The sequence below is a fragment of the Allobosea sp. P2_A10 genome, assembly GCF_056405115.1.
Genome location: NZ_JBFUCS010000024.1, coordinates 1 through 50978, shown reverse-complemented (window position 1 = coordinate 50978; position 50978 = coordinate 1). Strand labels below are relative to the sequence as shown.

Here is a 50978-nt window from a genome sequence, read left to right as displayed (position 1 = left end):
GCCCGAGGGCACGGAGATGGTGATGCCTGGTGACAACATCACCATGGAAGTGCACCTGATCGTGCCGATCGCCATGGAAGAGAAGCTGCGCTTCGCCATCCGCGAAGGCGGACGCACCGTCGGCGCAGGCGTCGTCGCAAGCATCATCGCGTAACCAGCGTTTTCGTGAGGGCGACGGCCCTTGGCGGCCTTCGCCTTCTCACGTCACGAGGAAGATTAAGACCATGAACGGTCAGAACATCCGGATCCGCCTCAAGGCGTTCGACCACCGCATTCTCGACGCTTCGACGCGCGAGATCGTGTCGACCGCCAAGAGGACTGGCGCCCAGGTCCGCGGCCCGATTCCGCTGCCGACCCTCATCGAGAAGTTCACGGTCAACCGCTCGCCCCACATCGACAAGAAGTCGCGCGAGCAGTTCGAAATGCGGACCCACAAGCGGGTTCTCGACATCGTCGACCCGACCCCGCAGACGGTCGACGCCCTCATGAAGCTTGACCTCGCCGCCGGCGTCGACGTCGAAATCAAGCTCTGATCTCAATTTAGCCGGGTCCTCTGTCTCCAGCGTTTTGGCTGGATGAACATGACCCCAAGGGAAGGTATGCACCGATGCGTTCCGGTGTGATTGCACAGAAAGTCGGGATGACCCGCATCTTCACCGATGCCGGCGAACATATCCCGGTCACCGTGCTGAAGCTCGATAACTGCCAGGTCGTCGCGCATCGCACGATCGAGAAGAACGGCTATGTCGCCGTGCAGCTCGGGTCGGGCTTGGCCAAGGTCAAGAACGTCTCGAAGGCTGAGCGCGGCCATTTCGCCGTCGCCAAGGTCGAGCCCAAGCGCAAGATCGTCGAGTTCCGCGTCTCTGACGACGCGTTGATCCCGGTCGGCGCCGAACTGACCGCCGATCACTTCGTGGTTGGGCAGTTCGTCGATGTCAGCGGCACGACGCTCGGCAAGGGCTTCGCCGGCGGCATGAAGCGCTGGAACTTCGGCGGCCTTCGCGCCACCCACGGCGTCTCGGTCTCGCATCGTTCGATCGGTTCGACCGGTGGCCGTCAGGACCCGGGCAAGACCTTCAAGAACAAGAAGATGCCCGGCCATCTCGGCACCGAGCGCGTCACCACGCAGAACCTGCGCGTCGTCCAGACGGATGTCGAGCGTGGCCTGATCCTGGTCGAAGGCGCCGTTCCCGGTCACGCCGGCGGCTGGATCCATGTCCGCGACGCCATCAAGCGCGCCCTGCCGAAGGATGCGCCGCTGCCCGGCAAGTTCAAGACCGCTGGCGGCGACACGCAGGCTCCCGCGACCGAGACCGTTGAGGAGAACGCGTGATGAAACTCGATATCACCACCCTCGAAGGCGGTTCGGCCGGTTCGGTCGAGCTCTCCGACGCGATCTTCGGCCTTGAGCCGCGCGCCGACATTCTCGCCCGCATGGTGCGCTACCAGCTCGCCAAGCGTCGCGCCGGCACGCACAAGTCCAAGGGCCGGTCGGAAGTCGATCGTACCCGCAAGAAGATCTACAAGCAGAAGGGCACCGGCGGCGCTCGCCACGGCGCGGCTTCGGCTCCGCAGTTCCGCGGCGGCGGCAAGGCCTTCGGTCCGATCGTGCGCGACCACGCTCACGATCTGCCCAAGAAGGTTCGCGCTCTCGCTCTGCGTCATGCGCTCTCGGCCAAGGCCAAGGGTTCCGAGATCATCATCATCGATGATGCCAAGCTCTCCGAGCCCAAGACCAAGCTGCTGCTCGGCCATTTCAGCAAGCTGGACCTGTCCAGCGCGCTGGTGATCGGCGGCGCCGAGATCGACGTGAACTTCGGCCTGGCCGCGCGTTCGATCCCGAACGTCGACGTCCTGCCGGTCCAGGGCATCAACGTCTATGACATCCTGCGTCGCACGAAGCTCGTGCTGACCCGCTCGGCTGTCGATGCGCTGGAGGCGCGCTTCAAATGAGCCAGGCCGCAAAGAACACCGATCCCAGGCACTACGATGTCATTCGTAGCCCGGTGATCACCGAGAAGGCGACGATGCTCTCCGAGCACAACAAGGTCGTGTTCCAGGTCGCCAGGACTGCGACGAAGCCGCAGATCAAGGCAGCGATCGAGAAGTTGTTCGACGTCAAGGTGAAGAGCGTCAACACGCTCGTCACCGAAGGGAAGATGAAGGTCTTCCGTGGCCGCCTCGGCCAGCGCTCGGATATCAAGAAGGCAATCGTGACGCTCGAAGATGGTCATTCCATCGACGTGACCACGGGTCTGTGAAGGGAGGATCTGCATCATGGCTTTGAAGAGTTTCAAGCCGACCACGCCGAGCCTTCGCCAGCTCGTGATCGTCGACCGCAGCGAGCTCTACAAGGGCAAGCCGCTGAAAGTGCTGACCGAGGGCAAGTCGTCCTCCGGCGGGCGCAACAATCTCGGCCGCATCACCGTCCGCTTCCGCGGCGGTGGCCACAAGCGCACGCTGCGCCTGATCGACTTCAAGCGTCGCGGCAAGGACGGCATCCCGGCCGTCGTGGAGCGGATCGAGTATGATCCCAACCGCACGGCGTTCATCGCGCTGATCAAGTACAGCGACGGCGAGCAGGCCTATATCCTGGCCCCGCAGCGCCTCGCCGTCGGCGACAGCGTGATCTCGGGTCCGTCGGTCGACGTGAAGCCCGGCAACGCGGCCCCGATGGGCACGCTGCCGATCGGCACGATTGTCCACAATCTGGAGCTGAAGATCGGCAAGGGCGGGCAGCTCGCCCGTTCGGCCGGCAACTACGCCCAGATCGTCGGTCGCGACCAGGGCTACGTCATCATCCGCCTGAACTCGGGCGAACAGCGCCTGATCAGCGGCCTGTGCTATGCCACCGTGGGCGCGGTTTCCAACCCCGACCACATGAACAGGAACGACGGCAAGGCGGGTCGCTCGCGCTGGCTCGGCCGTCGTCCGCATAACCGCGGCGTCTCGATGAACCCAGTCGACCATCCCCATGGCGGCGGCGAAGGCCGCACCTCGGGCGGTCGTCACCCGGTTACCCCCTGGGGCAAGCCGACCAAGGGTAAGAAGACCCGCTCGAACAAGCGGACCGATACGTTCATCGTGTCGAGCCGTCACGCCCGCAAGAAGAAGAACTGAGGTCCGTCATGGCGCGTTCGCTTTGGAAAGGTCCGTTTGTCGACGGATACCTTCTGAAAAAGGCCGAGGTTGCCCGTTCGGCGGCCCGGTCCGAGGTTATCAAGATCTGGAGCCGTCGCTCCACGATCCTGCCGCAGTTCGTCGGTCTGACGTTCGGCGTCTACAACGGCCACAAGCATGTGCCGGTGTCCGTGTCCGAGGAAATGGTGGGCCACAAGTTCGGCGAGTTCTCGCCGACGCGCACCTTCCACGGCCATGCCGCCGACAAGAAGGCGAAGAGGAAGTAAGCCATGGGAAAAGCATCCTTCCCCCGTGCGCTGCCTGACAACGAGGCTATTGCGGTCGCCCGCAATCTTCGTGTCAGCCCGCAGAAGCTGAACCTTCTCGCCCAGCTCATCCGCGGCAAGAAGGTCTCGACGGCGCTTGCCGATCTCGAGTTCTCGCGCAAGCGGATCTCGCTGGACGTGCGCAAGTGCCTGCAGAGCGCGATCGCCAACGCCGAGAACAACCATGATCTCGACGTCGACGATCTCGTCGTGGCGCAGGCCTTCGTCGGCAAGGCGCTGGTGATGAAGCGTTTCCACGCCCGCGCCCGCGGTCGTGGCGCCCGCATCCTGAAGCCGTTCGCCAACATCACGATCGTGGTGCGCGAAGTCGCCGCGGCCAAGGCCTGAGGAGAGAACGATGGGTCAGAAAATCAATCCGATCGGGCTTCGCCTCGGCATCAACCGCACCTGGGATTCGCGCTGGTTCGCCCAGAAGGGCGAGTACGGCAAGCTGCTTCACGAGGATATGGCGATCCGCGCCGCCCTCATGAAGATGCTCAAGCAGGCCGCGATCTCGAAGATCATCATCGAGCGTCCGCACAAGAAGTGCCGCGTCACCATTCACTCGGCGCGTCCGGGCGTGGTGATCGGCAAGAAAGGCGCCGACATCGAGAAGCTCCGCAAGGAGGTGATGAAGCTCACCAAGGCCGATGTGACCATCAACATCGTCGAGGTGCGCAAGCCCGAGATCGACGCGACGCTGGTCGCCGATTCGATCGCGCAGCAGCTCGAGCGTCGCGTCGCCTTCCGTCGCGCCATGAAGCGGGCCGTTCAGTCGGCCATGCGTCTGGGCGCCGAAGGCATCCGCATCAACTGCTCGGGTCGTCTCGGCGGCGCTGAAATCGCGCGTCTGGAGTGGTATCGCGAAGGTCGCGTGCCGTTGCATACGCTGCGCGCGGACGTCGATTACGGCGTCGGCACCGCCTTCACCACTTACGGCACGTGCGGCATCAAGGTCTGGATCTTCAAGGGCGAGATCCTCGAGCACGATCCGATGGCCCAGGACAAGCGCATGGCAGACGAAGGCGGCCGCTCCGGCGGTGGCAATCGTCGCGAGCATGCATAAGGCTGATCGAGAAGAGCCATGTTGCAACCAAAGAAGACCAAGTTCCGCAAGCAGTTCAAGGGGCGCATTTCCGGCGTCGCCAAGGGCGGCACGGACCTGAATTTCGGCCAGTTCGGCCTCAAGGCGCTGATGCCGGAGCGTGTCACCGCGCGCCAGATCGAGGCGGCCCGCCGCGCGATCACCCGCGCCATGAAGCGCGCAGGCCGCGTCTGGATCCGGATTTTCCCGGACGTTCCGGTGTCGAAGAAGCCGACCGAAGTCCGCATGGGCAAGGGCAAGGGCGCGCCTGAATTCTGGGCAGCCAAGGTCAAGCCGGGCCGGATCATGTTCGAGATCGACGGCGTGCCGGAAGATACCGCGCGCGAGGCCATGCGCCTCGGCGCAGCCAAGCTGCCGATCAAGACCCGCTTCATCCAGCGCATCGCCGAGTAAGGGAGGACGACATGAAGACCGCCAAACGCCTGTCCGACCTGAAGTCCATGAGCGTGGACCTGCTTCAGGACGAGCTCCTGAAGCTGAAGAAGGAGCAGTTCAACCTGCGATTCCAGCGCGCCACCGGCCAGCTCGAGAACACCTCGCGCGTCACCGAAGTGCGCAAGGACATCGCCCGCATCAAGACGCTGCAGCGGTCGAAGACCGTCGCGGCGAGCGCCTGAGGAGATAGACCATGCCGAAGCGCGTGCTGCAGGGCGTCGTCGTCAGCGACAAGCAAAACAAAACTGTTGTGGTGAAGGTCGAGCGGCGGTATACGCACCCGCTGCTCAAGAAGACCGTTCGCCGGACCAAAAACTACCACGCCCACGACGAGGCGCAGGTGGTGAAGGTCGGAGACCAGGTCTGGATTGAGGAGTCCAAGCCCATTTCCAAGCTGAAAAGCTGGGTTTTGCTCGACGGCGCTCCCAAGGCGTAAGTCAACGCGGCGTCCTTTGGCCCGAATCACATCGGGACGGGGGAGGGCGTGAATAGAGAAGTCGGGCATGTTCAAGCCGCAAGGGTGCCAGCCACTTTTGCGGTCCATGCTTTGTTTGAGGCCAGGGGGCGATCGACCCCCGTCAGTCGTAGTCCCGGCGGCGCTCATGCGGCCGGGAAACCGCGCTGATACACACTGGAAGGATCAAGGCCATGATCCAGGTGCAGACGAATCTCGAGGTCGCGGATAATTCCGGCGCCCGTCGCGTGATGTGCATCAAGGTTCTCGGCGGGTCGAAGCGGCGTTATGCCCGCATTGGCGACATCATCGTCGTCTCGATCAAGGAAGCCATTCCCCGCGGCCGCGTGAAGAAGGGCGACGTCATGAAGGCGGTCGTCGTTCGCACCGCCAAGGACGTCAAGCGCGCCGATGGTTCGGTGATCCGGTTCGACCGCAATGCGGCCGTTCTGATCAACAACCAGAAGGAGCCTGTCGGCACCCGCATCTTCGGACCGGTTCCGCGCGAACTGCGCGCCAAGAACCACATGAAGATCATCTCGCTTGCGCCAGAGGTGCTTTGATGGCTGCGAAAATCAAGAAGGGCGACAAGGTCGTCGTGCTGGCCGGCCGTGACAAGGGCAAGGCCGGCGAAGTGCTCCAGGTGATGCCGAAGGATGCTCGCGCCATCGTGCGCGGTGTCATGATGGTCAAGAAGCACACCAAGGCTTCGGCTCAGTCCGAGGGCGGCATCATCAGCAAGGAAGCGACGATCGACCTGTCGAACCTTGCCGTGGCCGATCCCAAGGACGGCAAGCCGACCCGTGTCGGCTTCAAGGTGCTCGACGATGGCCGCAAGGTCCGTTTCGCCAAGCGTTCGGGAGATCTGATCGATGGCTGATACCCAGCAGCAGGCGGCTCTCACGCCGCGCATGAAGAAGCATTACGAGGACGTCGTCCGTCCCGCGATGATCGCCGAATTCGGCTACAAGAACGTCATGGAAGTGCCGACCATCGAGAAGGTCGTCATCAACATGGGCGTGGGCGAAGCCACGGCCGACCGCAAGAAGGTCGACAACGCCGCCGGCGACCTCGCGCTGATCGCCGGCCAGAAGCCGGTCATCACCAAGTCCCGCCTCGCCATCGCCGGCTTCAAGCTGCGCGAGAACATGGCGGTCGGCTGCAAGGTCACGCTGCGCAAGACCAAGATGTTCGAGTTCGTCGACCGGCTCGTCACCATCGCCTTGCCCCGCGTGCGCGACTTCCGGGGCCTCAACCCCAAGTCGTTCGACGGGCGCGGCAATTTCGCGCTCGGGATCAAGGAGCACATCGTGTTCCCCGAGATCAACTACGACAAGGTCGACGCCGTGTGGGGCATGGACGTGATCGTCTGCACGACTGCGAAGTCGGACGACGAGGCGCGCGCCTTGCTCAAGCACTTCAACTTCCCGTTCCGGCAGTGAGCTTAACCGCTCATACGCGGAAACCAGGAGATATCGATGGCTAAGAAAAGCTCCGTCGAGAACAACAACGCCCGCAAGCGGCTGGTGAAGAAATTCGCCGGCAAGCGCGCGCGCCTTCTCGCGATCGCCAATGACGAAAGCCAGTCCATGGACGAGCGTTTCCTCGCTCGCCTCAAGCTGGCCGAACTGCCGCGCAACTCGGCTCCGACCCGGGTGCGCAACCGCTGCGAAGTCACGGGGCGTCCGCGCGCCGTTTATCGCAAGCTGAAGATGTCGCGCATTGCTCTGCGCGAGCTCGGCAACAAGGGGCTGGTTCCCGGCCTCGTCAAGTCGAGCTGGTGAGGAGGACGCATCGTGATCATTGATCCGCTTGGAGATATGCTGACCCGCATCCGCAATGCGCAGATGCGGCGCAAGTCGCGCGTTTCGACGCCCGGTTCGAAGCTGAGGGCCCGCGTCCTCGACGTGCTTCAGTCCGAGGGCTACATCCGCGGCTACTCCACCACCGAGTTCGGCAATGGCCGGACCGAATTCGACATCGAGCTGAAGTACCATGAGGGACTGCCGGTCATCCGGTCGATCTCGCGGGTCTCGAAGCCCGGCCGCCGCGTCTATTCTTCGGTGGAAACGATGCCGCGCGTGGCCGACGGCCTGGGCGTGACCATCATTTCGACGCCGAGGGGTGTGATGCCCGATCATCTTGCCCGCGAGCAGAACGTGGGCGGCGAAGTGCTTTGCAAGGTCTTCTGACCCTGCACGCCGCTCGTTTTCAGGAGAAATCCAATGTCTCGTATCGGTAAGAAGCCTGTTCCGGTTCCCGCTGGCGTCACCGCCAACGTCGCCGGCCAGCTCGTTAAGATCAAGGGCGCGAAGGGGGAACTCTCCTTCACCGTCCCCGACGACGTCTCGGTCGCGCTGGAGAACGGCTCGATCGCCGTTCAGCCGCGCTCGCAGAGCAAGCGCGCCCGTTCGCTCTGGGGTACGTCGCGCGCGCGCATCGCCAACCTCGTTCTTGGCACGACCGCGGGCTTCGAGAAGAAGCTCGAGATCAACGGCGTCGGCTACAAGGCCGCCGTCAACGGCAAGGTGCTCAAGCTGTCGCTCGGCTACAGCCACGACATCGACTACGCGATCCCCGAGGGTGTCGCGATCGTCACGCCCAAGCCGACGGAAATCGTCATCACCGGCATCGACAAGCAGGTGGTCGGTCAGACAGCCGCCGAGATCCGCGACTATCGCGGCCCCGAGCCCTATAAGGGCAAGGGCGTCAAGTACGCCGGCGAATTCATCTTCCGCAAGGAAGGGAAGAAGAAGTAAGCGCCATGAGCAGCAAGCAGACAGAAAACACTGCGCGCCGTCGGGCCCGTGTCCGCCGCGCCATCAAGGCGGTCGCCAATGGCCGCGCCCGCCTGTCGGTGCACCGCACCGGCAAGCAGATCTACGCCCAGATCATCGACGACGTGAAGGGGGTCACCCTCGCTTCGGCCTCGTCGATGGACAAGGACATCCGCGCCGACATCAAGTCGGGTGCGAATGTCGAGGCCGCGAGCGCGATCGGCAAGCTGATCGCCGAGCGCGCCGTCAAGGCTGGCGTCAAGGACGTGGTCTTCGACCGCGGCTCCTACATGTATCACGGCCGCGTCAAGGCGCTGGCCGAGGCGGCCCGCGAGGGCGGCCTGAACTTCTGATCCGATCACAGCCTGCGGGCGGCGCCTGTCGCCGTTCGCGGGCTGTTTCTACGTCATCCTTTTCGGGATGCTCGAGCGAGCGGCGGGCCTGAAGGCTTCGACCGCGCAAGTAAGAGGGAATACAATGGCGAGAGAACCTCGTGACCGCGATCGCGAAGAGCGCGATTCAGAATTCGTGGACCGTCTGGTCCACATCAACCGCGTCGCCAAGGTGGTGAAGGGCGGCCGTCGCTTCGGCTTCGCTGCTCTCGTCGTCGTGGGCGACCAGAAGGGCCGCGTCGGCTTCGGCCATGGCAAGGCCCGCGAAGTGCCCGAGGCCATCCGCAAGGCGACGGAAGCCGCCAAGCGCGGGCTGGTCCGCATTCCGCTGCGCGAAGGCCGCACGCTCCATCACGACGTCCAGGGCCGTCACGGCGCCGGCAAGGTCGTGCTGCGCGCGGCTCCGGCCGGTACCGGCATCATCGCCGGCGGACCGATGCGCGCCGTCTTCGAGGCCGTCGGCATGCAGGACGTGGTGTCGAAGTCGCTTGGCTCGTCGAACCCCTACAACCTTGTTCGCGCGACGTTCGACGCGTTGAAAAACGAGGATAGCCCGCGTGGCGTCGCCGCGCGCCGTTCGCTCAAGGTTTCGGCCCTGCAGACGCGTCGCCGCGATGCCGGCACCGACGCCGCTGTCGAAGCGTGAGGGGGCGATCATGGCCAAGAACGCTAAAGCCAAGACTGAAGCCACCGTCGTCGTCGAGCAGATCGGAAGCCCGATCCGCCGCGAGGCATCGCAGCGCCAGACCCTGATCGGTCTCGGCCTGAACAAGATTCGCCGGCAGTCGACCCTGGTCGATACGCCTGCCGTACGGGGTATGATCGACAAGGTCAGCCACCTCGTGCGCGTCGTCGACGCGAAGTGAGGGGATCGTCCGATGAAACTCACAGAAATTCGTGACAACGAAGGCGCTCACAAGTCGCGCATCCGGGTCGGCCGCGGTATCGGTTCCGGCAAGGGCAAGACCGGCGGGCGCGGCGTCAAGGGTCAGAAGGCCCGTGCCGGCGTCGCGGTCAAGGGCTTCGAGGGCGGCCAGATGCCGCTCTATCGTCGCCTGCCCAAGCGCGGCTTCCACAACCTGTTCTCCAAGGATCTGAACGAGGTCAATCTCGGTCGCATCCAGCAGGCTGTCGAGGCCGGCAAGCTCGATCCCAAGGGCGCGGTCACGATCGAGGCGCTCGTCGCCGCCGGCGTGATCACCCGCCAGGCGACCGACGGCGTGAAGATCCTGGGCGTCGGCGAACTCAAGGCGAAGCTCGCCTTCGAGGTGGCGGGTGCGTCGAAGTCGGCCGTCGAGGCGATCGAGAAGGCCGGCGGCACGATCAAGATTCTGGTAGCCGCTTCACAGGCGTGAGCGCGACGCTTACATGAAGATCAGCGAACGGCGGCCGGGCCAGAAGCCCTGGCCGCCGTTTGAATGTCTGGCGCATCCTGCGCCGGCGACAGATTTCGAGACCCAAGGACCGGACGCATGGCATCGGCGGCTGAACAGCTTGCGGCAAACCTGAATTTCGGCGCCTTCGCCAAGGCCGATGAGCTCAAGAAGCGCATCTGGTTCACGCTTGGCGCGCTGGTGATCTACCGGCTCGGCACCTACATCCCGCTGCCGGGCATGAACCCCGAAGCCGTCGCCGACCTGTTCAAGCAGTCGCAGACAGGCGTGCTTGGCCTGTTCAACATGTTCTCGGGCGGCGCCGTCGGCCGGCTTGCGATCTTCGCGCTGGCGATCATGCCGTATATTTCGGCCTCGATCATCGTCCAGCTGCTCTCCAGCGTCGTCCCGACCTTCGAGGCGCTGAAGAAGGAGGGCGAGCAGGGCCGCAAGATCCTGAATCAGTACACCCGTTACCTGACCCTGCTGCTGGCCGTGTTCCAGGCCTATGGTATCGGCGTCGGCCTGCAGGGGTCCGGCAATCTCGTGCTGGAGCCTGGCCCGTTCTTCCTGCTTTCGACCACGATCACGCTGGTCGGCGGCACGATGTTCCTGCTCTGGCTCGGCGAACAGATCACCAGCCGCGGCATCGGCAACGGCACTTCGATGATCATCTTCTCCGGCATCATCGCGGAATTTCCGTCGCAGCTTGCCCAGACGCTGGAACTCGGCCGCCAGGGCGCGATCTCGACCGGCCTGCTGCTGCTGATCCTTGTCATGGCGATCTGCGTCATCGCGTTCTGCGTGTTCATGGAGCGGGCGCAGCGCCGACTGCTGATCAACTATCCCAAGCGCCAGGTCGGCAACCGCATGTATGAGGGCCAGACCTCGTTCCTGCCGCTGAAGCTCAACACCGCCGGCGTGATACCGCCGATCTTCGCCTCGTCGCTGCTGCTGCTGCCGACGACGATCGCGAGCTTCTCGCAGGCTTCGGGAGGGACGGGCTTCCTCTCGATCATCGCGACCTATCTCGCGCATGGCCGGCCGCTGTTCATGTTCCTCTACGCGGCGCTGATCATCTTCTTCTGCTTCTTCTACACCGCGATCGTGTTCAATCCGGTCGAGACGGCCGATAATCTCAAGAAGCATGGCGGCTTCATGCCGGGCATCCGCCCCGGCGAGCGCACCGCCGAGCATATCGACCGGGTGCTGACGCGCATCACGGTGCTCGGAGCCGGCTATTTGACTATCGTCTGCCTTATCCCGGAGTTCATGATCACCTATGCCCAGATACCGATCATTCTTCTGGGCGGTACGTCGCTGCTGATCGTGGTGACGACGACAATGGATACCGTGGCGCAAGTCCACGGACATTTGCTGGCCCATCAATATGAGGGGCTGGTGAAAAAGGCGAAGTTGCGAGGGGCGAAGCGCTGATGCGATTGGTATTTCTGGGGCCGCCGGGGGCGGGTAAGGGCACTCAGGCAGCGCGCATCGTCGCGAAGCATGGCATTCCGCAGCTTTCGACCGGCGACATGCTGCGCGCCGCCGTTGCGGCGGAAACGCCGGTCGGCGTCAAGGCCAAGGCGGTGATGGATTCGGGCGGGCTCGTTTCCGACGAGATCGTCATCGGCATCGTCGCCGACCGAATCGAGGAAGCGGACGCGAAGAAGGGCTTCATCCTCGACGGCTTCCCGCGCACGCTGGCGCAAGCCGAGGCGCTCGACGTGATGCTCGCCTCCAAGGGGCTGAAGCTCGACAAGGTCCTCGAACTGACGGTCGACCAGAGCAAGCTCGTCGGCCGCATCGTCAAGCGCGCCGAAGAGGCGAAGGCCGCCGGCCAGCCGGTCCGCAAGGATGACGATCCGGACGTCTTCAAGACCCGGTTGGAGGCCTACAACCGCGATACCGCGGTGGTTGCGCCCTATTATGAGAAGCGTGGCCAACTGACCAGGATCGACGGCATGCAGCCGATCGATCAGGTGACGGCCGTCATCGAGACGACGCTGGCGGGCTGAGCCGCCCGGAAGGCGGTCACCGATTTTTTGGTGCCGTATCGGCCTGAAATGCGAGGTTCTGGCCGAATTGTCCTTGATCGGCTATGATCCGGTCATGGCCAATCCCGTCGTCAGAACTGAAGCAGGCTCCGGGAGCGCCGCGTGAAGCGCGCCTTTCTGTTCGGGCTTGCGGCCCAGCTCCTCGTCATCGGTGCGGTCTTTCTTGTTCTTGGCGATCTGATCCCTCCAAAGGTGCGATCGCCGATCATCGGCGTCGTCGCGCTGTGCCTGAGCGGCGCCAGCACATTTTTCGCCTGGCACGCGACTGCTCACCCGTCCTGGCTGGTCAAGATCGGGATGTGGATTGCCGGCTTTCTTGCCATCTATTTTGGCATCCCCCTCGTCGAGATTGTCTTCGTGCTGGTCGTTTCGCTTATTCCACGCTGACCTGCGACCGGGCTGTCCGAAGGCTTGACTCGCGCGCCGCGAGCGTCTACCGACCCGCATCCGGTTTCATGTGAGCGATGCCGTTGCCTTCGCAAGAAGGGACGGCGTCGCGTTGTTGCGTGGAACGGGTTCAACGCTTCGCAAGGGCCGGCCTCCACCGGCGCGAGGTATCTTTCACCGCCGTAGCGCCATCGGGCGCCCCGGCCGACATGGAGAATAGACTATGGCCCGCATCGCAGGCGTCAATATTCCCACCGGCAAGCGCGTCGTCATCGGCCTGCAGTATATCCACGGCATCGGCTCGGCCAAGGCCCAGGAGATCTGCACCAAGGTCGGCATCGCCGCCGAGCGCCGCGTCAACCAGCTGACCGACGCCGAAGTGCTCCAGATCCGCGAGGCCATCGATCGCGACTATCTCGTCGAGGGCGACCTTCGTCGCGAAGTCTCGATGAACATCAAGCGCCTGATGGATCTCGGCTGCTATCGCGGTCTGCGCCATCGCCGCGGCCTGCCGGTTCGCGGTCAGCGCACGCATACCAATGCGCGAACCCGGAAGGGTAAGCCGAAGGCGATCGCCGGCAAGAAGAAGTGACGATTGCCAGAGGCGATCGTCATCGTCGGGTTTGACCCGAGGATCTTGTGACGAGGGCGCGTCCAGCGCCTTCTCCTGCCTGAGATGCCCGGGACAAGCCCGGGCATGACGGCGGAATACCTCTCCCCAGCGCCTGGCATCACGGGCGCGCTCGAAGGATGAAAGACCTATGGCCAAAGAAGCACAACGCGTGAAGCGCCGCGAACGCAAGAACATCGTCTCCGGCGTCGCCCATGTGAACGCCTCGTTCAACAACACCATGATCACCATCACCGACGCGCAGGGCAACACGATCTCGTGGTCCTCGGCCGGCACGATGGGCTTCAAGGGCTCGCGCAAGTCGACCCCGTATGCGGCGCAGGTCGCAGCCGAGGACGCCGCCCGCAAGGCTGCCGAGCACGGCATGCGCACGCTCGAAGTGGAAGTCACCGGCCCGGGTTCGGGTCGTGAGTCCGCTTTGCGTGCCCTTCAGGCCGCCGGCTTCACCGTGACCTCGATCCGCGACGTGACGCCGATCCCGCATAACGGCTGCCGGCCGCGCAAGCGCCGTCGCGTCTGACGCCTGATCATCGAGGCGCCCGCACCGGCGGGCGTCTGTCCGGGGCGGCCCGCCGCCGCCATTGAATTCAAGCACCAGGAGTGCGGTCGTGATCAGCAAGAATTGGCAGGACCTGTCAAAGCCGAACAAGCTCGAAATCAAGGTCGGAGACGACCCCAAGCGCCACGCCACCGTGGTCGCGCGTCCGTTGGAGCGTGGCTTCGGCATGACGCTCGGCAACGCGCTGCGCCGCGTGCTTTTGTCGTCGCTCCAGGGCGCGGCCGTCACCGCCGTCCAGATCGACGGCGTGCTGCATGAGTTCTCCTCGATCCCGGGCGTCCGCGAGGACGTCACCGACATCGTCCTCAACATCAAGGCGATCGCGGTCAAGATGCAGGGCGAGGGCCCCAAGCGCATGACCCTGCGCAAGACCGGCCCGGGCACGGTCACCGCCGGCGACATCAACACCATCGGCGATGTCTCGATCCTGAACCCCGACCTCGTGCTCTGCACGCTGGACGAGGGCGCCGAGATCCGCATGGAGTTCACGGTCAACACCGGCAAGGGCTATGTCCCGTCCGAGCAGAACCGCCCGGAAGACGCGCCGATCGGCCTGATCCCGGTCGACAGCCTGTACTCGCCGGTGAAGAAGGTCTCCTACCGCGTCGAGAACACCCGCGAGGGCCAGAACCTCGACCGCGACATGCTGACCCTGCAGATCGAGACCAACGGTTCGCTGACCCCCGAGGACGCGCTGGCGCTCGCCGCCCGCATCCTGCAGGACCAGCTCGCGGTGTTCATCACCTTCGAGGAGCCGCGCAAGGAAGAGGCCGTCTCGACCGCGCCGCAGCTGCCCTTCAACCCGGCGCTGCTCAAGAAGGTCGACGAGCTCGAGCTTTCGGTGCGTTCGGCGAACTGCCTGAAGAACGACAACATCGTCTATATCGGCGACCTGATCCAGAAGTCGGAGGGCGAGATGCTGCGCACCCCGAACTTCGGCCGCAAGTCGCTGAACGAGATCAAGGAAGTGCTCGCCACCATGGGCCTGCATCTCGGCATGGACGTGACCGGCTGGCCGCCGGAGAACATCGAAGAGCTCGCCAAGCGCTTCGAGGAGCACTACTGATCCAGCCGGCGCGGGTCCGTCCCGCGCCAGTTTCCCGCACGGCGCATGAGCGCCGGAGCATAAAGAACGGCCGTACCGTGGCACGGCGGCCGTAAATCATCGAAGGAGCCATCCCATGCGTCACGGTTTTCGCGGTCGTCGTTTCAACCGCTCGGTCGAGCATCGCCAGGCGATGTTCGCCAACATGTCCCAGGCCCTGATCAAGCACGAGCAGATCACCACCACGCTGCCCAAGGCCAAGGACCTGCGCCCCGTCGTCGAGAAGCTGGTCACGCTCGCAAAGCGCGGCGATCTGCATGCCCGCCGCCAGGCGATCGCGCAGATCAAGGACGTCGCGCTCGTCGGCAAGCTCTTCGCGGTGCTCGGTCCCCGCTACAAGGAGCGCAATGGCGGCTATCTGCGCATCATGAAGGCGGGCTTCCGCTTCGGCGACAACGCTCCGCTGGCCGTGATCGAGTTCGTCGATCGCGATGTCGACGCCAAGGGCAAGGATTCCGGCCCGGTCTTCACGGCTGAAGACGAAGCCGCCTGAGGCTTTCTCTCGCGCGATGTTTCAAGAAGGCGGCCTTTTGGGCCGCCTTTTCTTTTGGCTGAATGAGACTGTTACATTCCGCAAATTCTATGCGCTCAGTGAAATCAGATGTTACGATCACGCTCGAATAGCCGGAGATGCCGCGCGTGAAACATGGTCTTGCCGCTGCTGCATTCGCTTTGATCTTATCATCCTGCGCTCAGGCGACGGAGGAAGATCGGCGACTGCTCGTTGGCTTCTGGCAACCCGAGGACGGCTCATCGCACACCGTGGAATTCAAGACCGACGGCGAGTTCAACTTCAATTACGATGCTGGCTACGTGCTGAGCGTGAAATGGGAGCTCGGCGGCAAGGGGCGCGTCGATATCAAGGACCATGGCGGCGCGCTCTATAAAACCTGCCATTACAAAATCGAGGCAAGCCGACTTTCGATCGACGACGGTTCCGGCAAGGAATGCCTCAGAAGCGCGACAACGCCGACCACGTTGATGCCGAAGGCGTTTCGCAGGCCGTAGCCTGATCTCACGTACGCGCCTGTCAGAATGCGGTTCCCACTCGATCATCTGCTGGTCTAGGCTCGTATGATCGCGCAGTGATCTCGTCGGCGCAGATCGACGACCGGGAGGGTGGAATGAGAAGGTCGAATATCGCAGGAGTCATGGTGCTTGCCGCTGCATTGGCGGCCCAGGCTGGAGCGCTGGCCCAGGACAAGTATCCGTCCAAGCCGATCACCATGATCGTGCCCTTCGCGGCTGGCGGTTCATCGGACGTGATCGCGCGCCTCGTCGGTGAAGAAATGGGGCGCGCGCTCGGCCAGCGCATCGTCATGGAGAACATGGGCGGGGCGGGCGGGGCCACGGCGCTGACGCGTGCGTCGCGCGCCGAGCCCGATGGCTACACCATCGTGATCGGCAACAGCGGCACCAATGCCGCCTCCTACTCGATCTATTTCGACCTGAAATACACGAACGCCGATTTCGCGCCGATCGGGCTCGTCGCCAAGACCTCGCCGATGATCGCGCTCAAGCTCGATTTCCCGGCCAAAACGCTGGCCGAATTCATCGACTATACGAAGAAAAACCCCGGCAAGGTCAGTCTCGGCCATGCCGGGGTCGGCTCGTCGAACTATCTGATCTGCCGCAATTTCGTTAAGGCGGCCGGCGTCGATGTCGCGCTCGTCAGCTATCGCGGCGCGGGGCCCGCGCTGAACGACGCCATGGGCGGGCAGATCGACGGCGTCTGCGACGCGGCGACATCGCTCTCAGGCGCCATCGAAGGCAAGAAGGTGCATGCGCTGGTGGTGGCGACGCCCAACCGGCTCGAGAGCATGCCCGATATCCCGACCTCGAAGGAGGCGGGCCTGCCGGCCTTCCAGGCGCAGGGCTGGAACGCCCTGTTTGCGCCCAAGAATACGCCTCAACCGATCATCGCCAGGCTGAATGAGGCTTTGCGCACAGCGGTTTCCAGCAAGACGCTGCAAGAGCGATTCAAGCAGCTCTCCTCGGTTCCGCCGACGGCCGAAGAGCTGACACCCGCCTTTGTGGCCGGGATGATCCCCGGCGAGATCGAACGCTACAAGGTGCTGTTGAGCGATAAGTGAGGCGCGCCGCCGTCAGGACGGCCGGTGTGACAGTTCGCCGGCAAGATCGAGCAACGCGTCGACCGGCTGGCTCGGCAGGTCGGCCTCGGGCGTCACGCCGTAGAGTCCGAAAATGAAGGCCGTGGTCTCGTCGCGCTCGGCGAGCCCCATCGACCAGTCGGAAAAGCGACGCTCACCGATCGGTTCCTCCGCCATCAGAGTAACGGCGGTATGGCGCTGATCGACCACGATCCGGCCATAGGTTTCGGCAATGCTGAGCCGTTCGCCTTCGAGTATCTGGGCGAACGCCTCCGGCGTCGCCAGCAGAAATCCCGTTATATGATTTTGCGCATTGAGGCGTCGGGCGCTCGCAATGATCCGGCCGATCTCGTCGTGGCGATTGGCCTCGACGAGCCGGCTTTTGCTGGCATAAATAAGACGTATCAAGCTCATATCCCGCTCCTTTGCAGTGCGGTGGCGTTAGTCGGCATGTTCGGGTGAAGATTGGGCGGCTGCGAGGCCGGCAAGCAGACATCGTTTTTGAAATTCCCCAGATGCAACGTGATTCCAGAGCTTTTGTTTCATTCGAGAGGACAGGCATGACCGACAGCGCCGCCGCCACCCGCATCAGGACACTGGCTGCCGCCACTGCACTCTGCCTTCTGTCCGGCCTGTCGCCGCAGGCCGCAATGGCGCAGACGAAGCAGGTACCGGAGACGCGCCAGCAGCTGTCGCTGTCTTTCGCGCCGGTGGTGAAGCAAAGCGCGGCCGCCGTGGTCAACGTCTACGGCGCGCGGGTCGAAAAGCAGCAGCGCAACCCCTTCATGGACGACCCGTTCTTCCGTCGCTTCTTCGGGGATCGGGGGTTCGGCGTGCCGCAGGAGCGCGTCCAGCGCTCGCTCGGCTCGGGCGTCGTCGTCGACAGCGGCGGTCTCGTGGTCACCAACAACCACGTCATCGAGGGCATGAGCGAGGTCAAGGTCTCCTTCGCCGACAAGCGCGAGGTCGAGGCGACGATCCTGCTTCGCGATCCGCGCACCGATCTCGCCGTGCTCAAGCTCAAGGGCGTCAAGGATCTCGCCACCATCGAGCTCGCCGATTCCGACAAGGTCGAGATCGGCGACATCGTGCTGGCGATCGGCAACCCCTTCGGTGTCGGCCAGACGGTCACACAGGGCATCATCTCGGCGCTGGCCCGGACGCAGGTCGGCGTCGGCGATGCGCAGTCCTTCATCCAGACCGATGCCGCGATCAACCCGGGCAATTCAGGCGGCGCGCTCGTCGACATGCAGGGCAGGGTGGTCGGCATCAACACCGCGATCTTCTCGCGCTCCGGCGGCAGCGTCGGCATCGGCTTCGCCATCCCCTCGGCCATGGTGCGGGTGGTGCTCGAAAGCGCAAAGGCAGGCGCGACGCTGGTGCGCCGGCCGTGGTTCGGGGCGAGGCTTCAGGCGCTGACCGCCGATGTCGCGGATGGCCTCGGCCTTGACCGGCCGGCGGGCTCGGTCGTCGCCAGCGTCGTCGAGAAGGGGCCTGCCGCCGAGGCCGGCCTGCGCCGCTCCGACGTCATTCTCGCGGTGGACGGCTTTGCGGTCGATGATCCCGAGGCCTTCGGCTACCGCTTCGCGACACGCCCGCTCAACGGCACGACGACGCTGACAGTGCTGCGCGGCGACAAGCGTCTGGTGCTGCCGGTCAAGCTGATCCCCGCGCCGGAGACGCGCCCGCGCGACAAGCTCGCCCTTTCGGGCCGCACGCCGCTGGCGGGGCTGACGGTGATGAACCTGTCGCCCTCCGTCTCCGAGGAGCTGTCGATCGATGTAGGGAACGATGGCGGCGTCGTCGTGGCGGAGGTCGAGGAGGGCAGCACGGCTGCGCGTGTCGGCTTCCAGAAGGGCGACATCATCCAGGCTCTGAACGGCGAGCGCATGGCCACGACCCGCGAGGTCGAAACCGCCACGAAAGAGCGCAAACGCCAGTGGGAGGTGACGATCTCGCGCGGCGGCCAGAGCGTGACCTCGGTCTTCCCGGGGTGAGCGATCTCTTTTCCGCGTCGGGCCTCGATAAATCCGGTCCGCGCCCGCTCGCCGACCGCCTGCGCCCGACGACGCTGGGCGAGGTCGCGGGCCAGGAGCATCTGACCGGACCGGACGGCGCGCTGACACGGCTCGTCGCCTCGGGTTCGATCGGCAGCCTGATTTTCTGGGGGCCGCCCGGCACCGGCAAGACCACCGTGGCGCGGCTGCTCGCCGGGCAGGTCGATCTCGGCTTCGAGCAGATCAGCGCGATCTTCTCCGGCATCGCCGATCTGAAGAAGGTCTTCGAGCAGGCCAGAGGCCACAGGCTCGGTGGCAAGGGCACGCTGCTGTTCGTCGACGAGATCCATCGCTTCAATCGCGCCCAGCTCGACGCCTTCCTGCCGGTGATGGAGGACGGCACGATCACGCTGGTGGGGGCGACGACCGAGAACCCGTCCTTCGCGCTGAATGCGGCGCTGCTGTCGCGGGCGCGCGTCCTGACCTTCAAATCGCTGGATGAGGGCTCGCTGCTCTTCCTGCTTGGCCGGGCCGAACTTCTGGAGAACCGGCCGCTGCCGCTGACGCCGGAGGCGCGCCTTGCGCTCGCCCGCTTTGCCGATGGCGACGGGCGCGCCGTGCTGACCTTGGCCGAAGAGCTCTGGCGCGCCGCCAAGCCCGACGAGATCTTCGACGAAGCGGGGCTCGCCGAGGTGATCCAGCGCCGCGCCCCGATCTACGACAAGGCGCAGGACGGCCACTACAATCTGATCTCGGCCCTGCACAAGACGATCCGCGGCTCCGACCCCGATGCGGCGCTGTATTACTTCGCCCGCATGCTCGATGCCGGCGAGGATCCGCGCTTTTTGGCGCGGCGGCTGGTGCGAATGGCGGTGGAGGATATCGGGCTCGCCGATCCGCAGGCGCTGATGCATGCGCGCGCTGCAGCCCAGACCTATGAGCAGCTCGGCTCGCCCGAGGGCGAGCTCGCGCTCGCCAACACGGTGATCTATCTCGCCACCGCGCCGAAATCGAACGCGGCCTATCTCGCCTACAAGAACGCGGTGCGCGCCGCCAAGCAGGGCGGTTCGCTGATGCCGCCCAAGACGATCCTGAACGCGCCGACGAAGCTGATGAAGGACGAAGGCTACGGCGCGGCTTACGCCTATGACCACGACGCGCCAGACGCCTTCTCGGGCCAGAACTACTGGCCCAACGCGCTCGGACGGCAGGTCTTCTACGATCCGCCCGAACGCGGCTTCGAGCGCGAGATCAGGAAGCGGCTGGAGTATTGGGCGAAGCTGAGGTCGGAGCGGGAGGGATGACAGGCTTCCGATTTCGTTTGTGCGCCACGCCCCCGCGCTCTATTCCACCCCGATGACCTCCACGCTCCTCGTCTTTCTCGGCGCCGGCATCGGCGGCATGCTGCGGCATGGCGTCAATCTGGCCGTGCTGAAATCATTCGGCTCCGGCTTTCCCGTCGGCACGCTTGCGATCAACATCGTCGGCTCCGGGCTGATGGGGCTCGTCGCCGGCTGGTTCGCGTTCAAGGCGGGCGAGGGCTGGTCGCAGGATCTTCGCCTGTTCCTGACCACCGGCATCCTCGGCGGCTTCACGACCTTCTCGGCCTTCTCGCTCGACGCGATCCTGCTCTGGGAACGCGGCGAGGCGATGCTGGCTGGAGCTTACGTCGCGGCGTCGGTCGCGCTGTCGCTGGCGGCGCTGGCCGGCGGGCTCGCCGTCATGCGGGGCTTATCATGAGAACCGGCGGCAAAACTCCCGGTGGCAGAAGTCCTGGTGGCAGAAGCGCCGGCGGCAGAAGCGCTGGCGGAAAAGGCCCCGGCGCCGGTCCGCGCATCGGTAAATCGAAGAGCAGTGGGCCTGCGCGTGATGGCAGGCCTCCGGCGGCGGGTGCGCTCAAGAGCAAGCGCCCGGGCCACGATGCACGTCGTCCGGCGCGCGCGGCTGCCAGACCCCGCGAAGAGCGCGAGGAGGCCGTGGTCCGCACCGAGCCAACGCGCGATCCAAAGCCCCATCGCGATCCGCCGAGAACCGGCGACCCGAGAGCCGTCGAGAGCAGGCCTGCAACGGCCCGGACGGTTGCACCGCGCAAGCCCGCACCGCGCAGGCCGCCCGTAACCGATGCGCCGACGCGCGCCGAGATCAAGGCCGAGACGGCGCAGGTGCTCGCCACCGGCGTGCAGCAGCTCGTCGTGACGCCAGACGAAAACGAGATGCGGATCGACCGCTTCCTCGAGACGCGCTTTCCGCAGCTCTCCTTCAGCCATATCCAGCGCATCGTCCGGAAGGGCGAACTGCGCGTCAACGGCAAGCGCGCCGACAGCAAGGACCGGCTCGAAGCGGGCCAGACCGTCCGCATTCCGCCGCTGAAGCTCGACCCCCAGGAGCAGCGCCCGCGCTCGCTCAAGGCCGACGAGGACACGCTCGGCTTCCTGCGCTCGATCACGCTCTATGAGGATGACGACGTCATCGTGCTGAACAAGCCGGCGGGCCTTGCGGTTCAGGGCGGCTCCGGCACGACGCGCCATGTCGACCAGATGCTCGATGCGATGATGGGCAAGGACGGCCAGAAGCCGCGGCTGGTCCATCGCCTCGACAAGGATACCTCGGGCTGCCTCGTCATCGCGAAGTCGCGGTTCGCGGCGGCGACTTTGGCGAAGACCTTCCGCTCGCGCTCGGCGCGCAAGGTCTATTGGGCGCTGGTCGCCGGCGTGCCCCGCGTGCGCCAGGGCCGGATTTCGACCTATCTCGCCCGCGAAGAGGCCTATGACGGGGACCAGCGCATGGCGGTCGCCAAGCATGGCGACGATGGCGCGATGCATGCCGTGACCTATTACGCCGTGGTCGAGACCGCCGCGCAGAAGCTCGCCTGGCTTTCGCTGAAGCCGGTCACCGGGCGCACCCACCAGCTGCGCGCGCACGCCGCCCATATCGGGCATCCGATCGTCGGCGATCCGAAATATTTCAACATTGCGAACTGGGAGCTCCCCGGCGGCATCCAGAACAAGCTGCATCTGCTGGCGCGCCGGATCGTGCTGCCGCATCCGCGCGGCAAGGGCACGATCGACGTCAGCGCGCCGCTTCCGGCGCATATGCGCCAGTCCTGGAACCTGCTCGGCTTCGAGGACGCGCATTACGATCCGATCGTGGACGCGCCCGACGAATAGGTCTGGACACGTTTCGTTCGATTTCCATGACGGAGCGTCAAGAGAACAGTTGCGGAACAAATTGGATTATGTTCTAATTTTGTTCCCAATCACTCTTTTGCGCAGGTGCTCCGATGATGCGTTTGCCTTTCCTGCTTGCCGGCCTGTTCCTGTCCCTTTCCACAGTCGTGCCGGCAGGCGCGCAGGCTCCCGCGCCGCGCCAGCAGGCCGCCGCGCTGACCACGCCAGACGAGCCGGTTCCGCGCGCGGCGCGCGCCAAGGCGCGGCAGGATTGCCTCGCCGACAATGTCGCGCTCTCGGGCGACGACCTGAAATCCGCCATGCGCGACTGCATCCAGGCGAAATTCCCCGGTGTCCAGCTCTATGCCCGCGACGGGCTGACGCGTGACGGCAAGCCGACGGCGGCAACCGCGCGCCTGGCCTGCAAGGAGGAAGTCGACAGCCGCAACCTGACGGGCTCGACCCGCACGGCTGCGCTCGTCGCCTGCTTCAACGCCAAGCGGCCCGACCTCGCCCAGCGGGCCGAATGCCGCAAGGACGCGCGCGGCAAGGGGCTCGACGGCGACGATCTGCGTAAGGCGGTCGATGCCTGCGCCCGCGAGGCCAGATCCTGACCGATCTCGTCCGCCGGCCACCGCCCATGAGCCCGGCGCGGTGGCCGGCATCGGCAATCTGCGCTACAGCGCCGCGATGGATCTTATCATTTTCGACCTCGACGGCACGCTGATCGATTCCGAAGCGATCATTCTTGGCGCCCAATACGAAACCTTCGCGCAACTCGGTCTGGTTCATCCCGGGCGCGAGGCGGGGCTTGGCGTCATCGGCTTGTCGCTCGGCATCGCACTGGCGCAGCTCGCCGGGCTCGATGTGCCCGACGAGAAGCTGACCGAAACCTATCGCGCGGTGTTTGGCGCGATGCGCCGGCAGGCCGAGACCGATCCGGCGCTGGATGAGCCGCTCTACCCCGGCGTCGCCGAGACGCTGGCGCTGCTGGCGCAGCGGCCGGGATTGAAATTCGGGATCGCGACCGGCAAATCGCGCCGGGGCGCCGACTACATCATCGAGCGCCATGGCTGGGACGGGCTGTTTTCGACGATCCAGACAGCCGACGATGCGCCCTCGAAGCCGCATCCCGGCATGATCCTGCAGGCGATGGCGCAGACGGGTGCGCGGCCGGGGCGCAGCGCGATGGTCGGCGACAGTTCGTTCGATATCGAGATGGCGGTCGCCGCCGGCGTCACTCCGATCGCTGTGTCCTGGGGGTTCCAGCCAGTCGCGACGCTGGTTGCGCTCGGTGCGCGCTACGTCCTCTCCCGGGCCGACGATCTGCCGGCGCTGCTCGATCGCCTCGCCGCCGTCGAGCCGGCCTGAAGATAGGCTGAATTCGCGACGGTCTCCTCCGAGGCTCGCATGACGCCTTGTGCGATGCCGAATGCGCGCCCAGACTGCCCGGGCTTGGGCGGGGGCGGCCATGAATACAATCTGGCGCGGTTGTGGCGTTGGGCTCGCAGTGGTGTGGCTTGCCGCCCTGCTTGGCGGCTGCGCCACCATCGAGATCGTGCAGGATCCCGCCGCGGCGCGCATTCGCGTCGGCGTGGAGGATGCGGAGCGCCGCGAGGCGCTGGATGTCGCGCCGTTCGTGGTCGGCTACGCGCTGCTATCGCTCGCTGCCTATGATGACGCGCTCTATGGGCTGAGCGAGCCCAAGCCGGCGTCGCGGCCTTCGGCTGCGCCAGCGTCGGCGACGGACGATGCCCGGTCGTTCCGGCGTCTGGCCGACCCCTGGGTCAGGCCCTGGGTTCTCATCGGCAAGCTAATCAACGAATGCGGCGAGGTTGCGGGCCGCCGGCGCGATTTCGGCTTTGCTGGTGAGCGAGGCTCCTGCGCGCAGGACGAATCCCCGAAAGGTCGGGTTCTCGACGGCCTTGGCCTGCAGATCTGGACCCATGGCCGCCCGGGCGGCGCGTTCTGCAAGGCCGTGGTGCTCGCCTTTCGTGGCACGGATCGGCGTCAAACCGACGACTGGCTCTCGAATTTCCGCCCGGTGACCCGCCTCCTGCCGCTTTACGACCAGTACGAGCAGGTTCAGGACCATATGATGCCGATCCTTGACGGGATCGAGCGCTTGCCCTGTTACCGCAAGGGCGTGACCGAGATCATCGCGGTCGGCCATTCGCTCGGCGGCGGGCTTGCCCAGCAGGCGGCTTACAAGGACAGGCGCGTCCGGCGCGTCTTCGCTTTCGATCCGAGCTTCATCACGGGCTATTACGATCTGCCTGCAAGCGAAACCACAGTGACGTCGAAGGGCCTGCGGATCGAGCGCGTCTACGAGCATGGCGAGGTTCTGGCCTATCCGCGCCTGCTGCTGCGTAATATCTACCCGCCGCAGGCTTGCGATCCGCAGATCAGGCATATCCGCTTCAACCTGCTGCCGTCCGGTTCGATCTTCGCGCAGCACTCGCTCCAGAACCTGACGACGAAACTGCTCGAACTGGCCAAGGGGAAAGCCGGGAAGCCCTTCGACGAGACCCTTCTGCCCGTGTCGACGCTGGCGATCGGCCAGACTGGCCAATGCAAGGACGGCGCGCTGATCGCGAGCGCGAACTGATGGATGAAGCTTGAAAGGTAACGTCCTCGCAACCACGTCGAGTCAGATCGATTTAACCTGAATATCCGTTCAGATTTGGGAATTAACCACCTGCTGGCAGGTGCCGGGTCATGGTCTCCCTGCAACAGGGACATACCGGCATAAAACAAAGCCGGACAGGGGTTAAATCATGATTGGTCATGAACTTCGTGAATTCGTCGATCGCGTGATGGATTGTCACGCGATCGACGATGAAGACGTCAAGATGCTTCAGCGCGAGATCTTGAGCGACGAGATGATGACGCGCGACGTCATCGATGTTCTGCTCGCTCTTGACCGGGCCGTGCCCGAGACCTGCACGGCCTTCGGCGAATTTCTGGTCGCGACATGCGTCGACTTCGCGGTCTGGCAGAGCCGTCCGACCGGCATTGTCGATCGCGACAAGGCGCATTGGCTGGTGACGACGCTCGGCGCCGGCGACGGCCCGACCCAGACGGCGCAGCGCATCGCCTTCGAGATCGTCCGCGAGGCCGAGCGTTGCGACGAGAGCCTGATCGGCTTTGCGATGCGCAAGGGCTGCGCCAAGGTGCGTGGCTTCAGCGCAGAGCGCGTGCTGCTGGCAAGCTGAGCGACGCCGGCGCAGGAACGCTCGCCCCGGCCGCTTCCCGGCGCGGGAGCCGGCAGATAGCCTTGCGCCCGGCATCGGCCAAGACAGGTCTTTTTGCGAAAAACCAGTAGCCAGTTTTTCGCATCCTGCTTTAGTGGACGCTGGCTGCGGCGTCCACTAAACCCCGGCAGTCGAAGTCTTTTCTGACCGCCGGGAGACGCCACGCATGTTCTCGAAGATTCTGATCGCGAACCGTGGCGAAATCGCCTGCCGGGTCATCAAGACGGCAAAGCGGATGGGCATCAAGACGGTCGCGGTCTATTCGGACGCGGATCGTGATGCGCTCCATGTCGAGATGGCCGACGAGGCCGTGCATATCGGGCCGCCCGCGGCAGCGCAGTCCTATCTCGTCATCGACAAGATCATCGCCGCCTGCAAGGCGACGGGCGCGCAGGCCGTGCATCCGGGCTATGGCTTTCTCTCGGAGCGCGAGGCCTTCGCCCAGGCGCTGAAGGACAACGGCATCGTCTTCATCGGCCCCAATCCCGGCGCGATCGCCGCGATGGGCGACAAGATCGAATCGAAGAAGGCAGCCGCCGCAGCCAATGTTTCGACCGTGCCCGGCCATCTCGGCATCATCGAGGATCCCGCGCATGCGGTGACGATCGCCGATCAGATCGGCTACCCCGTGATGATCAAGGCTTCTGCCGGCGGCGGCGGCAAGGGCATGCGTATCGCTCATTCCGCCGGCGAGGTGGCCGAGGGCTTTGCGCGCGCAAAGTCGGAAGCGGCGTCCTCCTTCGGCGACGACCGCGTCTTCGTCGAGAAGTTCATCGTCGATCCCCGCCATATCGAGATCCAGGTGCTCGGCGACAAGCATGGCAACGTCATCTATCTCGGCGAGCGCGAATGCTCGATCCAGCGCCGCAACCAGAAGGTCGTCGAGGAGGCGCCATCGCCACTGCTCGACGAGGCGACGCGCCGCAAGATGGGCGAGCAGGCCGTCGCGCTGGCCAAGGCGGTGAACTACGACAGCGCCGGCACGGTCGAGTTCGTCGCCGGCCAGGACAAGTCCTTCTATTTTCTCGAGATGAACACGCGTCTTCAGGTCGAGCATCCGGTCACCGAGATGATCACCGGGGTCGATCTCGTCGAGGAGATGATCCGCGTCGCCTATGGCGAGAAGCTGCGGATGACTCAAAGTGACGTGAAGCTGAATGGCTGGGCCGTCGAGAGCCGGGTCTATGCCGAGGATCCGACGCGCAACTTCCTGCCCTCGACGGGGCGTCTCGTGACCTATCGCCCACCCGCCGAAGGCCCCGACGGCGAGGCGACCGTACGCAACGACACCGGCGTCTTCGAGGGCGGCGAAATCTCGATCTACTACGATCCGATGATCGCAAAGCTCGTGACCCATGCGCCGACGCGTGTCGCCGCGATCGAGGCGCAGGGGCGGGCGCTCGACGCCTTCGCCATCGACGGCATCCGCCACAACATCCCGTTCGTCTCGGCGCTGATGCATCATCCGCGCTGGATCGCCGGCAATCTCTCGACGGGCTTCATCGCCGAGGAGTTCCCCGAGGGCTTTTCGCTGCCGCAGCCGTCGGGCGAAATCGCGCTGCGCATGGCCGCCATCGCGATCGCCTGCGACCACGCCATGAACCAGCGCAAGCGCAACGTCTCGGCGCAGATGCAGGGCTGGCGCAAGGTCGCCTTCGACCGGACCCGCATCGTCGCGCTCGGGGCCGAGCGTTTCGAGGGCGAGGTGACCGAGGGCGTCACGGAACAGGGCGGCGCGGTCGTGATCGGTTTTGGCACGCGCAGCATCTCGGTCGTCAGCGAGTGGCGGCCGGGGGAGCCGGTCTGGCGCGGCACGCTCGACGGGGTCGCGGTTGCAGCCCAGGTGCGCGCGATTCTGAACGGCGTCGCGCTCGGCCACGCCGGCGCCTATGCGAACGCCCATGTCTACACCGTCCGCGAAGCCGAACTGGCCGCGCTGATGCCGGAGAAGGTCGCGGCCGACACCGGCAAGTTCCTGCTCTGCCCGATGCCTGGACTGGTCAAGGCGATCTCGGTTTCGGCCGGGCAGGAGGTGAAGGCCGGCGAGGCGCTCTGCATGGTCGAGGCCATGAAGATGGAGAACGTGCTGCGCGCCGAGAAGGACGTCACAATTGCCAAGATATTGGCAAAGGAAGGCGATTCGCTCGCGGTCGACGCTGTGATCATGGAGTTCGCCTGAGCCGCGCAGGTGATATCACTCTGCCGCGAGCCGCCTTGCCAATATGGGCGCTGCGGCCGACAGTCGGCGTAAAGCAACAACGGGAGCTGGGTGGGAATGCTGACGATCTTGGGGCGCATCAGCTCCGTCAACGTACAGAAAGCGGTCTGGGCCGCCGGCGAAGTCGGCCAGGCTTTCGAGCGGATCGATGTGGGCGGGGCTTTCGGCGGAACACGCGAGCCGACCTATCTTGCGAAGAACCCCAACGGCCAGGTTCCGACGCTGGAGGACGGCGATGTCTGCATCTGGGAATCCAACAGCATCGTGCGCTATCTCGCGGCGCGCTATGGCGCCGGCTGGATCTGGGATGAGGATCCGTCCGTCCGCTCCGAGGCCGACCGCTGGATGGACTGGATGATCTCGGAGTTGCAGCCGTCGATGACGCCGGCCTTCTGGGGGCTGATCCGTACGGCGCCCGACCAGCGCGACAACGCCGTGATCGAAGCTTCGATCGCCAAGACCGAAGCCAAGATGGACATTCTCGAAGCCCATCTCGCGACGCGCAGCTTCCTCGCCGGCGAACGCTTCGGCATGGCCGACATCACGGTCGGGCCGGGTTTGCATCGCTGGCTCCATATGCCTGTCGAGCGGGCGACGCGGCCCCATCTGCAACGCTGGTACGAGACGCTCGCGGCGCGGCCGGCGGCGAAGCCGGCCTTGCCTATGCCGATCAGCTGAGGTGACGCTGCGTCGCCTTGATCGCGCCGCGAATGCGATGATGATGTGGACCATGAATCCATTTCGTCACGCGTTGCCCATCATCGCCATCGTCCTTTCAGCGCCCGCCTTGGCGCAGGCGCCGCTGCAGACCAACCCGACGCTCAGCGCAGACCGCAGCCTGATGGCCAATTGCCTGCGACAGGGCGCGACGGCGAGCGGCTCCTGCATCGGCTTGATCGCCGTCGCCTGCGTCACAGCCGCCGGCCAGAACCGGCGCGAGGCCGAGCTCGGCTGCGCCCGGCGCGAGGAAGCGGTCTGGCGTGAGCGCCTGAGCCTTGCCCTGCAGGCGACCGGGCGGCCGCTTGACGCCGGGAGGCGCAGCCGGCTTGCGGCGTTGCATGTCGCCTGGGAGGGCTACGTCGCGCAGAAATGCGCCTTCTTCGCCTCCACCCAGCGCGAGGGCTTCCAGGTCGGCCGGCAGGCGGGATGCGAATTGCGCGAGGTCGCCCAGCGCGCGCTCGAGCTTGAACGCAGTGTCCCGCAGGCCACGCAGCGCCAGCCGCCGTCGCCGCCGCAGATCATCAGGTAAGTCGGCCGTTCCGCCGCGATGTTCTTCGTCCTGTCCAAGCTCGTCTGGTTCGTGCTGTCGCCGGTCAACCTGTCGATCCTGCTGGCTCTGCTTGCGGCCCTGCTGGCCTTTACGCGTCTTGCCCGGATGGCGCGCTGGCTCGGCGTCACCGCGCTCGGCCTGCTCGCGCTGATGGCGTTCAGCCCGCTGCCGCGGCTGGTGATGTGGCCGCTGGAGAACCGCTTTCCGCAGCAGGATGCGGCGAGGGGGCCTGTCGCCGGCATCATCGTGCTCGGCGGCGCGATCGGGGTCGCGCGCGGCGACGTGGTGATGACCAGCGCGGCGGCGCGCATGACCAAGGCCGTCGAACTGGCGCGGCTGCATCCGCTGGCGAAGCTCGTTTTTACGGGAGGCGCGGCCAACCTGATCTCGCCGGTTACAAAGACCGAAGCCGATGGCGCGAAACTGCTGTTTGAGGGACTGGGCCTGCCGCGCGAGCGCATCGTGCTGGAGGATCGATCGCGCAACACCCGCGAGAATGCGATCTTTACAAAGGCGCTGGCCGATCCAAAACCCGGCGAGCGCTGGCTGCTCGTGACCTCGGCCTGGCACATGCCGCGTTCGATGGGCGTGTTTCGCAAGGCTGGTTTCAATGTCGAGGCGTTTCCGGTCGATTACCTGACCGAGCGCGAACTCCCCGACTTCATCCGCGTGTCGGGCCGCGCGCCGCGCGGCCTGGGCATCGCCGATGACGGCCTCAAGGAATGGGCCGGGCTCGTGGCCTATCGGCTCGCCGGCTATACGGACGCGCTGTTTCCGGGGCCGTAGAAAGCGCTTACTCCGGCAGCCTCAGCCGGTAGACGCCGCGAAAATCGTCGGGATCGACCGGGCGGCCCTTGCGGGTGATGACGATGCGGCCTTCCTTCATCAGACGGACTGCGATCCTGCGCGCCGGCTGCATCAGCGGCCCCCAGCCATCGGGATGGTCGCCGCCGACGGCGCGTGCGGCTTCCGAGGGGCAGATCGTCCTGCCCGGTCCGCGTTCGGCGACGAGCCGCAGCATCGCCGCCTCCAGCTCATCCGTTGGGCCACTCACGGCTTCGGCTCGTGTTTGCCCAACACGCCAGGCGGCGGATGGCGGAAAACGCGCGCGGCGTCGGAGGCGAATTGCCGGCGGTACATCGCGACCAGAACCGCGGCTGTGAAGATCAGGAACGTCGCCGGACCGAGGAACCAGCCCATATAGGCCAGCGCGAAGAAGAAGGCGCGCTGGCCGCGGTTGAAATGCCGGCYAGCGGCGATGTTCATCTCGGTCATCTCGTGGACGGCGCGGACCGCGTCGAGCTCGTTATGGCTTTTGGCCGGCGGCAGCGCGCCGATCAGGATGACGCAGTAGTTGAACAGCCGGTAGCTCCAGGCGAATTTGAAGAAGGCGTAACCGAAGATCACGGCCAGCCCGATGACCTTCATCTCCCAGGCGGCGCGCGTGGTCACGGCCGCGCCGAAGGGCAGATCGGCGAAGATCGCGACGACGCGGTCGGTCGACTGGAGCAGCGAAAGCGAGCCGCCGATCGCGATCAGCGAGGTCGAGGCGAAGAAGGCAGTGCCGTTCTGCAGGCCGTTCATGACCTGCGTGTCGACGATGCGGTTGTCGCGTCCCATCGCCTCGCGCACCCAGCGCGCCCGGCGCAGGTTCATCTTGATGTTCAGGCTCTTGGCGGCATGAGGTCCCATCTCGACGGCGAAATGGTAGCCGAGCCACGACGCCACGAAGAACGCAAAGGCGATCACGTCGAGGGTGCCGAATCCGATCATGAAAGCTCTCCCGGCCGGCACAGTGCGGCGCGGCCCGCGGGCGTGCAAGCGCGCGATTGACGGCGGCAGGCCAAGCCGCCACGGTGCCGCCCGCCAACAAGGGACATGCGTCATGCCGCAGATCATCACCAAGGGCTACAAGGCGCTGCTGGCGCAGGCCGAGGCGCAGGTGACAACGCTGTCGGTCGAGGATGCCAAGGCGTTGCATGGCCGCGACGACGTCGTCTTCGTCGATCTGCGCGATCCCCGCGAAGTGGAGCGGGAAGGACGCATGCCCGGCGCCTTCCATTGCCCGCGCGGCATGCTGGAATTCTGGATCGATCCCGAAAGCCCCTATGCCAAGCCGGTGTTCAGCCAGGATAAGCAGTTCGTCTTCTTCTGCGCCGGCGGCTGGCGCTCGGCGCTGGCCGCGCAGGCCGCGCAGGAGATGGGTCTGAAACCCGTTGCGCATATCAGCGGCGGCTTCGGCGCCTGGAAGAAGGCCGGTGCGCCGTTCGACGCGGCCGAACCCAAAGAGCCCGGCGGGAAGGGCTGAGTTCCGGCCTTGTCGCACTACATCATCGTTCTGCTGGTCGTCGCCTTCCTGTTTCGCAAGCCGCTCGGCCGGCTCTTCGCCAGGCAATTCCCCAACCGGGCCAAGCGGCAGCAGGTGCTGACGACGATCATCGTCGCCTTCCTGCTGGTGATCGGGGTCAGGCTTCTGGCGCTGTTCTGGTGAGGCTTTGACCGGCAGAAGCGCCATGCACAAAATGCAACTTGCGCGATCTGCTGTCCTACGGTTAATCTAGGCTCCTTGGCTCCAGCACAACACAGGGAGGGCTGAATGGAATTCATCATCAAGTTCACTCCCTCGCGAATGTCCCGCCGCTAGGCCGGACTCGCACGCGGCCCGCCCGATAGCGGTCCCGAGCCCCTTTCCATCGCGTTGTCATTTTTGCTGGAGACCGGCGTGTTGCGTCGTCTCCGCCTGATCCGGAGTCGGCTGCCGCCTCGGCGCCGAATAGATCTCATGTCCCGACAGACCCAAACCGGGCGGCAGGACGCTGCTCGAAAAGAGCCGTTCCGCGCCGTTCTCGGCTTCACCTTTCGCCATTGGGCGCGCGCGCCACGCCGCGTCGCCATGGTCGTCGCCACCGTCATGGCGGCGACGGCAGCCGACCTGTTCCTGCCGCTTTATGCCGGGCGGCTGGTCGACGCCGTCTCGCGCGACCGCGCGGCGGGGCTCGATGCCGCGCTCTCGGCGCTGGCGGCGATGCTGGCGCTCGGCGCGGTCACGGTGCTGTTTCGCCATCTGAGCTTCATCGGCATCACCGGCATGACGCTGCGCACGATGGGCGATGTCGCGCAGGAGGCTTTCGCGCGCCTGCAGCGCTTCTCAACCGACTGGCACGCCAACAACTTCGCCGGCTCGACCGTGCGCAAGATCACGCGCGGCATGTGGGCGCTCGACCTTTTGACCGACACGATCCTGATCGCGCTCTTGCCGTCATTGATCGTGCTCGTCGGCACCACCGTGCTGCTGGCCTGGCGCTGGCCGGCGATGGGGCTGGTCGTGCTCGCCGGCGCGCTGGTCTATGTCGGCGTCACGGTCGCGCTGTCGCTGCGCTATGTCGCGCCCGCCGCACGGCTCGCCAACAGCTGGGACACGCGCGTCGGCGGCTCGCTGGCGGACGCGATCTCGTGCAATCCCGTCGTCAAGGCCTATGGCGCGGAGCTGCGCGAGGACGCCCGCACGGCCGGCGTGCTGGCGAAGTGGTCCTTGCGGACGCGCCGCACCTGGGTGCGCGGCACGGTCTCTGGGACGGCGCAGCAGGTCGTGCTGCTGGCCCTGCGCGCCTGCGTCGTCGGGCTGGTGATCTGGCTCTGGGCGAACGGGCAGGCGACGCCCGGCGAGGTCGCCTTCGTGCTGACGAGCTACACCATCGTGCACGGCTATCTGCGCGATGTCGGCCAGCACGTCCACAACCTCCAGCGTTCGGTGAACGACATGGAGGAACTCGTCGCAATGCACGACCAGCCCTATGGCGTGCCCGATCGCAAGGACGCGCATGCCATGGCGGTGACGGCCGGCGAGATCGCGTTCGAGCGTGTGACCTTCCACTACGGCGGGCACGCCGAGCCGCTTTATCGCGACTTCTCGCTGACCATCGCGGCTGGCGAAAAGGTCGGGCTCGTCGGTCGTTCGGGATCGGGCAAGACCACCTTCGTCAAGCTGATCCAGCGGCTCTACGACGTGAACGAGGGGCGGATCGCGATCGACGGCGTCGATATCGCCGGGGTCACGCAGGCCAGCCTGCGCACGCAGATCGCGATCGTGCAGCAGGAGCCTGTACTGTTCCACCGCTCGCTGGCCGAGAACATCGCCTATGGCCGGACGGCTGCGTCGCTCGCGCAGATCGAGCAGGCGGCGCGGCTCGCCAACGCGCATGAGTTCATCATGCGCCTGCCCAAGGGCTACGCCACGCTCGTCGGCGAGCGGGGCGTCAAGCTTTCGGGCGGCGAGCGCCAGCGCATCGCATTGGCCCGCGCCTTCCTGGCGGACGCACCGATCCTGATCCTGGACGAGGCGACGTCCAGCCTCGATTCGGAGTCGGAGGCGTTGATCCAGCAGGCGATCGAGCGGCTGATGCAGGGGCGCACCACGATCGTGGTCGCGCACCGGCTCTCGACCGTGCGGGCGATGGACCGGATCCTCGTCTTCGACCGGGGTGTCGTCGTGGAGGAGGGGCCGCACGAGACGTTGCTGGCACGCGAAAACGGCGCCTATCGCGGGCTGTTCGAGAAGCAGGTCAGCGAGCTTGCGAAGGGGCTGGCGGCGTAGGGCCGTCAGCTCCCACGACCCTCTCCGTCATGGTCGGGCTTGTCCCGACCATCCACGTCTTCGCCCGTCGAGCGCGGTGTCGAGACGTGGATGCTCGGCACAAGGCCGAGCATGATGGCGAGCGCGTCATTTGGGCGCCAGCGCCCTCGGCCGCACGCCCGCGACAGGGCCTGGCGGCAGCGCCTCGTCGGAGGCGATCAGCCCCTTCATGTCCAGATTCGGTTTGCTCAGAAACCGATTCAGGCCGGCGATGTAAGCCTCTGGCAGCGCCCAGTGTTTGGCGCTGGCGATCACTGTTTCCATATAGCCTGGCTTGGGCCGGCCGACCTCGCCCGAGCGGCCGATATAGACCAGCGCGCGCTTGGCGCCACCCGGAACGATCACTGGCTGGCTGATCTTCACATAGAGACCGCTCGCCAGTTCCTCGAACTTGTCGAGCGTGCGAATGTCGCCGAGCGAGCAGTCCCAGAGCACGCCATGCACCTCCTCGCGCGGATCGCGGATGACCGAGGCGTAGCCGTCGCGCGTGACGATGAAGCGGTGGCGCGGCAGGCGGGCTAAGCCCAGCGCCGTCGAGCGCGGGCAGCGCTGCGCCATGCCGGCGGGATCCATGTTGAGGCCGTAGGCGAAGTAGAGGGGCATTGCAGGGCAGCACCTTCCGTCATGGTCGGGCTTGTCCCGACCATCCACGTCTTCCTAGATCGGCGGCGGTGGTCAAGACGTGGATGCTCGCCACAAGGGCGAGCATGACGGGGAGGTTCACTTCGTCTTCTGGAACAATTCCCGCCCGATCAGCATGCGCCTGATCTCGCTGGTGCCCGCGCCGATCTCGTAGAGCTTCGCATCACGCAGCAACCGCCCTGTCGGGTAGTCGTTGATGTAGCCGTTGCCGCCCAAAAGCTGGATCGCGTCGAGCGCGATCTGCGTCGCCTTTTCGGCCGAGATCAGGATCGCGCCGGCTGCGTCCTCGCGGGTCGTCTCGCCCCGATCGCAGGCTTTGGCCACGGCGTACACATAGGCCTTGCAGGCGTTCATCATTACATACATGTCGGCGAGCTTGCCCTGCACGAGCTGGAATTCGCCGATCGACTGGCCGAACTGCTTGCGCTCGTGGACATAGGGCATGACGACGTCGAGCGCCGCCTGCATGATGCCGAGCGGGCCGGCCGAGAGCACGACACGCTCATAGTCTAGGCCGCTCATCAGCACGTTGACGCCGCGCCCGACCTGGCCGAGCACGTTCTCCTCGGGAACCTCGCACTCCTCGAAGACCAGTTCGCAGGTGTCGGAGCCGCGCATGCCGAGCTTGTCGAGCTTCTGGGCGGTCGAGAAGCCCTTCATGCCCTTTTCGATCAGGAAGGCCGAGATGCCGCGCGAGCCGGCTTCCGGGTCGGTCTTGGCGTAGACCACCAGCGTCTCGGCGATGGGGCCGTTGGTGATCCACATCTTGTTGCCGGTCAGGACGTAGCGGTCGCCCTTCTTCACCGCCTTCGTCTTCATCGAGACGACGTCGGAGCCCGCACCGGGTTCGGACATGGCGAGTGCGCCGACATGCTCTCCCGAGATCAGCCTGGGCAGGTATTTCGCCTTCTGGGCGGCGTTGCCGTTGCGGGCGATCTGGTTGATGCAGAGATTTGAGTGCGCGCCATAGCTCAGGCCGACCGAGGCCGAGGCGCGGCTGACCTCCTCGATCGCGACGACATGCTCGAGATAGCCGAGGCCCGAGCCGCCATCCTCTTCCCTGACAGTGATGCCGTGAAGGCCGAGCGCGCCCATCTGCGGCCAGAGATCGCGCGGGAACTGGTTGGTCCTGTCGATCTCCTCGGCGCGCGGCGCGATCTTCTCCTGCGCGAAGCTGTGGACCGTGTCGCGGATCGCGTCGGCGGTTTCGCCGAGATCGAAATTGAAGGGGCGTGGCGCGTTGGCGAGCATTGGGGAACCTCCCGGTCGGCGTCGTTCCGGCGGCCTGTCATGTGACCGCATCCGTGCCAGCGTTATAGCGCGGTTTCGCGGCCTGTCAGGGTTGGGCGATGCAAAGCCGCCTGAGCCGATCCGCCCGCCTCAATTGCCGATCACGCCGCGACGCTTGAGCACCACCATGGTCAACAAGGCCGCCGCCAGGCACAGCAGGCTGACGAAGCCTGCGCCGAACTCCGACTCGACCCAGGGTAGCCCCTTCACATTGATGCCGAACAGGCCGGTGATGAAGGTCGCGGGCAGGAAGACCGCCGTCAGGATCGAGAGGATATAGAGCTGGCGGTTGGTCTGGCTGGCGGAGCGGGCGGCGATCTCGTCCTGCAGCAGCCGCGAACGCTCCTGCACCGAATGGACATCGTGGTTGAGGCCGTCGACGCGCTGCAGCAGCCGGGCGGCGCAGGCCTTGACCGGTTCGGGCGCGGTACGCCCTGAATGGGTCTCGGCGAAGCGGCGAAACAGCAGGTGCAGCCCGTTGAGTTGGCGGTGCAGGCGCACGGCGGTGCGGCGAACCGCGCCGACGCGCTGCGGGCCGTCGTCGAAGCGGTCGGCGAGAACGTGGTCCTCGACGCTGTCGATCTCGTCGGTCAGCCGCAGCACCGCCTCGGTGACGTCGTCGATGATGTATTCGATGACGTGCTCGAACAGCGAGACGGGAGAATCGATGCGCTCTCCATGGTTCATGGCCTCGGCGGTCATCCGGATCGACTGCAGCGCCTCGCGACGTCCGGTGAGCAGGAAGCGCTCGCCGATGATCCAGCGCAGCGCGCCCGCCGTGTCGGAGTTGCTGGCGACATCGCGGATCAGGTCGTGCGAGACGCCCCAGGCCATGTCCGCCGAATGGTCGAGACGCTGATGGGCATCCTGGGACAGAAAGGCCTCGCCTGCGGCAGCTGGAAGCACCGGCTGTTCGGTTATCCAGGCCTTGGCCCGGGTGTGGACGAGATCGAGATGGATCCAGACGAAGCTGGCGTCGCCTTCGTCGAGCAGGGGCATCGACTGCCGGGGCACGAGCTTCGGCGCACCCTCCGCATCGAAGCGATACGCCCAGATGATTCCCGATTGCGATTGCAGGTCGGGCTGGCCGGCGATGGCGATGTTCATGAGGAAAACCGGCTGGCGTTGTCGGGCGAATCCGGCGCCGCGCAGAGCGAGGCGCCGGGTTGCGGCAGTCTTCAGAAAACCTGACGCAGGATCACGAACAGCGTGCCCGAGAGCAGGATGGCGCAGGGCAGGGTCAGCACCCAGGCCATCAGCATGTTGCGCACCGTCGACATCTGCAGGCCGGACTTGTTGGCGGCCATGGTGCCGGCTACGCCCGAAGACAGGATGTGCGTGGTCGAGACCGGCAGGCCGTACACGTCGGCCGCGAAGATGGTGCCGGCGGCGACGAGTTCCGCCGAGGCGCCCTGGGCATAAGTGAGGTGCGACTTGCCGATCTTTTCGCCCACTGTGACGACGATGCGCTTCCAGCCGACCATGGTGCCGAGGCCGAGCGCAAGCGCCACCACGACCTTGACCCAGAAGGGGATGAACCGGGTCGCGTCGTCGAGCGCGTTCTTGTAGACGGTCATCACCTTCAAATCGTCGGCGGTGAAGATCTTCTCTTCCTTCTTGTCCGCCTTGAAGATGTGTTTCATCGCCTCGGAGGCGAGATACATGTCGTTGCGGGCATTGCCGACGATCGCCGCCGGATACTTGGACGGGTGGCCGTAGGTGTCGAGCTGCTTGACGATCTCCTTGTTGAGCGAGGAGAGCGCCGGGAAGGTCGAGTCGTCGATCTGCCGCTGCGAGACATAGCGCGTCACGTTCTGGCGCGGGTCGCCGATGATGGCGTAGCCGAGCGCCCTCTGGTCGATCACGGCGCTGGCGGCGATCGCCGACTTGCGGAAATTGTCGAGATCGCCGGCGGGGATCGCGCGGTTCAGTGCATAGGCGGTGGGTGCGCAGCCGATCAGGATCAGCATGATCAGGCCCATGCCCTTCTGGCCGTCATTGGAGCCATGGGCGAAGGAGACGCCGGTGCAGGTCGCAATCAGAACGCCGCGGATCCAGAGCGGCGGCGGCTTGTTGCCCTTCGGCTCGGCGTAAAGCTCGGGGCTCTTCACCAGCAGCTTGAGGCTGAGGAAGACGAGCGCGGCCGCGATGAAGCCGAACAGCGGCGAGATCAGCAGCGACCAGCCGATTTCAGTCGCCTTGGTCCAGTCGACGCCCGAGGTGCCGTTGCTGGGGCTGAAGAGCTGGTTGGCGAGGCCGACGCCGATGATCGAGCCGATCAGCGTGTGCGAGGACGAGGCCGGCAGGCCCAGCGCCCAGGTGCCGAGGTTCCACAGGATCGCGGCGATCAGCAGCGCGAAGACCATGGCGAAGCCGGCGCCCGAGCCGACATTGAGGATCAGTTCGACAGGCAGCAGCGAGATGATGCCGAATGCGACAGCTCCAGACGCCATCATCACGCCGAGGAAGTTGAAGAAGCCCGACCATACGACGGCGACATTGGCCGGCATCGCATGGGTGTAGATCACGGTCGCGACCGCATTGGCGGTGTCGTGGAAGCCGTTGACGAACTCGAAGCCGAGCGCGATCAGCATCGCCACGCCCAGCAGCAGGAATGGCAGCCAGGTCGTCGCGGGCGTGCCTGCCGAGGTGATGTCCTGGTAGAGCGAGAAGGCCATGTAGGCGAGGCCGGCTGTCATGATGCCCGCGAAGAAAGCCAGCGCGCCAAAGCCCTTGGGAGCGTCCAGCTTCGGCCTGTCGGCATCCGGGCCGTGGCCGGCTTTCGTGTCCAGCGACATACTCGTCATGGAAAAACTCCCCAGTACCCGATCATGCGGGCAAACTGGTCGCTTTCTCTGACAGCGTGATGACGCGTTTTGCCGCTGGAAAGCTCAGTCCCGGGCGAGCGAGCCTGTCCCGGCGGGATCGCGGCCTGCCGCGGTTCTGGCTGGAAGTCTGGCCGGGGGAACCAGCCGCAGAGGTGCGCCGCCCGCTGCCTTGGGCGCTTTGGACCCGGCCGAAGTCGTCGGGGCCTTGGCCCCCGCCATCTTGGGCTCAACGCCGCGCCAGATGCGCGATCCAATGTCGAAATGGCCGGATTTCCAGGCGGCGAATTCGCTCTCGGAACCAAAAAAGGCGTTGCGGTCGACATTCTCGCTGATGCCGGGCACGCGCCCTGTCGTGGTGAACTGCCAGAACTCCCACTGCTTGCGCTCGTAGCGGTGATGCAGGGGCGCGGCGGTCGAGCGCAGCCAGTAGGGATAGTCGTTGAACTCACCCTCGAGCACGTCCTCGTGGAAGGTGATGTCGGTGTAGATGATCGGCTTCTTGCCGGTGTGGTCGTGCAGTGCCTTCAGCATCTCTCGGATTTTCGCGAGCGCCTTGTCGCGCGGAATCTTCTTGCCACATTTATCGGATTCGCCCTGCCATTCGACATCGAGCACCGGCGGCAGCGCATCCGCATCGCGCGGGATATGCTTTTTGAACCAGCGGATCTGGTCCTTGGCCGGGCGGCACCACCAGACGAAATGATAGGCGCCACGCGGCACGCCGGCCTTCTTCGCCTCGGCCCAGTTGCGCTTGAAGCTGGGGTCGAGATGATCGCCGCCTTCGGTCGCCTTGATGAAGGCGAAGCGCGTATCGGCGTCCTTGACCTTGTTCCAGTCGATCTCGCCCTGCCAGCGCGAGACGTCGATGCCCTGGATCGATTTGCGGCGGGCGTCGCGGACGCCGGTATGGGGGTCGTCGTCGCCCTTCTTGGGGTAAAGCGCGGCAGCGGGCGAGGCGAAGATCGCGAGCAGGCCTGCGCCAGCAAGCGCATACTGCAAAAGCCGCCCGAATTTCGTCGCCCCGACCGGCATTCGCCCCTCCATCGCCTTTCCAGATGCGAGCAGCGTGGTTAAGGCCCGGTTAGAAATCGCTTGCATCCGAATGGCTTGTTTCGGTGTTGGTTAACCGGGGAGGGCGCGCGCTTGGACGAGCGACGGGACGGGCGATTCAAGACGGCGCTGGCTTATGGCGTCCATGTCTTCACGGCGCTGGGCGCGGCGCTCGGGCTTCTCTCGCTGCAGGCGGTGATCGCGGGCGATCTGGCGCAGGCTTTCTGCTGGCTGGCGGCGGCGCTGGTGGTCGACGGGCTGGACGGGCCGCTGGCGCGACGGCTGCAGGTCAAGACGCTGGCGAAGCGCTATGACGGCGCGCAACTCGATCTCGTCGTCGACTTCATCACCTATGTCTTCGTGCCGGCCGCCATGCTGCTGCGTGCCGACGTCATGGCGCAGCCCTGGGGCCTGCTCTGCGGCCTCGTCGTGACGCTGACCAGCGCGCTCTATTTCGCCGATACCGGCATGAAGACCGACGACTGGTGGTTTCGCGGCTTTCCGGCGGTGTGGAATCTCGTCGTGTTCCACATCATCGTCTTTGCGCCGCCGGCCTGGGTTTCGGTCGCCGTCGTGTTGGTCGCGACGGCGCTGATGTTTTCCCCCGTCGTTTTCGTCCACCCGGTCAGGGTTCGCCGCTGGCGCGGGCTGACGCTCGTGGTGCTTGTCTTATGGACGGGTGCCGCCGCTGGCGCGATCTGGCAGGAGATGCGCCCGGGCTGGCCGATCAAGGCGATGCTGCTCGCAGCTGCCGCCTATTTCGTCCTGCTGGGTCTGGCTCGCGCGCGGTTGGACCGTCCGGAGCGCGACCCAATCGGCTAGCGCAGCGCCATCGCGCGCTTGCCCAGATGCGGCGAGGATGGCACCGGCTGCAGCCCGCCGGGGATCGTCGCGACGGGCGCCTCCTCGTCGTCGGGCGGCACTGGCGGTTCGTTGACGATGCTCGGGCTCGGCTGCGCCGGCGACTGGCGACGCCGCGTCCAGGCGCGCGTGCCGATATCGAACTCGCCGTTGATCCAGCCGATGAACTGCTCTTCGCTGCCGAAGAAGGCGTTGCGGTCGACATCGCCGCGGATGCCGGGCACGCGGCCCGTCGTCGTGAACTGCCAGAACGCCCAGGGGCGGTTCTCGTAGCGCGTCTCGGGTTTGGCCGCCGTCGAGCGGATCCAGTAGGGATAGTCGTTGAACTCGCCCTCCAGCACGTCCTTGTGGAAGGTGATGTCGGTGTAGATCACCGGCTTCTTGCCGGTCAGCTGTTCGAGTTCGGTCAGCATCAGCTGGATCTTTTCCAGCGCCAGTGTCCGGTCGATCTTCTTCGGGCAGGTTTTGGAGTGGCCGTTCCATTCCACATCGAGAACCGGCGGCAAAGCGTCGGGATCATTGGGAATATGCTGCTTGAACCAGACCGCCTGCTCGTGGGCGGGGCGGCACCAGAACACGAAATGATAGGCCCCGCGCCGCACGCCGGCGCGGCGCGCGCCCTCCCAGTTGCGCTGGAAGGCCGGGTCGATGTGGTCGCCGCCCTCGGTCGCCTTCATGTAGACGAAGCGCGTGCCGGCCGACTTGACCGAGGCCCAGTCGATCTCGCCCTGCCAGCGCGAGATGTCGATGCCCTGGACGGCATAATTCTGCGCCGAGGCGACGCCGGGATGGGGCCGGTTGTCGCCCTTGAGCGGGTAGTTGCCCTCCATCGCGACGCAGCCGCCCAGCAGCACGAGCGCGGCGGCGGCAAGCAATCGGGCGGGGCGAAGCGGGAATTTACGCAAGGAGGTCATCTCGCGCAGAATTGGGGAGAAAACTTGACGTCCGGTTTACGTTACCGGGATTCGGCCGTCTTCGTCAGCCCAGGCCGAGCCACAATGTCGCAATCCCGAGAAAGGCGAAGAATCCGACGACGTCGGTCACGGTGGTGACGAATGTGCCCGACGCAATCGCGGGATCGACGTCGAAGCGGTCGAGCAGGAACGGGATCGCGACGCCCGCCAGCGCTGCCGCCATCAGGTTGACGATCATGGCAACGCCGATGACGCCGCCGAGCGCCGGGTTTTTGAACCAAAGCGCGGCCACGATGCCGGTGATCAGCGCGAAGGCCGCGCCGTTGACCAGCGCCACGATGACCTCGCGCTTGAAGAAGCGGCGGATATTCCAGGAGCCGAGTTCCTGTGTCGCCAGTGCGCGCACGGCCACCGTCATGGTCTGGGTCGCGGCGTTGCCGCCCTGGCTGGCGACGATCGGCGCGAGGATCGCGAGCGCGACCACCTGCGAGAGCTGCGCCTCGAACAGGCTCATCACAGAGGCGGCGAGGAACGCAGTGAACAGGTTGATGAAGAGCCAGCGGAAGCGGCTCTTGGCGATCTCGCGGACGGGATCGGACAGTTCTTCGTCTGCGTTGACGCCGCCGAGCTGCTTGACGTCGTCGTCGGCTGCTTCCTCGATGACATCGACGATGTCATCGATGGTGAGGACGCCGACGAGTCGCCCGGCACTGTCGATGACGGGCGTGGCGATCAGGTTGTAGCGCTGGAACAGGCGCGCGACATCCTCGATGTCGTCGGTTGCCCTGACCGCGCGGCTGTCCTCCTCCACCAATTCGGAGATCGCGACGGGGCGCTGCGTGCGCAGCAGTCTGTCGAGCGGCACCGAGCCGACGAAATGATGGGACGGGTCGGCGACCAGCACCTCGAAGAAGCGCTCCGGCAGGTTCTCGGTCTGGCGCAGATGGTCGATCGTCTGGCCGACGGTCCAGAACGCCGGCACGGCGAGAATATCGCTCTGCATACGCCGGCCGGCGCTGTCTTCCGGATAATCCAGGCCCTGCTGCAGGACGATCCGCTCGGCGGGGGAGAGCCTGTCGAGCACGTCCTGCTTGTCGGCCTCCTCCATGTCCTCGAGGATGTAGACCGCGTCGTCGGTATCGAGGTCGCGCACGCCTTCTGCGACCGTCTCGGCCGAGAGTTCCTCGAGAATCTCCTCGCGGACGGCGTCGTCGACTTCTGTCAGCGCGGCAAAGTCGAAATCGGCGCCGAGCAGCGAGATCAGGCGCGGGCGCTCATCGGCGTCGAGCGCTTCGAGCAAGGCGCCGAGATCGGCCTCGTGCATGTCCTCGACGACGGCGCGCAACGTCGTCAGGTCCGACAGCAGCAGCGCCTGAGAGACGCGTTCGACCAGCGCTGGATCGATCGCTCCGTCCTCGTCGCGAATCGGGCGTTCGCGCGCTTCGCCCGCAGCCGCTTCGGTGTCCGTCATCGGTCCGGCTCCGTATGCGAGGACAAGCGGGGATTCGCTGGCAGGTTTGGCAGTCCTTGTGTCAGCCGGCTGCTGCTCTTGCAACGCAGCATCTTTTGCAACGCAGAATCCGGGCCTCGACGCATCAAAGCCCGATGCGGTTCAAAGCCGACATGCGGGATGCGTTTGCGGATGCGCCTTGCAGCCGGATGTGGCGCGCGCGCTTGCGTAGCAGGAACCAAATGCAAACGGCGACCCTTTCGGGTCGCCGTTTGCAGGGCTTTCGCCCGGATCTGGTGCGGTCAAGAGGACTCGAACCTCCACGGGTTTCCCCGCTACCACCTCAAGGTAGTGCGTCTACCAGTTCCGCCATGACCGCAGCGGCTCCAACAGCGCCGTGCGTGACGGCAACCCAGGAGCGGCGCGGGTCTAGCAAATCGAATCCGTCGCCACAAGAGCGTTCCGTCAAGAATGCGTCATGGACCTGCGCGCTGCGCGCAGTCAGGCGGCCTGGGCGACGTTCTGCAGCGAGTAGACGGTCGGGCGCATCAGCAACTGGGTGATCTCGACGGAGATCTTGGCGCCGCTGACAACGACATTGCCCTTCGCGAAGGGGTGGTTGTTGGCGAGGATCTGGACTTCCTCGGTATCGGTCGCGTTCAGTTCGATGATGGCGCCGCGGCCCATGCGCAGCAGCTTGTAGATCGGCATCTGGGTCGAGCCCAGCACCACCGTGAGTTCGACAGGAACGAGATCGAGATCGGCCTTCAAGTCCTGCCTCCGAAACCTTAACTCTGCAATTCGACTAACGAAACTTGCCCGGAGGCCATTTTCGAGCGCAAGAGGCGCGTGTCGTTTCCGGTAAAGCAACGATGACCAAACAGGGTTAATGGGCAGTGAAGACGCGCGAGGCGCTATCGGTTTCGTTCTGGCCGCAAGCCGGATCCGACCCGGTCGAATGGGTCGTGACCGAGGGCCTGACCGGCTATGAGGCGGCGGTTGCCGAGATGGAGTCGCGCGCGGCGCTGATCGCCGACGGGCAAGCACGCGAGCGTGTCTGGCTGGTCGAGCATCCGCCGCTCTATACCGCCGGTACCTCGGCGAAGGACGAGGACCTGATTCTGCCCGGTCGCTTTCCAGTGCATCGCACGGGCAGGGGCGGGCAATACACCTATCATGGGCCGGGCCAGCGCGTGGCCTATGTCATGCTCGACCTGAAGCGCCGCGATCCCGACCTGAGGCGCTTCGTGGCCGCGCTCGAAGCCTGGCTGATCGGCACGCTCGACGGCATGAACATCCGGGCCGAGCGGCGCGAGGATCGGGTCGGCGTCTGGGTCAGGCGGCCCGAGAAGCGGGCAAGAACCGGCGAAGGCGGCGCCGAGGACAAGATCGCCGCGATCGGCATCCGCGTGCGGCGCTGGGTGTCGTTTCACGGCATTTCGCTCAATGTCGAGCCGGAGCTGTCGCATTTCGACGGCATCGTGCCCTGCGGCGTCAGCGACCAGGGCGTGACGTCGCTGGTTGATCTGGGGCTGCCGGTGACGATGCCGGAGGTCGACGATCTTCTGCGCAAGCAGTTCGAGCGCATCTTTGGGCCGACAGTCTCGGCATAATCCCCGGTTGGCGTTTGGGCCGCGCCGCGCCATAACCCGGCTTGAACGGGAAGACTGTGGGAGCGCGACGTGCCGGTCATCGAGAGCAAGGTCGATCTGAATTCGGCCGAGACGCGCGCCAATGCCGAGAACTGGGTGCAGCTGCGCGCCGAACTGAGTGAGCGCCGGGCCGTCGCGGCTGCCGGCGGCAACGCGAAATCGCGCGAGCGTCACACCGCGCGCGGCAAGCTCTTGCCTCGCGAACGGGTGCTGCGCCTGCTCGATCCGGGCTCGGCCTTTCTCGAGATCGGCTCGCTCGCCGCCTTCGACATGTACGACAAGGAGATCCACGGCGCCGGCATGATCGCCGGCATCGGCCGTGTCGCGGGCCGCGAATGCATGGTCGTCTGCAACGACGCCACCATCAAGGGCGGCACCTATTACCCGATGACGGTGAAGAAGCATCTGCGAGCGCAGGAGATCGCGGCCGAGAACCGGCTTCCCTGCATCTATCTCGTCGATTCCGGCGGCGCGAACCTGCCGCACCAGACCGAGGTCTTCCCCGATCGCGAGCATTTCGGCCGGATATTCTACAATCAGGCCAATCTCTCGGCTGCCGGCATTCCGCAGGTCGCCGTCGTGATGGGTTCCTGCACGGCCGGCGGAGCCTATGTCCCGGCGATGTCGGACGAGACGGTGATCGTCAAGAACCAGGGCACGATCTTCCTTGGCGGGCCGCCTCTGGTGAAGGCCGCGACCGGCGAGGTCGTCACCGCCGAGGACCTTGGCGGCGCCGATGTCCATGCCCGCCTGTCGGGTGTCGCCGACCATTATGCCGGCGACGACACCCATGCGCTCGCTATCGCGCGCCGCATCGCAGGCACGCTGAACAGCGTCAAGCGTCCGGATATCGACATCGCGGAATCCGTCGAGCCGCTCTACCCGGTCGAGGAGCTCGAAGCGGTCGTCCCGACCGACCTGAAGAAGCAGTACGATATCCGCGAGGTCATCGCGCGACTGGTCGACGGCTCCGAGTTCGACGAGTTCAAGAAGCTCTATGGCAAGACGCTGATCACCGGCTTCGCCCGCATCCACGGCATTCCCGTCGGCATCATCGCCAATAACGGCATCCTGTTCTCCGAGAGCGCCATGAAGGGTGCGCATTTCATCGAGCTGTGCTGCCAGCGCCGGATCCCGCTGCTGTTCCTCCAGAACATCACCGGCTTCATGGTCGGCCGCGATTTCGAGACGCGCGGCATCGCCAAGGATGGCGCGAAGCTCGTTACGGCGGTGGCCTCGGCGCGCGTACCCAAGATCACCGTGCTGGTCGGGGGCTCGTTTGGAGCTGGCAATTACGGCATGTGCGGCCGGGCCTATTCGCCGCGCTTCCTGTTCACCTGGCCGAACTCCCGCATCTCTGTGATGGGCGGCGAGCAGGCGGCGAGCGTGCTCGCGACCGTGCGCCGCGACAACATCGAGGCCGAGGGCAAGGACTGGTCGGCGGATGATGAAGAGGCGTTCAAGGCCCCGATCCGCTCGAAATACGAGGAGGAGGGCTCGCCCTATCACGCCACGGCGCGGCTCTGGGACGACGGGATCATTCTGCCCTCGGAGACCCGCCGCGTGCTGGCGCTGGCCTTTTCGGCCTGCCTCAACGCGCCCGTGCCGGAGACGAAGTTTGGTGTGTTCCGGATGTGAGGCAGGCCGGCGCGTTTACGCTCCGCCCAGCATCTCGTCCATTGCGACCAGCGCGGCCGCGTAGCCGCGCGCGCCCAGGCCCGCCAGCACGGCGGTCACGACCGGCGACATCAGCGATTTCTGGTAGATCGCCTCGCGCTTGTGGACGTTCGAGATATGGAACTCGAAGATCGGTCCCTCGAACATCTTGAGCGCGTCCATGATGGCGACGGAGGTGAAGGTGAAGCCGGCCGGATTGATCAGGATTCCCGCGCCCTCGTCGATCGCCTCGTGAATCCACTCGATCAGCTCGTATTCGCGATTGGACTGGCGGAAGACGATCGCGCGGTTGGGCAGGGTGGCGCGGCAGAGCGTCTCGATCTCGGACAATGTGGTGTGGCCGTAGATTTCCGGCTGGCGGCGGCCGAGGCGGTTCAGATTGGGGCCGTTCAGGACATAGATCGGCTTGTTCATGGGCAAGGCTCCGCTGCGGCGCAGCCCTTGCGAGAACCGCGGCCGGACAGGATCGTCATGACGCCGCGCCATCATCGTGATGGCGCGGCGTCAGAAAGCGATCAGGCGACGGTGAAAGGAATGTTCTCGAGGCTGTCGGGGAATTTGTGGACCGGAACCTTCATCCACTTGTCGTAGACCGTCTTCAGCTCGCCGCTGGCCTTGATCTTGTCGATGAAGGCGTTGATCGCGACGTTGATCTCCTTCTCGCCGAGGCGGGTGCAGGCGCCGTTGTAGAGGTTCTGGAATTCGAGCTTGTTCTCGTACTCGCCCGGCTTCGCCTGCTCTATGCGCTGGATGTAGAAGATGTTGCCGCCGAGCGCCTGGACCTGGCCGGAGACCAGCGCCTGGATCGAGGGCGCATCGCCGTCATAGCGCCGGATCGTGGTCGAGGCCGGTGCATTCTTGGTCACCTGCGTATCCTGCGCCGCGCCCTTGGCGACGCCGATGGTGAACTTGCCCATGTCCTCGTTGGTCTTGATCACGTCGCTTTTCTTGCCGATCAGCACGATCGTGTTGGCGACATAGGGCTTGCTGAACTGCACCGCCTTGGCGCGCTCGGGCAGCATCGCCATGGTCGCAAACAGCACGTCGACGCGGCCGGTGGTCAGAGCCGGGATGCGGTTGTTGACCTCCAGCGGCACGAATTCGACGGCGACGCCGAGTTCCTTCCCGAACAGCGCGGCGATGTCGGCGTCGAGCCCGTCCTGCTTGCCGGCGCTGGTGACGAAGCCCCAGGGCGGGTTGTCGCCCTGGATGCCGACGATGATCTTGCCCTTGCTCTTGATCTCGGCGGGCGTGACCGCGCGTGCGGGCCGCGTCATGACCGCCGGCGCGGCGATGAGCGCGGCGGCGCCGAGCAGGATCTGGCGGCGCGGCAGTTTGAATTCAGACATGGTCGTCCTCCCGATGATGTCGGCCCGCACGGCGCGTCGATTGGCCATGGCAAGCCTTGCGCCCGCAGTTTCACGGGTCGCTCACCCGGCAATCTTCCATCCATCGACTTCAATTTCAACAGATGAATTGGAAAATATCAGAGATTTTTGCGATGACCGGTGTTAGACCTTCGGCTTGCGGACTGCCCGAACCAGGTTGGGCGCCGCAGGGAAACATGGACGAACTCAGCCAATGAACCAGCTTTCGGCGGAGATGCTGCGCGACGAGGCCGATGCCGGGACGGCGGGCGAGCAGGCCTATGACCGGATCCGCGCCGACATCGTCTTCGGCCGCCTGCCGCCGGCGCAGCGGCTCAGGCTGGAGAAGCTGCGCGGCGACTATGGCGTCGGCATCAGCACCTTGCGCGAGATTCTCAACCGGCTGGTGCCGGAGGGGCTCGTCGTCGCCGAGGGGCAGCGCGGGTTCCAGGTCGCGCCCTGCTCGGCGGGGGATCTGCGCGACATCGCCGCGCTGCGCCTGCTGCTGGAGCGGCATGCCATGGCGGAGTCGTTTGCGGCCGGCGACATGGAGTGGGAGGGGCGCGTCGTCGCCGCCCACCACAAGCTCGCCCGCATGGAGGAGCGGCTGCTGGCGGGCGACCGCGCGGAGACTGAAAGCTGGAAGCGCTATGACTGGGAGTTCCATCAGGCGCTGGTCTCGGCCTGCGGCTCGCCGGCGCTGCTTTCGATGCATTGCGGCGTCTATGACCGCTATCTGCGCTACCAGATGGTCTTCGTGATCTTTCGCGGCGCGGTCGCCGCCGACGAGCACCGGGCGCTGCTGGGCGCCGCGCTGAAGCGCGATGTCGGTGCGGCGCAGCAGATCCTCACCGACCATATCCAGGGCTGCGTCGACTTCGCGCTGGCCCGGGGCATCTGACGCCGCTCACGCCACTGTGACCGGCGCGGCGCGCTGGCGACTTGGCATCGGCGCGCGGGCGCAGCACTCTCCGGCTCCTTTGCGCCAACGGGAGTTTTCGCCCATGTCCATGTCAACGCTGACCGCCGCCAAGCCGCTGCTCGAAGGGCTCGACGGCCTCGTCAAGGAGCCGTTCTCGCGGCGCGGCTTCGTCATGACCGGGCTCGTCACCGGTTTCACCGCCGCCACCACCGTGGTGCAGGGCCAGACGATCTCGACCGACGCCACCGGGCTCGTGGCCGGCGAGGTCCAGATCCCGACGACTGATGGCATGATGCCGGGCTATCGCGCCATGCCGGCGGGCGCGGGGCCGTTCCCGATCATCCTCGTCAACGAGGAGATTTTCGGCGTCCACGAATACATCAAGGACACCTGCCGCCGCCTCGCCAAGGCCGGCTACTGCGCGGTCGCGCCGGAACTCTACGCCCGCCAGGGCGACCTCACCAAGATGACCGACGTGCAGGCGATCGTGCGCGACGTCATCGCCAAGAAGCCCGACGCCGAAATGCTCGCCGATCTCGACGCCGCAGCGAAATGGGCCGCCGCCAGCTCGAAGGGCGACGCAGGCCGGCTCGGCGTCACCGGCTTCTGCCGGGGCGGGCGCGGCGTCTGGCTCTACAGCGCCCACAACCCGGCGGTGAAGGCCGGCGTCGCCTGGTACGGGCCGCTCGGCGGCAACAAGACCGACATCCAGCCGAAAACCGCTGCCGACATCGTCGGCGATCTCAAGGCCCCGGTGCTGGGCCTCTATGGCGCGGCCGACACCGGCATCCCCGTGGCCGATGTCGAGAAGCAGGCCTCTGCGGCGAAAGCCGCCGGCAAGACGGTCGAGATCACGATCTATCCCGACACGCCGCACGGTTTCCACGCCGATTACCGGCCGAGCTACCGCAAGGACAAGGCCGATGACGGCTGGGCCAAGATGCTGGCCTGGTTCAAGAAATACGGCGTCGCCTGAGGCGGCGGCCGCCGCAGGCGCGCGAATCCGCCGCCTGCGGCGCTCATGGCCCGAAGCGCGCGCTCTCTTCGGCGACGCGCGCATCCGCCTGCGCGATCGCCTCGTCGGCGTCGAGCCCGTCGCGCCGGTTCTCCAGCGCGTAGCGTGTCAAACGGCGGTCTTCGTCGGGCATCGCCTGCATGTGGGCGTAAAGGCAGCTCGCATCGTCGCGCTGGCAGCTCTTGGCCCGCTGGCAGGCCTTGTTCTCGCAGCCGCGCCAGACCTCCAGCAGATCGCCCATGCGATGCAAAACCTGCTTGCGCAGCGCCTGGACGCGGTGGAACTGAGCGATGTGTTCGGCGCTGAAGGACGATGTCTCGCGCTTGGGCATGGCGGGCTCCTGGGGTTGGGGGGAGGGCGTCAGGGGACAGACGCTCGACCAGCGAGGCGTCATGGTCGGGCTTGACCCGACCATCCCGGAAACCAGTGTCTTCTCGTCCTGAGATTCTCGGGTCTGCGCTTCGCTTCGCCCGAGAACGACGCATGCATTTTCCCGCCAGCGCGCTCACGCCGACGTTAGAATCAGGGGCTGGCGGAGCGCCGCGAGGCGCGAGAGTGATCCGCATCCATTGAGCCAGGACGCGGCGCGGCGGGGTTGAGCCACCCGTCGCACGCCCCGTGGCGCTCCGCCTTCGGCGATTTTGGGCTCCGGGCCGCGCTTATCGGGCCGTTAGCCAGCCTCCGCCGCGAGCCGTTTCGACGCCAGTTCCCCTCATCGGGTTGTCGCGTCTAGTCGGGCATGGGACGAGGGCGTGCTGCCGCCGACCGTTCCAGCGAGCTCCTCGCACAGGGACCGTAGTGTCCCCAGGGCGGTGCCCCGAAGCCTCCCGAGTCTGGCTTGTGAAACCAGCCGCAGGCGCCGACCCGTCACCCGACCAATGGCACACCTCCGGATGGCCGCCCCCTTTGGGTGATGGGCGAGGGCAGGATAGGGCGGGTGGGAAGGGGCGGGGATAAGATTGCTGAAGGCTGCTGACAAGGGACTGACGCCCATGGCGGAAAGGCGCTGGAAGAACCCCTCTCCCGGAGGGAGAGGGGCAGGGGTGAGGGGAAGGACGTTCTCCGCATCGAGCGCGACCTGACCGCAGCACCGGCTAGCATCGACGGCTCGCTGGTCCCGCGTCCGTCACCTCACCCCTGCCCCTCTCACTGATCTCGGGCTTGCCCGAGATCAGCACCTGGAGTGTCGAAGTCGGGTAAACCCGACTTCGATGCAGGAGAGGGGGTCTTCCAGCGCCTTCCCCCGTCATGGTCGCCCTTGTGGCGACCATCCACGTCTTCGCCCGACTCCCAGTGTCGCAAGACGTGGATGCTCGGGACAAGCCCGAGCATGACGGAAGGCACGACGCCTCTGTCCTTCTCCCCCGAGGGGAGAAGGGAGGCGCGCGCAAGCTCACTCCCTGAAAGTAGTCGTCCCGGTCGGAGCCGTCGAAACGGCCGCCCGGCATTCAGCACTTTTTGAAATCTGCGCCCGGAGCCGCAGACGCAAGTGTCGTTGCGGCCGAGCTTCTCCTGCAGTTCGACATCGCCATGGACGATGCGGACGCCGCGCTTCACGCGCGTCTCGGATGGTTAGGATATGCGACGTTTATTTATCGCGTTGAAAAAATAATCGTTTCTCATTTTATGTGATTTATAATCGTATGCAAAATTTTATTCTCAAATAAATAAATATCATCTGTATCATTCACTATTGAATGATCAGAAATTTTTTCTATATCAAGAGACATGTTCTCTATATCAGAATTATACGTCGACCTAATTTTAGTAACAGGCAGTTTGTCTCTCTTTTTTATTCGTTCTTCTCTTCTTTCGTCACTAGCAGTCAGGTATATAATAATACATCTGCCGAATTTATTCCTTATAATCTCAGCGGTTTCTTTCKGTCTAATTCCATCTATGACAATATTCCTGTCAATTTTCATTTTTTCAATGATTT

67 protein-coding genes, 1 tRNA gene and 1 pseudogene are annotated in these 50978 nt (G+C 65.3%); 51 read left to right on the top strand and 18 right to left on the bottom strand.

Annotation, left to right across the window (positions count from 1 at the left end; all coding sequences use genetic code 11):
* The 31 genes from AC1DZY_RS23875 to AC1DZY_RS23725 all read left to right on the top strand — a co-directional run.
* On the top strand, window positions 1-154 hold a 154-nt coding region (locus tag AC1DZY_RS23875; protein ID WP_476769738.1), incomplete at its 5' end, for an EF-Tu C-terminal domain-related protein.
* A 70-nt stretch (window positions 155-224) separates the two neighbouring features.
* Window positions 225-533 (top strand): 30S ribosomal protein S10, encoded by a 309-nt coding sequence (gene rpsJ, locus AC1DZY_RS23870; RefSeq protein WP_043237115.1) that lies wholly within the window; start codon window positions 225-227, stop codon window positions 531-533.
* 74 nt (window positions 534-607) lie between these two features.
* Window positions 608-1333, top strand: coding sequence for a 50S ribosomal protein L3 (gene rplC / locus AC1DZY_RS23865; protein ID WP_476822644.1), 726 nt, complete (start codon window positions 608-610; stop codon window positions 1331-1333).
* Window positions 1333-1953 (top strand): 50S ribosomal protein L4, encoded by a 621-nt coding sequence (gene rplD, locus AC1DZY_RS23860; RefSeq protein WP_476822643.1) that lies wholly within the window; start codon window positions 1333-1335, stop codon window positions 1951-1953. The genes rplC and rplD overlap by 1 nt, the downstream gene beginning before the upstream one ends.
* Window positions 1950-2261: a 50S ribosomal protein L23 gene (locus AC1DZY_RS23855; RefSeq protein WP_476822642.1), complete on the top strand. Its 312-nt coding sequence runs from the start codon at window positions 1950-1952 to the stop codon at window positions 2259-2261. The genes rplD and AC1DZY_RS23855 overlap by 4 nt, the downstream gene beginning before the upstream one ends.
* A gap of 16 nt (window positions 2262-2277) precedes the next feature.
* A complete protein-coding gene (rplB, locus tag AC1DZY_RS23850; protein ID WP_476822641.1) occupies window positions 2278-3120 on the top strand; it encodes a 50S ribosomal protein L2 in 843 nt (280 codons plus the stop codon).
* 8 nt (window positions 3121-3128) lie between these two features.
* On the top strand, window positions 3129-3407 hold the full coding sequence (gene rpsS / locus AC1DZY_RS23845; protein WP_069692151.1) for a 30S ribosomal protein S19: 279 nt from the start codon (window positions 3129-3131) through the stop codon (window positions 3405-3407).
* 3 nt (window positions 3408-3410) lie between these two features.
* Complete coding sequence (gene rplV, locus AC1DZY_RS23840; protein WP_310150595.1) at window positions 3411-3794, top strand: 50S ribosomal protein L22; 384 nt, start codon at window positions 3411-3413, stop codon at window positions 3792-3794.
* 10 nt (window positions 3795-3804) lie between these two features.
* On the top strand, window positions 3805-4512 hold the full coding sequence (gene rpsC, locus AC1DZY_RS23835; protein ID WP_476822640.1) for a 30S ribosomal protein S3: 708 nt from the start codon (window positions 3805-3807) through the stop codon (window positions 4510-4512).
* Window positions 4513-4530: 18 nt separating this feature from the next.
* Window positions 4531-4944, top strand: coding sequence for a 50S ribosomal protein L16 (rplP, locus tag AC1DZY_RS23830; RefSeq protein WP_476822639.1), 414 nt, complete (start codon window positions 4531-4533; stop codon window positions 4942-4944).
* A gap of 11 nt (window positions 4945-4955) precedes the next feature.
* The gene (gene rpmC, locus AC1DZY_RS23825; protein WP_476822638.1) at window positions 4956-5168 is read left to right on the top strand and encodes a 50S ribosomal protein L29; all 213 of its coding nucleotides are present in this window, start codon (window positions 4956-4958) and stop codon (window positions 5166-5168) included.
* 11 nt (window positions 5169-5179) lie between these two features.
* Window positions 5180-5422, top strand: coding sequence for a 30S ribosomal protein S17 (gene rpsQ, locus AC1DZY_RS23820; RefSeq protein ID WP_066612320.1), 243 nt, complete (start codon window positions 5180-5182; stop codon window positions 5420-5422).
* 212 nt (window positions 5423-5634) lie between these two features.
* Window positions 5635-6003, top strand: a complete 369-nt coding sequence (rplN, locus tag AC1DZY_RS23815) for a 50S ribosomal protein L14 (protein ID WP_054144259.1) — start codon at window positions 5635-5637, stop codon at window positions 6001-6003.
* The gene (gene rplX, locus AC1DZY_RS23810; RefSeq protein WP_476822637.1) at window positions 6003-6320 is read left to right on the top strand and encodes a 50S ribosomal protein L24; all 318 of its coding nucleotides are present in this window, start codon (window positions 6003-6005) and stop codon (window positions 6318-6320) included. Before rplN ends, rplX begins: the two co-directional genes overlap by 1 nt.
* A complete protein-coding gene (gene rplE, locus AC1DZY_RS23805) occupies window positions 6313-6882 on the top strand; it encodes a 50S ribosomal protein L5 (protein WP_476822636.1) in 570 nt (189 codons plus the stop codon). Before rplX ends, rplE begins: the two co-directional genes overlap by 8 nt.
* A 36-nt stretch (window positions 6883-6918) precedes the next feature.
* On the top strand, window positions 6919-7224 hold the full coding sequence (rpsN, locus tag AC1DZY_RS23800; protein ID WP_068181807.1) for a 30S ribosomal protein S14: 306 nt from the start codon (window positions 6919-6921) through the stop codon (window positions 7222-7224).
* A gap of 9 nt (window positions 7225-7233) precedes the next feature.
* Window positions 7234-7632 carry a 30S ribosomal protein S8 gene (rpsH, locus tag AC1DZY_RS23795; RefSeq protein WP_476822648.1) on the top strand — a complete coding sequence of 133 codons (399 nt, stop codon included), beginning with the start codon at window positions 7234-7236 and terminating at the stop codon, window positions 7630-7632.
* A gap of 33 nt (window positions 7633-7665) precedes the next feature.
* The gene (gene rplF, locus AC1DZY_RS23790) at window positions 7666-8199 is read left to right on the top strand and encodes a 50S ribosomal protein L6 (RefSeq protein WP_476822635.1); all 534 of its coding nucleotides are present in this window, start codon (window positions 7666-7668) and stop codon (window positions 8197-8199) included.
* Between the two features lie 5 nt (window positions 8200-8204).
* Window positions 8205-8570: a 50S ribosomal protein L18 gene (rplR, locus tag AC1DZY_RS23785; RefSeq protein ID WP_476822634.1), complete on the top strand. Its 366-nt coding sequence runs from the start codon at window positions 8205-8207 to the stop codon at window positions 8568-8570.
* A 124-nt stretch (window positions 8571-8694) separates the two neighbouring features.
* Window positions 8695-9255 (top strand): 30S ribosomal protein S5, encoded by a 561-nt coding sequence (gene rpsE / locus AC1DZY_RS23780; RefSeq protein WP_476822633.1) that lies wholly within the window; start codon window positions 8695-8697, stop codon window positions 9253-9255.
* A 10-nt stretch (window positions 9256-9265) separates the two neighbouring features.
* Window positions 9266-9475 (top strand): 50S ribosomal protein L30, encoded by a 210-nt coding sequence (gene rpmD, locus AC1DZY_RS23775; protein ID WP_476822647.1) that lies wholly within the window; start codon window positions 9266-9268, stop codon window positions 9473-9475.
* A 12-nt stretch (window positions 9476-9487) separates the two neighbouring features.
* A complete protein-coding gene (gene rplO, locus AC1DZY_RS23770; protein ID WP_476822632.1) occupies window positions 9488-9964 on the top strand; it encodes a 50S ribosomal protein L15 in 477 nt (158 codons plus the stop codon).
* 117 nt (window positions 9965-10081) lie between these two features.
* Window positions 10082-11419, top strand: a complete 1338-nt coding sequence (gene secY / locus AC1DZY_RS23765) for a preprotein translocase subunit SecY (RefSeq protein WP_476822631.1) — start codon at window positions 10082-10084, stop codon at window positions 11417-11419.
* Entirely contained in the window at window positions 11419-12000 is a 582-nt protein-coding gene (locus AC1DZY_RS23760) for an adenylate kinase (RefSeq protein WP_476822630.1), read from the top strand. Before secY ends, AC1DZY_RS23760 begins: the two co-directional genes overlap by 1 nt.
* A 141-nt stretch (window positions 12001-12141) precedes the next feature.
* Complete coding sequence (locus tag AC1DZY_RS23755; RefSeq protein ID WP_476822629.1) at window positions 12142-12426, top strand: hypothetical protein; 285 nt, start codon at window positions 12142-12144, stop codon at window positions 12424-12426.
* A 223-nt stretch (window positions 12427-12649) separates the two neighbouring features.
* On the top strand, window positions 12650-13018 hold the full coding sequence (gene rpsM, locus AC1DZY_RS23750) for a 30S ribosomal protein S13 (protein WP_476822628.1): 369 nt from the start codon (window positions 12650-12652) through the stop codon (window positions 13016-13018).
* 169 nt (window positions 13019-13187) lie between these two features.
* Window positions 13188-13577 (top strand): 30S ribosomal protein S11, encoded by a 390-nt coding sequence (rpsK, locus tag AC1DZY_RS23745; protein ID WP_054144247.1) that lies wholly within the window; start codon window positions 13188-13190, stop codon window positions 13575-13577.
* An 88-nt stretch (window positions 13578-13665) separates the two neighbouring features.
* Window positions 13666-14682, top strand: a complete 1017-nt coding sequence (locus AC1DZY_RS23740) for a DNA-directed RNA polymerase subunit alpha (protein WP_476822627.1) — start codon at window positions 13666-13668, stop codon at window positions 14680-14682.
* A 115-nt stretch (window positions 14683-14797) separates the two neighbouring features.
* On the top strand, window positions 14798-15214 hold the full coding sequence (gene rplQ / locus AC1DZY_RS23735; RefSeq protein ID WP_476822626.1) for a 50S ribosomal protein L17: 417 nt from the start codon (window positions 14798-14800) through the stop codon (window positions 15212-15214).
* Between the two features lie 146 nt (window positions 15215-15360).
* A complete protein-coding gene (locus AC1DZY_RS23730) occupies window positions 15361-15729 on the top strand; it encodes a hypothetical protein (protein ID WP_476822625.1) in 369 nt (122 codons plus the stop codon).
* Between the two features lie 116 nt (window positions 15730-15845).
* Window positions 15846-16814: a tripartite tricarboxylate transporter substrate-binding protein gene (locus AC1DZY_RS23725; protein WP_476822624.1), complete on the top strand. Its 969-nt coding sequence runs from the start codon at window positions 15846-15848 to the stop codon at window positions 16812-16814.
* A 12-nt stretch (window positions 16815-16826) separates the two neighbouring features.
* On the opposite strand, the gene AC1DZY_RS23720 is transcribed toward AC1DZY_RS23725, so the two are convergent.
* Entirely contained in the window at window positions 16827-17009 is a 183-nt protein-coding gene (locus AC1DZY_RS23720; RefSeq protein WP_476822649.1) for a hypothetical protein, read from the bottom strand.
* Between the two features lie 9 nt (window positions 17010-17018).
* Window positions 17019-17246, bottom strand: a pseudogene (locus AC1DZY_RS23715) (BLUF domain-containing protein); the annotation flags it as partial.
* A gap of 146 nt (window positions 17247-17392) precedes the next feature.
* On the opposite strand from AC1DZY_RS23715, the gene AC1DZY_RS23710 reads away from it, so the two are divergent.
* The 12 genes from AC1DZY_RS23710 to AC1DZY_RS23655 all read left to right on the top strand — a co-directional run bounded on the left by AC1DZY_RS23710 (window position 17393) and on the right by AC1DZY_RS23655 (window position 29524).
* Entirely contained in the window at window positions 17393-18829 is a 1437-nt protein-coding gene (locus tag AC1DZY_RS23710; protein ID WP_476822623.1) for a Do family serine endopeptidase, read from the top strand.
* On the top strand, window positions 18826-20133 hold the full coding sequence (locus tag AC1DZY_RS23705) for a replication-associated recombination protein A (protein WP_476822622.1): 1308 nt from the start codon (window positions 18826-18828) through the stop codon (window positions 20131-20133). The genes AC1DZY_RS23710 and AC1DZY_RS23705 overlap by 4 nt, the downstream gene beginning before the upstream one ends.
* A 19-nt stretch (window positions 20134-20152) precedes the next feature.
* Window positions 20153-20569, top strand: a complete 417-nt coding sequence (crcB, locus tag AC1DZY_RS23700) for a fluoride efflux transporter CrcB (RefSeq protein ID WP_476822621.1) — start codon at window positions 20153-20155, stop codon at window positions 20567-20569.
* Window positions 20566-21996 (top strand): RluA family pseudouridine synthase, encoded by a 1431-nt coding sequence (locus AC1DZY_RS23695; RefSeq protein ID WP_476822620.1) that lies wholly within the window; start codon window positions 20566-20568, stop codon window positions 21994-21996. Before crcB ends, AC1DZY_RS23695 begins: the two co-directional genes overlap by 4 nt.
* Window positions 21997-22109: 113 nt before the next feature.
* Window positions 22110-22610 carry a hypothetical protein gene (locus AC1DZY_RS23690; protein ID WP_476822619.1) on the top strand — a complete coding sequence of 167 codons (501 nt, stop codon included), beginning with the start codon at window positions 22110-22112 and terminating at the stop codon, window positions 22608-22610.
* A gap of 40 nt (window positions 22611-22650) precedes the next feature.
* Window positions 22651-23367, top strand: a complete 717-nt coding sequence (locus tag AC1DZY_RS23685; RefSeq protein WP_476822618.1) for an HAD-IA family hydrolase — start codon at window positions 22651-22653, stop codon at window positions 23365-23367.
* Window positions 23368-23467: 100 nt separating this feature from the next.
* Window positions 23468-24604 (top strand): Tle-like phospholipase domain-containing protein, encoded by a 1137-nt coding sequence (locus tag AC1DZY_RS23680; RefSeq protein ID WP_476822617.1) that lies wholly within the window; start codon window positions 23468-23470, stop codon window positions 24602-24604.
* A gap of 169 nt (window positions 24605-24773) precedes the next feature.
* Window positions 24774-25211 carry a hypothetical protein gene (locus AC1DZY_RS23675; RefSeq protein ID WP_476822616.1) on the top strand — a complete coding sequence of 146 codons (438 nt, stop codon included), beginning with the start codon at window positions 24774-24776 and terminating at the stop codon, window positions 25209-25211.
* 205 nt (window positions 25212-25416) lie between these two features.
* Window positions 25417-27429: an acetyl-CoA carboxylase biotin carboxylase subunit gene (locus AC1DZY_RS23670; RefSeq protein ID WP_476822615.1), complete on the top strand. Its 2013-nt coding sequence runs from the start codon at window positions 25417-25419 to the stop codon at window positions 27427-27429.
* 96 nt (window positions 27430-27525) lie between these two features.
* Window positions 27526-28146: a glutathione S-transferase family protein gene (locus AC1DZY_RS23665; RefSeq protein WP_476822614.1), complete on the top strand. Its 621-nt coding sequence runs from the start codon at window positions 27526-27528 to the stop codon at window positions 28144-28146.
* A 52-nt stretch (window positions 28147-28198) separates the two neighbouring features.
* Complete coding sequence (locus AC1DZY_RS23660) at window positions 28199-28717, top strand: hypothetical protein (RefSeq protein WP_476822613.1); 519 nt, start codon at window positions 28199-28201, stop codon at window positions 28715-28717.
* Between the two features lie 18 nt (window positions 28718-28735).
* Complete coding sequence (locus AC1DZY_RS23655; protein WP_476822612.1) at window positions 28736-29524, top strand: YdcF family protein; 789 nt, start codon at window positions 28736-28738, stop codon at window positions 29522-29524.
* A 7-nt stretch (window positions 29525-29531) separates the two neighbouring features.
* Here AC1DZY_RS23655 and AC1DZY_RS23650 read toward each other — a convergent pair whose 3' ends face one another.
* Together AC1DZY_RS23650 and AC1DZY_RS23645 are read right to left on the bottom strand one after the other, a co-directional pair.
* Window positions 29532-29759 carry a DUF3253 domain-containing protein gene (locus tag AC1DZY_RS23650; RefSeq protein WP_476822646.1) on the bottom strand — a complete coding sequence of 76 codons (228 nt, stop codon included), beginning with the start codon at window positions 29757-29759 and terminating at the stop codon, window positions 29532-29534.
* Between the two features lie 29 nt (window positions 29760-29788).
* Entirely contained in the window at window positions 29789-30511 is a 723-nt protein-coding gene (locus tag AC1DZY_RS23645) for a DUF599 domain-containing protein (protein ID WP_476822611.1), read from the bottom strand.
* Window positions 30512-30623: 112 nt separating this feature from the next.
* On the opposite strand from AC1DZY_RS23645, the gene AC1DZY_RS23640 reads away from it, so the two are divergent.
* The 3 genes from AC1DZY_RS23640 (at window position 30624) to AC1DZY_RS23630 (ending at window position 33332) form a co-directional block, all read left to right on the top strand.
* The gene (locus AC1DZY_RS23640; protein ID WP_476822610.1) at window positions 30624-31046 is read left to right on the top strand and encodes a rhodanese-like domain-containing protein; all 423 of its coding nucleotides are present in this window, start codon (window positions 30624-30626) and stop codon (window positions 31044-31046) included.
* A gap of 9 nt (window positions 31047-31055) precedes the next feature.
* The gene (locus tag AC1DZY_RS23635; protein ID WP_476822609.1) at window positions 31056-31229 is read left to right on the top strand and encodes a hypothetical protein; all 174 of its coding nucleotides are present in this window, start codon (window positions 31056-31058) and stop codon (window positions 31227-31229) included.
* Window positions 31230-31520: 291 nt separating this feature from the next.
* The gene (locus AC1DZY_RS23630) at window positions 31521-33332 is read left to right on the top strand and encodes an ABC transporter ATP-binding protein (RefSeq protein WP_476822608.1); all 1812 of its coding nucleotides are present in this window, start codon (window positions 31521-31523) and stop codon (window positions 33330-33332) included.
* A gap of 126 nt (window positions 33333-33458) precedes the next feature.
* Here AC1DZY_RS23630 and AC1DZY_RS23625 read toward each other — a convergent pair whose 3' ends face one another.
* The 5 genes from AC1DZY_RS23625 to AC1DZY_RS23605 all read right to left on the bottom strand — a co-directional run bounded on the left by AC1DZY_RS23625 (window position 33459) and on the right by AC1DZY_RS23605 (window position 39163).
* Window positions 33459-33974: a gamma-glutamylcyclotransferase family protein gene (locus tag AC1DZY_RS23625; protein ID WP_476822607.1), complete on the bottom strand. Its 516-nt coding sequence runs from the start codon at window positions 33972-33974 to the stop codon at window positions 33459-33461.
* 117 nt (window positions 33975-34091) lie between these two features.
* Window positions 34092-35264 (bottom strand): isovaleryl-CoA dehydrogenase, encoded by a 1173-nt coding sequence (locus AC1DZY_RS23620; RefSeq protein WP_476822606.1) that lies wholly within the window; start codon window positions 35262-35264, stop codon window positions 34092-34094.
* A gap of 129 nt (window positions 35265-35393) precedes the next feature.
* The gene (locus tag AC1DZY_RS23615; RefSeq protein WP_476822605.1) at window positions 35394-36410 is read right to left on the bottom strand and encodes a CorA family divalent cation transporter; all 1017 of its coding nucleotides are present in this window, start codon (window positions 36408-36410) and stop codon (window positions 35394-35396) included.
* Window positions 36411-36481: 71 nt separating this feature from the next.
* Window positions 36482-38110, bottom strand: coding sequence for an inorganic phosphate transporter (locus AC1DZY_RS23610; RefSeq protein WP_476822604.1), 1629 nt, complete (start codon window positions 38108-38110; stop codon window positions 36482-36484).
* 84 nt (window positions 38111-38194) lie between these two features.
* Window positions 38195-39163 carry a glycoside hydrolase family 25 protein gene (locus tag AC1DZY_RS23605; RefSeq protein WP_476822603.1) on the bottom strand — a complete coding sequence of 323 codons (969 nt, stop codon included), beginning with the start codon at window positions 39161-39163 and terminating at the stop codon, window positions 38195-38197.
* A gap of 111 nt (window positions 39164-39274) precedes the next feature.
* On the opposite strand from AC1DZY_RS23605, the gene AC1DZY_RS23600 reads away from it, so the two are divergent.
* Complete coding sequence (locus AC1DZY_RS23600) at window positions 39275-40003, top strand: CDP-alcohol phosphatidyltransferase family protein (RefSeq protein WP_476822602.1); 729 nt, start codon at window positions 39275-39277, stop codon at window positions 40001-40003.
* On the opposite strand, the gene AC1DZY_RS23595 is transcribed toward AC1DZY_RS23600, so the two are convergent.
* From AC1DZY_RS23595 to AC1DZY_RS23580, 4 genes are all read right to left on the bottom strand, one after another.
* The gene (locus tag AC1DZY_RS23595) at window positions 40000-40956 is read right to left on the bottom strand and encodes a glycoside hydrolase family 25 protein (RefSeq protein WP_476822601.1); all 957 of its coding nucleotides are present in this window, start codon (window positions 40954-40956) and stop codon (window positions 40000-40002) included. The genes AC1DZY_RS23600 and AC1DZY_RS23595 overlap by 4 nt on opposite strands.
* 64 nt (window positions 40957-41020) lie before the next feature.
* The gene (mgtE, locus tag AC1DZY_RS23590) at window positions 41021-42427 is read right to left on the bottom strand and encodes a magnesium transporter (protein WP_476822600.1); all 1407 of its coding nucleotides are present in this window, start codon (window positions 42425-42427) and stop codon (window positions 41021-41023) included.
* A 273-nt stretch (window positions 42428-42700) separates the two neighbouring features.
* Window positions 42701-42785: transfer RNA gene (locus AC1DZY_RS23585), tRNA-Leu, on the bottom strand.
* A 122-nt stretch (window positions 42786-42907) separates the two neighbouring features.
* On the bottom strand, window positions 42908-43177 hold the full coding sequence (locus AC1DZY_RS23580; protein ID WP_476822599.1) for a FliM/FliN family flagellar motor switch protein: 270 nt from the start codon (window positions 43175-43177) through the stop codon (window positions 42908-42910).
* Window positions 43178-43302: 125 nt separating this feature from the next.
* On the opposite strand from AC1DZY_RS23580, the gene lipB reads away from it, so the two are divergent.
* Both lipB and AC1DZY_RS23570 read left to right on the top strand, forming a co-directional pair.
* Window positions 43303-44019 (top strand): lipoyl(octanoyl) transferase LipB, encoded by a 717-nt coding sequence (gene lipB / locus AC1DZY_RS23575; protein ID WP_476822598.1) that lies wholly within the window; start codon window positions 43303-43305, stop codon window positions 44017-44019.
* Window positions 44020-44154: 135 nt separating this feature from the next.
* Entirely contained in the window at window positions 44155-45696 is a 1542-nt protein-coding gene (locus tag AC1DZY_RS23570) for a carboxyl transferase domain-containing protein (protein WP_476822645.1), read from the top strand.
* Window positions 45697-45711: 15 nt separating this feature from the next.
* On the opposite strand, the gene AC1DZY_RS23565 is transcribed toward AC1DZY_RS23570, so the two are convergent.
* Window positions 45712-46149, bottom strand: coding sequence for a type II 3-dehydroquinate dehydratase (locus tag AC1DZY_RS23565; RefSeq protein WP_476822597.1), 438 nt, complete (start codon window positions 46147-46149; stop codon window positions 45712-45714).
* Window positions 46150-46250: 101 nt separating this feature from the next.
* Window positions 46251-47084: a transporter substrate-binding domain-containing protein gene (locus AC1DZY_RS23560; protein ID WP_476822596.1), complete on the bottom strand. Its 834-nt coding sequence runs from the start codon at window positions 47082-47084 to the stop codon at window positions 46251-46253.
* A 232-nt stretch (window positions 47085-47316) separates the two neighbouring features.
* Here AC1DZY_RS23560 and AC1DZY_RS23555 point away from each other — a divergent pair, with 232 nt between their 5' ends.
* Both AC1DZY_RS23555 and AC1DZY_RS23550 read left to right on the top strand, forming a co-directional pair.
* On the top strand, window positions 47317-48003 hold the full coding sequence (locus AC1DZY_RS23555; RefSeq protein ID WP_476822595.1) for a GntR family transcriptional regulator: 687 nt from the start codon (window positions 47317-47319) through the stop codon (window positions 48001-48003).
* 103 nt (window positions 48004-48106) lie between these two features.
* A complete protein-coding gene (locus AC1DZY_RS23550; protein WP_476822594.1) occupies window positions 48107-49000 on the top strand; it encodes a dienelactone hydrolase family protein in 894 nt (297 codons plus the stop codon).
* Between the two features lie 43 nt (window positions 49001-49043).
* Here the strand turns inward: AC1DZY_RS23550 and AC1DZY_RS23545 are convergent, their stop codons facing one another.
* The 3 genes from AC1DZY_RS23545 to AC1DZY_RS23535 form a co-directional block, all read right to left on the bottom strand.
* The gene (locus tag AC1DZY_RS23545) at window positions 49044-49370 is read right to left on the bottom strand and encodes a hypothetical protein (RefSeq protein ID WP_476822593.1); all 327 of its coding nucleotides are present in this window, start codon (window positions 49368-49370) and stop codon (window positions 49044-49046) included.
* Between the two features lie 815 nt (window positions 49371-50185).
* Window positions 50186-50596: an SEC-C metal-binding domain-containing protein gene (locus tag AC1DZY_RS23540; RefSeq protein WP_476822592.1), complete on the bottom strand. Its 411-nt coding sequence runs from the start codon at window positions 50594-50596 to the stop codon at window positions 50186-50188.
* Between the two features lie 62 nt (window positions 50597-50658).
* Window positions 50659-50978 (bottom strand): hypothetical protein (locus AC1DZY_RS23535; protein ID WP_476822591.1); only part of this gene is annotated, 320 nt, incomplete at its 5' end.

Coding starts and splice junctions, on each gene's coding strand:
- AC1DZY_RS23710 (WP_476822623.1), top strand. CDS start 17,393: ATGACCGACAGCGCCGCCGCCACCCGCATCAGGACACTGGCTGCCGCC.
- rplE (WP_476822636.1), top strand. CDS start 6,313: ATGGCTGATACCCAGCAGCAGGCGGCTCTCACGCCGCGCATGAAGAAG.
- rplO (WP_476822632.1), top strand. CDS start 9,488: ATGAAACTCACAGAAATTCGTGACAACGAAGGCGCTCACAAGTCGCGC.
- AC1DZY_RS23555 (WP_476822595.1), top strand. CDS start 47,317: ATGAACCAGCTTTCGGCGGAGATGCTGCGCGACGAGGCCGATGCCGGG.
- rpsM (WP_476822628.1), top strand. CDS start 12,650: ATGGCCCGCATCGCAGGCGTCAATATTCCCACCGGCAAGCGCGTCGTC.
- secY (WP_476822631.1), top strand. CDS start 10,082: ATGGCATCGGCGGCTGAACAGCTTGCGGCAAACCTGAATTTCGGCGCC.
- AC1DZY_RS23725 (WP_476822624.1), top strand. CDS start 15,846: ATGAGAAGGTCGAATATCGCAGGAGTCATGGTGCTTGCCGCTGCATTG.
- AC1DZY_RS23560 (WP_476822596.1), bottom strand. CDS start 47,084: ATGTCTGAATTCAAACTGCCGCGCCGCCAGATCCTGCTCGGCGCCGCC.
- AC1DZY_RS23605 (WP_476822603.1), bottom strand. CDS start 39,163: ATGCCGGTCGGGGCGACGAAATTCGGGCGGCTTTTGCAGTATGCGCTT.
- rpsE (WP_476822633.1), top strand. CDS start 8,695: ATGGCGAGAGAACCTCGTGACCGCGATCGCGAAGAGCGCGATTCAGAA.
- AC1DZY_RS23630 (WP_476822608.1), top strand. CDS start 31,521: ATGTCCCGACAGACCCAAACCGGGCGGCAGGACGCTGCTCGAAAAGAG.
- rpsJ (WP_043237115.1), top strand. CDS start 225: ATGAACGGTCAGAACATCCGGATCCGCCTCAAGGCGTTCGACCACCGC.
- rplX (WP_476822637.1), top strand. CDS start 6,003: ATGGCTGCGAAAATCAAGAAGGGCGACAAGGTCGTCGTGCTGGCCGGC.
- AC1DZY_RS23720 (WP_476822649.1), bottom strand. CDS start 17,009: ATGGCGGAGGAACCGATCGGTGAGCGTCGCTTTTCCGACTGGTCGATG.
- AC1DZY_RS23610 (WP_476822604.1), bottom strand. CDS start 38,110: ATGACGAGTATGTCGCTGGACACGAAAGCCGGCCACGGCCCGGATGCC.
- AC1DZY_RS23615 (WP_476822605.1), bottom strand. CDS start 36,410: ATGAACATCGCCATCGCCGGCCAGCCCGACCTGCAATCGCAATCGGGA.
- AC1DZY_RS23620 (WP_476822606.1), bottom strand. CDS start 35,264: ATGCTCGCCAACGCGCCACGCCCCTTCAATTTCGATCTCGGCGAAACC.
- AC1DZY_RS23675 (WP_476822616.1), top strand. CDS start 24,774: ATGATTGGTCATGAACTTCGTGAATTCGTCGATCGCGTGATGGATTGT.
- rpsN (WP_068181807.1), top strand. CDS start 6,919: ATGGCTAAGAAAAGCTCCGTCGAGAACAACAACGCCCGCAAGCGGCTG.
- AC1DZY_RS23650 (WP_476822646.1), bottom strand. CDS start 29,759: ATGCTGCGGCTCGTCGCCGAACGCGGACCGGGCAGGACGATCTGCCCC.
- rplF (WP_476822635.1), top strand. CDS start 7,666: ATGTCTCGTATCGGTAAGAAGCCTGTTCCGGTTCCCGCTGGCGTCACC.
- rplP (WP_476822639.1), top strand. CDS start 4,531: ATGTTGCAACCAAAGAAGACCAAGTTCCGCAAGCAGTTCAAGGGGCGC.
- AC1DZY_RS23565 (WP_476822597.1), bottom strand. CDS start 46,149: ATGAACAAGCCGATCTATGTCCTGAACGGCCCCAATCTGAACCGCCTC.
- rplN (WP_054144259.1), top strand. CDS start 5,635: ATGATCCAGGTGCAGACGAATCTCGAGGTCGCGGATAATTCCGGCGCC.
- rplV (WP_310150595.1), top strand. CDS start 3,411: ATGGGAAAAGCATCCTTCCCCCGTGCGCTGCCTGACAACGAGGCTATT.
- AC1DZY_RS23660 (WP_476822613.1), top strand. CDS start 28,199: ATGAATCCATTTCGTCACGCGTTGCCCATCATCGCCATCGTCCTTTCA.
- AC1DZY_RS23670 (WP_476822615.1), top strand. CDS start 25,417: ATGTTCTCGAAGATTCTGATCGCGAACCGTGGCGAAATCGCCTGCCGG.
- rpsK (WP_054144247.1), top strand. CDS start 13,188: ATGGCCAAAGAAGCACAACGCGTGAAGCGCCGCGAACGCAAGAACATC.
- AC1DZY_RS23695 (WP_476822620.1), top strand. CDS start 20,566: ATGAGAACCGGCGGCAAAACTCCCGGTGGCAGAAGTCCTGGTGGCAGA.
- AC1DZY_RS23640 (WP_476822610.1), top strand. CDS start 30,624: ATGCCGCAGATCATCACCAAGGGCTACAAGGCGCTGCTGGCGCAGGCC.
- rplQ (WP_476822626.1), top strand. CDS start 14,798: ATGCGTCACGGTTTTCGCGGTCGTCGTTTCAACCGCTCGGTCGAGCAT.
- AC1DZY_RS23680 (WP_476822617.1), top strand. CDS start 23,468: ATGAATACAATCTGGCGCGGTTGTGGCGTTGGGCTCGCAGTGGTGTGG.
- AC1DZY_RS23595 (WP_476822601.1), bottom strand. CDS start 40,956: ATGACCTCCTTGCGTAAATTCCCGCTTCGCCCCGCCCGATTGCTTGCC.
- rplR (WP_476822634.1), top strand. CDS start 8,205: ATGAGCAGCAAGCAGACAGAAAACACTGCGCGCCGTCGGGCCCGTGTC.
- rpsC (WP_476822640.1), top strand. CDS start 3,805: ATGGGTCAGAAAATCAATCCGATCGGGCTTCGCCTCGGCATCAACCGC.
- rpmD (WP_476822647.1), top strand. CDS start 9,266: ATGGCCAAGAACGCTAAAGCCAAGACTGAAGCCACCGTCGTCGTCGAG.
- AC1DZY_RS23760 (WP_476822630.1), top strand. CDS start 11,419: ATGCGATTGGTATTTCTGGGGCCGCCGGGGGCGGGTAAGGGCACTCAG.
- rpsQ (WP_066612320.1), top strand. CDS start 5,180: ATGCCGAAGCGCGTGCTGCAGGGCGTCGTCGTCAGCGACAAGCAAAAC.
- rplB (WP_476822641.1), top strand. CDS start 2,278: ATGGCTTTGAAGAGTTTCAAGCCGACCACGCCGAGCCTTCGCCAGCTC.
- AC1DZY_RS23690 (WP_476822619.1), top strand. CDS start 22,110: ATGATGCGTTTGCCTTTCCTGCTTGCCGGCCTGTTCCTGTCCCTTTCC.
- rpsS (WP_069692151.1), top strand. CDS start 3,129: ATGGCGCGTTCGCTTTGGAAAGGTCCGTTTGTCGACGGATACCTTCTG.
- AC1DZY_RS23655 (WP_476822612.1), top strand. CDS start 28,736: ATGTTCTTCGTCCTGTCCAAGCTCGTCTGGTTCGTGCTGTCGCCGGTC.
- rplC (WP_476822644.1), top strand. CDS start 608: ATGCGTTCCGGTGTGATTGCACAGAAAGTCGGGATGACCCGCATCTTC.
- AC1DZY_RS23665 (WP_476822614.1), top strand. CDS start 27,526: ATGCTGACGATCTTGGGGCGCATCAGCTCCGTCAACGTACAGAAAGCG.
- AC1DZY_RS23855 (WP_476822642.1), top strand. CDS start 1,950: ATGAGCCAGGCCGCAAAGAACACCGATCCCAGGCACTACGATGTCATT.
- mgtE (WP_476822600.1), bottom strand. CDS start 42,427: ATGACGGACACCGAAGCGGCTGCGGGCGAAGCGCGCGAACGCCCGATT.
- AC1DZY_RS23545 (WP_476822593.1), bottom strand. CDS start 49,370: ATGCCCAAGCGCGAGACATCGTCCTTCAGCGCCGAACACATCGCTCAG.
- rpmC (WP_476822638.1), top strand. CDS start 4,956: ATGAAGACCGCCAAACGCCTGTCCGACCTGAAGTCCATGAGCGTGGAC.
- rplD (WP_476822643.1), top strand. CDS start 1,333: ATGAAACTCGATATCACCACCCTCGAAGGCGGTTCGGCCGGTTCGGTC.
- AC1DZY_RS23550 (WP_476822594.1), top strand. CDS start 48,107: ATGTCCATGTCAACGCTGACCGCCGCCAAGCCGCTGCTCGAAGGGCTC.
- AC1DZY_RS23625 (WP_476822607.1), bottom strand. CDS start 33,974: ATGCCCCTCTACTTCGCCTACGGCCTCAACATGGATCCCGCCGGCATG.